Annotated in this window: 62 protein-coding genes and 1 riboswitch (2 of these 63 only partly in view); of the genes, 33 read left to right on the top strand and 29 right to left on the bottom strand. The window is 55.4% G+C overall.

The annotated features are described in order from the left end of the window. The 8 genes from lspA to PFRI_RS06190 all read right to left on the bottom strand — a co-directional run. On the bottom strand, window positions 1-300 hold the 5' portion of the coding sequence (gene lspA, locus PFRI_RS06225; RefSeq protein ID WP_072629838.1) for a signal peptidase II. 171 nt of this gene lie to the left of the window's left edge; only the first 300 of its 471 coding nucleotides appear in the window; its start codon is at window positions 298-300; the stop codon falls past the left edge of the window. Window positions 301-376: 76 nt separating this feature from the next. After that, window positions 377-826 (bottom strand): DUF411 domain-containing protein, encoded by a 450-nt coding sequence (locus PFRI_RS06220; protein WP_072629837.1) that lies wholly within the window; start codon window positions 824-826, stop codon window positions 377-379. Window positions 827-829: 3 nt separating this feature from the next. Continuing rightward, on the bottom strand, window positions 830-2,203 hold the full coding sequence (locus PFRI_RS06215) for a M23 family metallopeptidase (protein WP_072629836.1): 1,374 nt from the start codon (window positions 2,201-2,203) through the stop codon (window positions 830-832). Further along, entirely contained in the window at window positions 2,200-2,823 is a 624-nt protein-coding gene (locus tag PFRI_RS06210) for an SCO family protein (protein ID WP_072629835.1), read from the bottom strand. Before PFRI_RS06210 ends, PFRI_RS06215 begins: the two co-directional genes overlap by 4 nt. After that, complete coding sequence (locus PFRI_RS06205) at window positions 2,823-3,266, bottom strand: copper chaperone PCu(A)C (RefSeq protein ID WP_072629855.1); 444 nt, start codon at window positions 3,264-3,266, stop codon at window positions 2,823-2,825. The genes PFRI_RS06210 and PFRI_RS06205 overlap by 1 nt, the downstream gene beginning before the upstream one ends. 49 nt (window positions 3,267-3,315) lie before the next feature. Beyond that, window positions 3,316-3,975, bottom strand: coding sequence for a DsbA family protein (locus tag PFRI_RS06200; protein WP_072629834.1), 660 nt, complete (start codon window positions 3,973-3,975; stop codon window positions 3,316-3,318). Beyond that, entirely contained in the window at window positions 3,972-4,397 is a 426-nt protein-coding gene (locus tag PFRI_RS06195) for a disulfide bond formation protein B (RefSeq protein WP_072629833.1), read from the bottom strand. The genes PFRI_RS06200 and PFRI_RS06195 overlap by 4 nt, the downstream gene beginning before the upstream one ends. Beyond that, window positions 4,394-4,990 (bottom strand): SCO family protein, encoded by a 597-nt coding sequence (locus PFRI_RS06190; protein ID WP_072629832.1) that lies wholly within the window; start codon window positions 4,988-4,990, stop codon window positions 4,394-4,396. Before PFRI_RS06190 ends, PFRI_RS06195 begins: the two co-directional genes overlap by 4 nt. Window positions 4,991-5,161: 171 nt before the next feature. On the opposite strand from PFRI_RS06190, the gene PFRI_RS06185 reads away from it, so the two are divergent. Further along, window positions 5,162-5,590 carry a MerR family transcriptional regulator gene (locus PFRI_RS06185; RefSeq protein ID WP_072629831.1) on the top strand — a complete coding sequence of 143 codons (429 nt, stop codon included), beginning with the start codon at window positions 5,162-5,164 and terminating at the stop codon, window positions 5,588-5,590. Window positions 5,591-5,662: 72 nt separating this feature from the next. Here the strand turns inward: PFRI_RS06185 and PFRI_RS06180 are convergent, their stop codons facing one another. Together PFRI_RS06180 and PFRI_RS06175 are read right to left on the bottom strand one after the other, a co-directional pair. Further along, window positions 5,663-6,343, bottom strand: a complete 681-nt coding sequence (locus PFRI_RS06180; RefSeq protein ID WP_072629830.1) for an energy-coupling factor ABC transporter permease — start codon at window positions 6,341-6,343, stop codon at window positions 5,663-5,665. 44 nt (window positions 6,344-6,387) lie between these two features. Further along, window positions 6,388-6,597, bottom strand: a riboswitch (cobalamin riboswitch). 253 nt (window positions 6,598-6,850) lie between these two features. Further along, window positions 6,851-8,326, bottom strand: a complete 1,476-nt coding sequence (locus tag PFRI_RS06175; protein WP_072629829.1) for an alkaline phosphatase — start codon at window positions 8,324-8,326, stop codon at window positions 6,851-6,853. Between the two features lie 160 nt (window positions 8,327-8,486). Here PFRI_RS06175 and PFRI_RS06170 point away from each other — a divergent pair, with 160 nt between their 5' ends. The 5 genes from PFRI_RS06170 to PFRI_RS06150 all read left to right on the top strand — a co-directional run bounded on the left by PFRI_RS06170 (window position 8,487) and on the right by PFRI_RS06150 (window position 14,282). Further along, complete coding sequence (locus PFRI_RS06170) at window positions 8,487-9,257, top strand: transglutaminase-like domain-containing protein (protein ID WP_072629828.1); 771 nt, start codon at window positions 8,487-8,489, stop codon at window positions 9,255-9,257. Further along, a complete protein-coding gene (locus PFRI_RS06165) occupies window positions 9,247-10,167 on the top strand; it encodes a cation diffusion facilitator family transporter (protein ID WP_072629827.1) in 921 nt (306 codons plus the stop codon). The genes PFRI_RS06170 and PFRI_RS06165 overlap by 11 nt, the downstream gene beginning before the upstream one ends. Then, a complete protein-coding gene (locus tag PFRI_RS06160; RefSeq protein ID WP_072629826.1) occupies window positions 10,164-10,715 on the top strand; it encodes a methyltransferase family protein in 552 nt (183 codons plus the stop codon). Before PFRI_RS06165 ends, PFRI_RS06160 begins: the two co-directional genes overlap by 4 nt. A gap of 141 nt (window positions 10,716-10,856) precedes the next feature. Next, on the top strand, window positions 10,857-11,378 hold the full coding sequence (locus PFRI_RS06155; RefSeq protein ID WP_370399028.1) for a L,D-transpeptidase: 522 nt from the start codon (window positions 10,857-10,859) through the stop codon (window positions 11,376-11,378). Between the two features lie 528 nt (window positions 11,379-11,906). Then, complete coding sequence (locus PFRI_RS06150; RefSeq protein WP_245812291.1) at window positions 11,907-14,282, top strand: penicillin acylase family protein; 2,376 nt, start codon at window positions 11,907-11,909, stop codon at window positions 14,280-14,282. Window positions 14,283-14,442: 160 nt separating this feature from the next. Here PFRI_RS06150 and PFRI_RS06145 read toward each other — a convergent pair whose 3' ends face one another. From PFRI_RS06145 to PFRI_RS06120, 6 genes are all read right to left on the bottom strand, one after another. Next, complete coding sequence (locus tag PFRI_RS06145; protein ID WP_245812297.1) at window positions 14,443-16,755, bottom strand: heavy metal translocating P-type ATPase; 2,313 nt, start codon at window positions 16,753-16,755, stop codon at window positions 14,443-14,445. Window positions 16,756-16,923: 168 nt separating this feature from the next. Next, entirely contained in the window at window positions 16,924-17,484 is a 561-nt protein-coding gene (petA, locus tag PFRI_RS06140; RefSeq protein WP_072629824.1) for a ubiquinol-cytochrome c reductase iron-sulfur subunit, read from the bottom strand. Between the two features lie 84 nt (window positions 17,485-17,568). Then, window positions 17,569-18,213, bottom strand: a complete 645-nt coding sequence (locus PFRI_RS06135) for a TVP38/TMEM64 family protein (protein WP_240310510.1) — start codon at window positions 18,211-18,213, stop codon at window positions 17,569-17,571. Window positions 18,214-18,381: 168 nt separating this feature from the next. Beyond that, on the bottom strand, window positions 18,382-19,830 hold the full coding sequence (locus tag PFRI_RS06130) for a multicopper oxidase domain-containing protein (protein WP_072629822.1): 1,449 nt from the start codon (window positions 19,828-19,830) through the stop codon (window positions 18,382-18,384). Window position 19,831: 1 nt separating this feature from the next. Continuing rightward, window positions 19,832-20,299, bottom strand: coding sequence for a rhodanese-like domain-containing protein (locus tag PFRI_RS06125; RefSeq protein ID WP_058314112.1), 468 nt, complete (start codon window positions 20,297-20,299; stop codon window positions 19,832-19,834). 39 nt (window positions 20,300-20,338) lie between these two features. Continuing rightward, a complete protein-coding gene (locus PFRI_RS06120) occupies window positions 20,339-20,890 on the bottom strand; it encodes a penta-EF hand family protein (RefSeq protein WP_072629821.1) in 552 nt (183 codons plus the stop codon). Between the two features lie 208 nt (window positions 20,891-21,098). On the opposite strand from PFRI_RS06120, the gene PFRI_RS06115 reads away from it, so the two are divergent. From PFRI_RS06115 to ccmI, 4 genes are read left to right on the top strand one after another with little or no spacing between them, the layout of a single operon-like run. Next, window positions 21,099-23,099, top strand: coding sequence for a heme lyase CcmF/NrfE family subunit (locus PFRI_RS06115; protein ID WP_058314156.1), 2,001 nt, complete (start codon window positions 21,099-21,101; stop codon window positions 23,097-23,099). Between the two features lie 2 nt (window positions 23,100-23,101). Further along, window positions 23,102-23,668, top strand: a complete 567-nt coding sequence (locus PFRI_RS06110) for a DsbE family thiol:disulfide interchange protein (RefSeq protein WP_058314110.1) — start codon at window positions 23,102-23,104, stop codon at window positions 23,666-23,668. Beyond that, entirely contained in the window at window positions 23,665-24,132 is a 468-nt protein-coding gene (locus PFRI_RS06105) for a cytochrome c-type biogenesis protein (RefSeq protein WP_072629820.1), read from the top strand. Before PFRI_RS06110 ends, PFRI_RS06105 begins: the two co-directional genes overlap by 4 nt. Further along, window positions 24,132-25,289, top strand: coding sequence for a c-type cytochrome biogenesis protein CcmI (gene ccmI, locus PFRI_RS06100; RefSeq protein WP_072629819.1), 1,158 nt, complete (start codon window positions 24,132-24,134; stop codon window positions 25,287-25,289). Before PFRI_RS06105 ends, ccmI begins: the two co-directional genes overlap by 1 nt. Window positions 25,290-25,314: 25 nt before the next feature. On the opposite strand, the gene PFRI_RS06095 is transcribed toward ccmI, so the two are convergent. Beyond that, window positions 25,315-25,728 carry a MerR family transcriptional regulator gene (locus tag PFRI_RS06095; RefSeq protein WP_058314107.1) on the bottom strand — a complete coding sequence of 138 codons (414 nt, stop codon included), beginning with the start codon at window positions 25,726-25,728 and terminating at the stop codon, window positions 25,315-25,317. A gap of 76 nt (window positions 25,729-25,804) precedes the next feature. Here PFRI_RS06095 and PFRI_RS06090 point away from each other — a divergent pair, with 76 nt between their 5' ends. The 6 genes from PFRI_RS06090 to merA are packed head-to-tail and all read left to right on the top strand — an operon-like array spanning window position 25,805 to window position 28,741. Next, complete coding sequence (locus PFRI_RS06090; protein WP_240310512.1) at window positions 25,805-26,212, top strand: mercuric transporter MerT family protein; 408 nt, start codon at window positions 25,805-25,807, stop codon at window positions 26,210-26,212. Between the two features lie 15 nt (window positions 26,213-26,227). Further along, window positions 26,228-26,530, top strand: a complete 303-nt coding sequence (locus PFRI_RS06085) for a heavy-metal-associated domain-containing protein (protein WP_072629818.1) — start codon at window positions 26,228-26,230, stop codon at window positions 26,528-26,530. A gap of 10 nt (window positions 26,531-26,540) precedes the next feature. Beyond that, window positions 26,541-26,792 carry a hypothetical protein gene (locus PFRI_RS21105; RefSeq protein ID WP_072629817.1) on the top strand — a complete coding sequence of 84 codons (252 nt, stop codon included), beginning with the start codon at window positions 26,541-26,543 and terminating at the stop codon, window positions 26,790-26,792. Next, window positions 26,789-27,175 (top strand): mercury resistance system transport protein MerF, encoded by a 387-nt coding sequence (merF, locus tag PFRI_RS06075; protein WP_072629816.1) that lies wholly within the window; start codon window positions 26,789-26,791, stop codon window positions 27,173-27,175. The genes PFRI_RS21105 and merF overlap by 4 nt, the downstream gene beginning before the upstream one ends. After that, window positions 27,172-27,309: a hypothetical protein gene (locus tag PFRI_RS21300; protein ID WP_153218051.1), complete on the top strand. Its 138-nt coding sequence runs from the start codon at window positions 27,172-27,174 to the stop codon at window positions 27,307-27,309. Before merF ends, PFRI_RS21300 begins: the two co-directional genes overlap by 4 nt. 1 nt (window position 27,310) lies before the next feature. Beyond that, window positions 27,311-28,741, top strand: coding sequence for a mercury(II) reductase (gene merA, locus PFRI_RS06070; protein ID WP_211317755.1), 1,431 nt, complete (start codon window positions 27,311-27,313; stop codon window positions 28,739-28,741). Window positions 28,742-29,015: 274 nt separating this feature from the next. Here merA and PFRI_RS06065 read toward each other — a convergent pair whose 3' ends face one another. The 3 genes from PFRI_RS06065 to PFRI_RS06055 all read right to left on the bottom strand — a co-directional run bounded on the left by PFRI_RS06065 (window position 29,016) and on the right by PFRI_RS06055 (window position 30,531). Next, the gene (locus tag PFRI_RS06065; RefSeq protein ID WP_058314104.1) at window positions 29,016-29,327 is read right to left on the bottom strand and encodes a DUF2933 domain-containing protein; all 312 of its coding nucleotides are present in this window, start codon (window positions 29,325-29,327) and stop codon (window positions 29,016-29,018) included. 117 nt (window positions 29,328-29,444) lie between these two features. Next, window positions 29,445-29,999 (bottom strand): hypothetical protein, encoded by a 555-nt coding sequence (locus PFRI_RS06060; protein WP_235872024.1) that lies wholly within the window; start codon window positions 29,997-29,999, stop codon window positions 29,445-29,447. Window positions 30,000-30,084: 85 nt separating this feature from the next. Next, a complete protein-coding gene (locus PFRI_RS06055) occupies window positions 30,085-30,531 on the bottom strand; it encodes a DUF411 domain-containing protein (RefSeq protein WP_058314103.1) in 447 nt (148 codons plus the stop codon). Between the two features lie 126 nt (window positions 30,532-30,657). Here PFRI_RS06055 and PFRI_RS06050 point away from each other — a divergent pair, with 126 nt between their 5' ends. From PFRI_RS06050 to PFRI_RS06010, 9 genes are all read left to right on the top strand, one after another. Continuing rightward, entirely contained in the window at window positions 30,658-31,377 is a 720-nt protein-coding gene (locus tag PFRI_RS06050; RefSeq protein ID WP_072629815.1) for a response regulator, read from the top strand. Next, window positions 31,374-32,816: an ATP-binding protein gene (locus tag PFRI_RS06045; RefSeq protein WP_072629814.1), complete on the top strand. Its 1,443-nt coding sequence runs from the start codon at window positions 31,374-31,376 to the stop codon at window positions 32,814-32,816. Before PFRI_RS06050 ends, PFRI_RS06045 begins: the two co-directional genes overlap by 4 nt. Window positions 32,817-32,833: 17 nt before the next feature. Next, window positions 32,834-33,427 carry a L,D-transpeptidase gene (locus PFRI_RS06040; protein ID WP_072629813.1) on the top strand — a complete coding sequence of 198 codons (594 nt, stop codon included), beginning with the start codon at window positions 32,834-32,836 and terminating at the stop codon, window positions 33,425-33,427. Window positions 33,428-33,561: 134 nt separating this feature from the next. Continuing rightward, a complete protein-coding gene (locus PFRI_RS06035; RefSeq protein ID WP_072629812.1) occupies window positions 33,562-34,128 on the top strand; it encodes a L,D-transpeptidase in 567 nt (188 codons plus the stop codon). A gap of 170 nt (window positions 34,129-34,298) precedes the next feature. Further along, window positions 34,299-34,889, top strand: coding sequence for a c-type cytochrome (locus PFRI_RS06030; RefSeq protein ID WP_072629811.1), 591 nt, complete (start codon window positions 34,299-34,301; stop codon window positions 34,887-34,889). 4 nt (window positions 34,890-34,893) lie between these two features. Next, on the top strand, window positions 34,894-35,784 hold the full coding sequence (locus tag PFRI_RS06025) for a c-type cytochrome (protein ID WP_084649620.1): 891 nt from the start codon (window positions 34,894-34,896) through the stop codon (window positions 35,782-35,784). A 16-nt stretch (window positions 35,785-35,800) separates the two neighbouring features. Then, window positions 35,801-37,189 (top strand): multicopper oxidase family protein, encoded by a 1,389-nt coding sequence (locus tag PFRI_RS06020; protein WP_072629810.1) that lies wholly within the window; start codon window positions 35,801-35,803, stop codon window positions 37,187-37,189. Continuing rightward, a complete protein-coding gene (locus tag PFRI_RS06015) occupies window positions 37,189-37,680 on the top strand; it encodes a c-type cytochrome (RefSeq protein ID WP_425439448.1) in 492 nt (163 codons plus the stop codon). The genes PFRI_RS06020 and PFRI_RS06015 overlap by 1 nt, the downstream gene beginning before the upstream one ends. Further along, window positions 37,680-38,399 carry a DsbA family protein gene (locus PFRI_RS06010; protein WP_072629808.1) on the top strand — a complete coding sequence of 240 codons (720 nt, stop codon included), beginning with the start codon at window positions 37,680-37,682 and terminating at the stop codon, window positions 38,397-38,399. Before PFRI_RS06015 ends, PFRI_RS06010 begins: the two co-directional genes overlap by 1 nt. A gap of 8 nt (window positions 38,400-38,407) precedes the next feature. On the opposite strand, the gene PFRI_RS06005 is transcribed toward PFRI_RS06010, so the two are convergent. Then, window positions 38,408-38,602 carry a heavy-metal-associated domain-containing protein gene (locus PFRI_RS06005; RefSeq protein ID WP_072629807.1) on the bottom strand — a complete coding sequence of 65 codons (195 nt, stop codon included), beginning with the start codon at window positions 38,600-38,602 and terminating at the stop codon, window positions 38,408-38,410. 152 nt (window positions 38,603-38,754) lie between these two features. On the opposite strand from PFRI_RS06005, the gene PFRI_RS06000 reads away from it, so the two are divergent. Together PFRI_RS06000 and cueR are read left to right on the top strand one after the other, a co-directional pair. Further along, complete coding sequence (locus PFRI_RS06000) at window positions 38,755-41,265, top strand: heavy metal translocating P-type ATPase (RefSeq protein ID WP_072629806.1); 2,511 nt, start codon at window positions 38,755-38,757, stop codon at window positions 41,263-41,265. 9 nt (window positions 41,266-41,274) lie between these two features. Beyond that, window positions 41,275-41,664 (top strand): Cu(I)-responsive transcriptional regulator, encoded by a 390-nt coding sequence (gene cueR, locus PFRI_RS05995; protein ID WP_072629805.1) that lies wholly within the window; start codon window positions 41,275-41,277, stop codon window positions 41,662-41,664. Window positions 41,665-41,666: 2 nt separating this feature from the next. Here the strand turns inward: cueR and PFRI_RS05990 are convergent, their stop codons facing one another. Next, the gene (locus PFRI_RS05990) at window positions 41,667-43,682 is read right to left on the bottom strand and encodes a protein-disulfide reductase DsbD family protein (protein WP_084649624.1); all 2,016 of its coding nucleotides are present in this window, start codon (window positions 43,680-43,682) and stop codon (window positions 41,667-41,669) included. Window positions 43,683-43,869: 187 nt separating this feature from the next. Next, a complete protein-coding gene (locus tag PFRI_RS05985) occupies window positions 43,870-44,691 on the bottom strand; it encodes a DsbA family protein (RefSeq protein ID WP_245812289.1) in 822 nt (273 codons plus the stop codon). A 150-nt stretch (window positions 44,692-44,841) separates the two neighbouring features. On the opposite strand from PFRI_RS05985, the gene PFRI_RS05980 reads away from it, so the two are divergent. Beyond that, window positions 44,842-45,348 (top strand): disulfide bond formation protein B, encoded by a 507-nt coding sequence (locus tag PFRI_RS05980; protein ID WP_058314090.1) that lies wholly within the window; start codon window positions 44,842-44,844, stop codon window positions 45,346-45,348. 156 nt (window positions 45,349-45,504) lie between these two features. Here PFRI_RS05980 and PFRI_RS05975 read toward each other — a convergent pair whose 3' ends face one another. Then, a complete protein-coding gene (locus tag PFRI_RS05975; RefSeq protein ID WP_072629802.1) occupies window positions 45,505-46,857 on the bottom strand; it encodes a DUF6880 family protein in 1,353 nt (450 codons plus the stop codon). Between the two features lie 406 nt (window positions 46,858-47,263). On the opposite strand from PFRI_RS05975, the gene PFRI_RS05970 reads away from it, so the two are divergent. Beyond that, entirely contained in the window at window positions 47,264-47,557 is a 294-nt protein-coding gene (locus tag PFRI_RS05970) for a hypothetical protein (protein ID WP_072629801.1), read from the top strand. 7 nt (window positions 47,558-47,564) lie between these two features. Here PFRI_RS05970 and PFRI_RS05965 read toward each other — a convergent pair whose 3' ends face one another. From PFRI_RS05965 to PFRI_RS05955, 3 genes are all read right to left on the bottom strand, one after another. After that, window positions 47,565-47,906, bottom strand: coding sequence for a Fur family transcriptional regulator (locus PFRI_RS05965; RefSeq protein WP_084649618.1), 342 nt, complete (start codon window positions 47,904-47,906; stop codon window positions 47,565-47,567). A 65-nt stretch (window positions 47,907-47,971) separates the two neighbouring features. Beyond that, window positions 47,972-48,520, bottom strand: a complete 549-nt coding sequence (locus PFRI_RS05960; RefSeq protein WP_072629800.1) for a peroxiredoxin — start codon at window positions 48,518-48,520, stop codon at window positions 47,972-47,974. A gap of 315 nt (window positions 48,521-48,835) precedes the next feature. Continuing rightward, window positions 48,836-49,495, bottom strand: a complete 660-nt coding sequence (locus PFRI_RS05955; protein WP_245812285.1) for a 2-dehydro-3-deoxy-6-phosphogalactonate aldolase — start codon at window positions 49,493-49,495, stop codon at window positions 48,836-48,838. Window positions 49,496-49,896: 401 nt separating this feature from the next. On the opposite strand from PFRI_RS05955, the gene PFRI_RS05950 reads away from it, so the two are divergent. Then, entirely contained in the window at window positions 49,897-50,274 is a 378-nt protein-coding gene (locus tag PFRI_RS05950) for a DUF983 domain-containing protein (protein WP_072629799.1), read from the top strand. Window positions 50,275-50,305: 31 nt separating this feature from the next. Then, window positions 50,306-51,211 (top strand): DMT family transporter, encoded by a 906-nt coding sequence (locus tag PFRI_RS05945; RefSeq protein WP_072629798.1) that lies wholly within the window; start codon window positions 50,306-50,308, stop codon window positions 51,209-51,211. A 5-nt stretch (window positions 51,212-51,216) separates the two neighbouring features. On the opposite strand, the gene PFRI_RS05940 is transcribed toward PFRI_RS05945, so the two are convergent. Next, window positions 51,217-52,110: a hypothetical protein gene (locus PFRI_RS05940; protein ID WP_139292100.1), complete on the bottom strand. Its 894-nt coding sequence runs from the start codon at window positions 52,108-52,110 to the stop codon at window positions 51,217-51,219. Further along, entirely contained in the window at window positions 52,107-53,447 is a 1,341-nt protein-coding gene (locus PFRI_RS05935; RefSeq protein WP_245812295.1) for an aminotransferase-like domain-containing protein, read from the bottom strand. The genes PFRI_RS05940 and PFRI_RS05935 overlap by 4 nt, the downstream gene beginning before the upstream one ends. Before the next feature lie 163 nt (window positions 53,448-53,610). Here PFRI_RS05935 and hemA point away from each other — a divergent pair, with 163 nt between their 5' ends. Together hemA and PFRI_RS05925 are read left to right on the top strand one after the other, a co-directional pair. Continuing rightward, the gene (hemA, locus tag PFRI_RS05930) at window positions 53,611-54,834 is read left to right on the top strand and encodes a 5-aminolevulinate synthase (RefSeq protein WP_072629795.1); all 1,224 of its coding nucleotides are present in this window, start codon (window positions 53,611-53,613) and stop codon (window positions 54,832-54,834) included. Between the two features lie 23 nt (window positions 54,835-54,857). Next, window positions 54,858-55,688: the 5' portion of a cytochrome ubiquinol oxidase subunit I gene (locus PFRI_RS05925; protein ID WP_084649617.1), read on the top strand. Its footprint extends 570 nt past the window's final position; only the first 831 of its 1,401 coding nucleotides appear in the window; it begins with the start codon at window positions 54,858-54,860; its stop codon lies beyond the right edge, outside the window.

The raw sequence follows: 55,688 nt of genomic DNA, 5'->3' as shown, positions 1-55,688 counted from the left end.
GGCTCCGCCAATGATCAGGCCATGGGCCACGGCCTCGCCCTCTTCTTTCGTTCTGAACATCAGGACTACGAGCCATAGGCATACAACCGTTGCCAGTAATACTAGCCCCCACCATGGCGCACCATTTAACAGACCAAAAGTCACGCCATCATTGCGATGGTAGACTAGATTGAAACCAGGAAAGACGGAAACACCGGAGCTCAGTGTAGAAGCGTTTGCGACGACAGCCATTTTACTCGCCTGATCCACGACGACAGCACTGAGTGTGCTCACCAGCCCGAGAGTTATCGTGTGTTTCATGCTCTGGCCTTCACGCTGCCCAGGGACCGCAAAGTGACGCGGGAATGGGCGTCTTTGAATTGAATAGTGCGAGCCCTCAATCGCCGGGATAGCTGGCAAACACTTCCGTCGTTCCATCGTTGTTGATGAGAAACACGTCATAAGCTTCGCGCCAGCGGCTCTGGTCCATGCCGGGGGAGCCAAGCGGCATCCCTGGCACCGCGAGGCCGACAGCGTCCGGTCTCTCGCTGAGCAACCTGCGAATATCATCTGCGGGCACATGGCCCTCGATCACGTACCCATCGATGAGACCCGTGTGACAGGACACCATACGTTGCGGAACGCCATTGTCGAGTTTGAAGCGGACGAGAAGCCCGGCGAACATATCTTCGTCGGTGGGTGCAAAACCGTATTCTTCGAGGTGCTCCATCCACGCAAGGCAGCAACCGCAGCCATTTGTCTTATTAACCTCAATCGGCGTGGTTTCAGCGAGCGCCTGGGTGGCGAGCCCGAGGAAGAAGGCAATTGCGAGCGATAGTTGTCTCATGTTCTAGAGCCTTTCTGATGTCGCGGTGGCGACGTCGGTGTCCAGCAATCCTGAAAACTGCGCTCGGCTGTCTTCAAGGCGCGACACAATGTCTGAATTGGTTCCTTCTGCGCTTGCCACTTCGGCAAGCCGTTCTTCTGACATCGGATCTGTCGGACGGCCATCTACGCGCACTTCATAATGCAGGTTTGGACCGGTCGCCGTGCCTGTGGCGCCAACGCGGCCGATCATGTCGCCTGCGGCAACCCGGTCCCCGATGGAGAGACCTTCAGGCGTAGAACTCAAATGCGCATAGCGGGTCATGGTGTCGGAACCATGCGCGATCTCGACCACGCGCCCATAGCCGCCGCGCCGCCCAATAAACGAGATGCGGCCCGGTGCCGTTGCGTAGACTGGCGTCCCTTGGGGCGCCGCAAAATCAACCCCGGTGTGCATGCGCACATCCCCAAAAACCGGGTGCCTGCGATTGCCGTATACCGAACTCAGCCGCGCGCCCTTCACGGGTTGTGCAAACACCCGTAGCAATTCCCCATCAACAAAAATCGTCGCGTTTCCGGATTTGTCGTCAGGCCACACGATTTCATAGAGGGTTTCATCTATGGCCAGCGCGGCGAAAGACAGGCGAGGCTGTCTGATAACCTGGTCGCCGAGCGTGTCCTCGCGCCACATCAACTGTAGCCGCTCGCCGCCTTTCAGATCACGTCGGAAATCGACAGTCCCGCCCAACATCTCAGCCAAGTCTACGGCAAATTGCGCCGGAATATCTGCCGATGCAAGGGTTGCAAAGATCGAGGTTCCCACCGTCGTGTCCGCCGCACGCAGAACCAGGTCGGGCTCAGGCACGATCTTCCGTATGGCAATCTCATCTGCAAACACGGCTTCGATTTGCACGCCTGCGTCGACGGACAATACCACCCGTCTGAGCGACCCCGAAAGCGACGTTTCAACCTCAATCCCATATCCCGGTTTGAGCTTGCGCAGGTCATATTCCGCGGCCAGCGCCAGCGCCACCTCGGCGCGATCGGGTGCAGAGAGGCCTGCTTTGGATAGCAAGGCGTCCAGGGTTTCACCTGAGGACAAACTGCCCGACCACATCTCCATTGGAGGTTTGGTCTCTGGCAAAGCCACATCAAGGACTGGACGCGATGGCGGTTCTGGTGCCCAAGCGACTGTGTCCGATCTAACAACCGTTAGCTCGAAGGGCATCAGCGGTTGAGTTCGCATTGCCGGGCTCTGCAACGGCGCGGGCTGCCAATCAGACACCGCAACAAGCGCTTCCGGGACAGGTGCCATTTTCCAATTGGTCGGGAGCCCCATTATCAACGCGACAGCAACGCCTGCCGCTGCGACGCCGACGGCAAGGTATCTCAATTTCATGACGTTTCTTCTTCTGCTCTTGCGAGAACACGGCGGATCTTCGGCGCTGCGAATTCTCGCGGTTCATGGTAATCGATGATGCTCGCAAACTGTCCCTCAGCATCGAAGAGAAAAACGCTCGCCGTGTGGTTCATCGTATAGTCGCCGTCTGTCGCGACCTTCTCATAGCTCGCACGGAAACCTTCAGCAGCGCGTGCTGTCTCTTCCAGCGTCCCACTCCAGCCTTGGATCGCTGGGTGAAAATAGCTGACATACTCTGCCATGGCGTCCACGGTGTCGCGCTCCGGATCGACCGTGATGAACACGACATTCATCTCCGCGACGGCTTCCCCAAGATCGTCAAGCCAGCCAGAGATATCCGACAATGTGGTGGGGCAAACATCGGGGCAGTATGTAAAGCCAAAAAACACCATGGATGGATTGCCCAGAAGCGACGCAGGTCCGACAGTTTCACCGCCTTGATCAGTCATCTGGAATTCCATCTGGGTAAGCGGCAAAGGTCGCTGAGCCACCGGTTCAGGCGCGCCGGGACCGTCCACACGCCACCAGCCGATGAACAGCGCGAGCGCAAGCGCGACGGTGACTGCGGCACCATAGGTGAAGAGGTTGCGTCGGCTCATCACCCCTCAGGCCCACGCGCCGCAATACCAAGAATAGGAACATCAACGGTCAGCGTCCCGCCATCGGCAAAGTTCAGTCTCAGCGGAAAGGTCTCGCCTTCCACCATCTTGGTTTGCAATCGCATCAGCATGGCATGCATGCCACCTGGCTCAAGCGCGACACTTTCGCCCGCTGGGATGGTGATTTCACCGACTGGGCCCATGGAACTGACGCCATTTGCGTCGGTCTTGGTCTCATGAATGTCAGGCATCATGGCGAGCGGCGTTTCCAGCTCCACCAGTGTCACTGGATCGGTCCCCGTATTGCGCAGTGTCATGTAGGCCGCACCTGGACGGTTGATGCCGATGGACGCGCGGGCCCATGCGTCTTCAACGACAATATCCTCAGAGCCAGCGAAAGAGGTGGTCGGTAATCCGACAAACACACTGAATGCAAGTGCGATGGCTGCAACGGTTGATTTCAAAGGTTTGCTCCTAAAATCAGTCTTCTGATCACGACCCGGCCGCCGCGACTTCGGCCGCAACCAAGGCGCGCAGCTCGTCGGCTCCGAACGGGTCAAGCGGTTTGCCATTCACATAGAACGTTGGTGTCTGACGCACGCCCATTGTCTCCACATCCGCACGATCCTGATTAAGGATTGCGAGCGTCTGGGGCGCTTTCATCTGGTTTTTTGCGACTTCTACGTTCAGACCGGCCTGCTCTGCAATGCCAAGGATCAATCCGGGCGCTGGTTCACCGTGGGATGCCCATCGTGGCTGAAATTCGAGGATCGCTTCTTTGACCGGAATATATACGTCCTGCATGCGCGCGGCTTCCATCACCCTGATCGCTTCTTCGGAAGCGGCGCCATGAAATGGCGTGTATCGCAGAACGACGCGAACCTGATCGCCGTGCTCCGCCATGATCTCCTTGATCACTGGGTAGAATGCCCGACAGGCTTCGCACGCAGGGTCGAAGAACTCTACGATTGTCACGGGCGCGTCTTTCGGTCCCATGATGGGGGAGTAGGGACGCATCAATGCTTCTGCGACCTCGGGCTGGACCGGTTCGACCTGAGCGACCGGGGCGGGGCGGGACTGATACCAAACGGCGGCGGCAAAGACTGCAAGGCCGACAAGTAAGACCGATAGAACTAGAGATTTGTTTTTCACGCGCGCGGCTCCTTCAGAGAGAAAAATGACAAGAACCCGATAAACGCAAAGGCAATCAGCGCCAACAGCGGGATAGGGATTCCAAGAAACAGCTGATTGTCGCCGGTGCAGGACGGGCCAGTCGCCGTGCAGGGTTGGATCGGCTCGGGCAGAACTCCAGTATAGAGACCAAGATGCCAAAGCGCGATGGCAGCGCCACCGAGGGCAAGCGCAACGCCGTAGCGACCGACCCGATGATCCTCGAACCACAGACCAAGGCCCAGAAGGACGGCCAGAGGGAACATAAACGCACGCTGAAACCAGCACAGATTGCACGGAGCCTGCCCCAGAACCTCACCGATATAGAGCACGGCCAAGGAACTCCCCAAAGCGACGATCCACGCGGCGGTCAAAGCCGTCTCTTTTGACATCACCCGGCTCATATCGACATCCGCGCCTTCAGATCGGCAAGGATCTCCTCTGCCGGCGTGCCATATGTCCAGGCACCGACATATCCGCCTTGCGGATCAAAGAGAAACAGCTGAGACGAATGCCCCATCGTGTATCCGTCGGGCGAAGCGGCTTCCTCAATCTTTTCGTAGTAGATGCGAAATGTCTTGGACGTTCTCTCAATTTGATCAGCGGTGCCTGTCAGTCCGATGATGTTTGCGTCAAAATATGGGATAAACTCAGCAAGCGCTTGCGGCGTGTCGCGTTCTGGATCAATCGAGATAAAAAGCGGCTGGACTTGTGTCGCATCGGAGCCGAGCCCGTCCATCACAGCGGCTACCTCCGCCAGAGTTGTGGGGCACACGTCGGGGCAATTCGCAAAGCCAAAGAAAACGAGCATCCAGCGCCCTGCGAGATATTCGTCTGTTTGGACCATCCCATTATGATCGGTCAGTTCGAAATCCGCCCGGAACGCGGGCTCATAAGCGCGCTGTTCGACTCTGGTAGAAACTTGCAGCCAGACGAACCCCACGATCGCGATCGCAGCGAGTCCCCAAAGCACTTTTTGTAACGCAGATAATCTCATTGGTCGTTTTGCGCCCGATTCCGCCCATTTTTCGTGAATTCTAAATGTCTAGCTGCTAGAGGTTCAAGCTGTTTCTTGGCACAGAGGCGGTTTGTCACGGACCCGTGAACAGACCAGTGGCTTGTGCATGCCAATAGCTATAGCTACCAACACTATAGATATGGAGGTCACATGCTTACAATTGGAAGTTTGGGAAAGAAGACCGGAACAAAAGTTCAGACCATCCGGTATTACGAACAGATCGGGTTGATGCCCGAACCGGGTCGCACAGAAGGGGGGCAACGGCGTTACGGTGACGCCGAAGTCGACCGCTTGTCATTTATTCGACACGCGCGCCAGTTGGGATTTCCGCTGGAGGCGATCCGCGAGCTACTTGATCTTAGCGACAATCCGGATCGATCTTGCCACGAGGCCGACTCCATCGCTCGTCGACAACTCAAACAGGTCGAATTGCGGATGGATCGCTTGAAAGCGCTGCAGACCGAACTGAAGCGCATGATCCACGAATGCAGTGGAGGCAATACCGCGGATTGTAAGGTTCTCGAGGTCTTGCGCGATCACTCAGAGTGTCTGACCGACCACGATGCAATCGGCGCATAGTCGCGCCAATTGCTCGCAATCCAAAACGGTGTGTAAAACGACAATGGTCGGTCGTACATGGCTGCTTTTACCTTAGGCGGGTTGATAGAGCCGGGCGTGCGGAAGGCCTGTTTTCTCGAACCTCCGGAATGTCTTTGCCAAAGCCAGAGCACCAAGGTCAATGATGGGTTCAAGCAAAACAACGATGATGTAGACCGACGCGAATGCTCCCGCGTTTGCCAAGGTCTCCGCGGTAAAGCCCTGTCCGTAGAAAACCCAGAAGGCCACCCACGCCACAATGCCACCTTGGAACACCGCAGATAGCTTTGCTGCTTGAGTGTAGGAAACCTCGGTGTACGGCGTGTCGGCCGGGATAATCCTTCGTGCCAATGCGGTCATTGCCAAAACTGGCAGAATAAGCGTGGTCAGGTTCATTCCCAATTGCGGAATGTCGGAAGGTGAAAACAGGAAGCTTTGCGCTACAAGACCAAAGATCAGACCAATAGCTGTTGGAACTGTGCCGAGGATCAGGAAAAGTGTGGTTCCAAGTATCAAATGTACTTCTGACACGCCAACAGGTGGATGCGGCAGAAATTCAAAGAATCCTAGCACCATCGCGCTTGCCGCAGCGGAGCGTCCGGCCAAAGCTAAGATGTTGCCGTTCTGCTTCACGTGATCAACAGCGAGCTTGGCGACGATCCCAACCGAAGCAACACCGGTCGCAGTCCCCAGTACAATTTTTGCGCCGTCCACGACGCCAGGTTCGATATGCATAATTTCGTTCCTTCTGCACCCATCGTGCAAGATGCCTCCATAGAGGCGTTACAGTGTACTTGGCAGGTTTCCTGACTCGCGCTTCATCGCTGCAATTTCACCTTCCCGGATCTCTCCAGTGGTATTCGGAATGCAGCTAACGCTCACAGTTGCGTGGGCAGTCTCGGATCAGGACAGGACTTGATGTCCCTACCGCGTTCCCATTTACCCCGCCGCCGCAAATCGGCTTTGGGACCAAGTCCGAGCACCTGATATCCTCGGCCTGCCCGAGTCAAGATGGTTTGTAGAATGCAGTTGGTGTGTAGTCGCTGTGGCAACCAAATTTTGCCCAAGTATGATGCGAGATAACACAAAACTACTCCATCAAACAGCTAGTTACATCAACTCATCTCTTCAACTTTCCGAGAAAAACTAAGCCCAGGACGGATCTCCCTGGTCTCCATCCGAAAAAGCAAAACATCCCCAAGAGCGGAACTCTTGGGGATGTCGTGATCAGACCAAATCAGATTATTCGGCCGTCGCGGCATAGTTCATGATGTGAAAAATCATGTTCTGTTCAATTGTGCCATCGACAAGGTGTGCCCACGGGCCTTTGGCATAGGCGGCGACATCCTCACCCGAATGGGTTTCGGAGGACTTGGGAACCACCGCCTGCTGCAAATAGTCCAGGTCTGTCGCGGCCTCTTCGGTGAGCACCGGTCGCGTACCAAAGAAAGAACCATCCGCTTGTTCCGTCAGAACCGATCCCGCACCGTTCAGGTAGCCTGCGACGGTGAACGGCTTATTGTCGGCTCCCAATTCGGGCTCCCCGGTATGCGCCACGCCTTCGCCGTCGATGCCCATGCACAGGCCAAGGATGTCCGACCCACGCCCGCAATAACCATTGAAGGCCAGCGCATGTTCATGATCAGCCGTCACGATGATCAGGGTGTCGGCATCGTCCGTCAGTTCATCAGCGATCGCGACGGCGTCGGAGAACGCCTTTTGGTCACGTACCGCGCGTGCAAGGTTACCGCCGTGGTTGGCATGGTCCACGCGACCCGCTTCGACCTGAAGAAAGTAGCCATTGTCCCCCGATTTTGCCTGAAGCGCCTGGATGGCCGCACCGGTCATGTCGGCCAGGCTGGGTTCGTCTTCGCGGTCAGCTTCGTACATCATGTGGCTGCTTTCAAACAGCCCGAGGATCGGGGTCCCATCCAAAGGGGTGTTTTCGAAAGACGCCTGATCGGTCGCCAAATGAGCGCCTAGTTCGCTTTGGGCTACGTCCATCAGATTGACCCCGTCTTCGCGGCGCCCGCCTTCGTCACCATGAAAGTTGCGCATGCCGCCGCCCATAGCGACGTCGATCATCCCGGAACGCATGGCCTCGATCAGCTGCGTCGCAATGTCAGTCTGGGTGTCGCAACCTTCAGGCACTGACGCCTCGAAATTGCGGTCCACTGTCTTTGCATAGGCCGAGGCCGGCGTTGCATGTGTGATGCGCGCTGTGGAGACAATGCCGGTTTCTTTTCCCATCTCACTCATAAGTTCGTTCATGGAGGCAACCGTATTGCCCGGCAGCGTCGAACAGTCGCCGCGGTTCACGTTTTCATTCACACCGATGATGCCAGCCTTGGTCTTGATCCCGGCCATCATGGCCGTGCCTGTTCCAGCGCTGTCCGGCGTCTGGGCATTAACGTTGTAGGTCTTGACCAGAGCGAGGTTTGGAAAGGCCTCCTGGGGTTGAACATACTCATCACCAAAGCCGCCCTCTTGCTGGCCTGCAAACAGACGCGATGCGTAGTTTGTACCAACGCCGTTGCCGTCAGAGATCATCAAAATGATGTTGACGGCTCTGTTGGTATTGGGCAGTTTTGCCAACTCTTCGGCCAGACGCTCTTGGCCGGATACGAACCAATCATTTTCTGCCTGCGGCAGGTCTTGTGCTGTCGCCATGCCTGATACCGCGATGGCAAGGGCGGATACCGCTGTTAACGTCTTCATAGTTTTGCTCCTGAAAAGAAGGATGAGTTTGCAGCGAAGATGCGGGTCTTAAGCATCAGATTTGTGACAGCGTGTGCTAAACTAAAATGAAATTTGGATCTTGAACCTATAGTGACTGTAGCAATTACATCTTCACGTAGACGATTCGAGGAGATATAAAATGAGCGCGAATGATCGGCTGTTGGCAACAACCCCAATCCTGAACTTCGACCACCCGTCGATTGCACAACTGATCGAGGACCGAGGGTGGAAAGCCCTTTCTCAACATGACCGGATCGGCGCTGTCTACGATTTCGTCCGCAATGAAATTGCCTTTGGGTACAACCGCGCTGACGACATCTCGGCCGCCGAGGTGCTCGCTGACGGTTTTGGTCAATGCAACACCAAGGGCACGCTTCTCATGGCCCTGTTGCGCGCGGTAAGTGTGCGGTGCCGCCTTCACGGCTTCACGATTCATAAAGAGCTTCAACGGGGCGTCGTGCCCGAACTCGTGTATCCGATTGCTCCAGAAGAGATCATTCACTCATGGGTTGAGGTGGAGACGGAGACGGGTTGGGCAAACCTCGAAGGATTCATTCTGGATGCGGAGTTTCTATCAGCGCTGCAATCCAAATTTACCGATTCACACAGTCTCTGCGGTTACGGGGCAGGGACCGACTGCCTGCAGGCGCCGCCAGTGGAGTGGACGGGGGGCGATACCTACATCCAAGAGACCGGTATTACCCAGGACTTTGGTACTTTCGACGCGCCCGACAACTTCTACGCCGCTCATCAGCAGTCATTCAGCTTCGTAAAGGGCATATTGTATCGCCATATCATACGCCATTGGATGAACGCCCGCGTGCGCCGGATCAGATCAGGTAGCGTGCCGCAGATCCCTGGCTTGGCATTGCCTAATCATAGACACGAGGAATCGCGTCATGCCTCATGATCACGGCCACGCGCATATTGATCCCGCGTCAGGCGACCGCCGTGTCTCCATCGCTATCTGGGCCAACGCACTTCTGACGGTTGTACAGATTGTGGGCGGCATCCTCTCTGGCAGCCTCGCTCTCATAGCGGATGCACTGCACAACTTCTCAGACATGGCGTCTCTGGTAATCGCGTTCGCAGCCCGAAAGATATCCCGAAGACCCGCCGACAAGCGCATGACTTTTGGCTATGGCCGGATTGAAGTTGTGGCTGCCTTGATCAACTACACCACCCTCATCCTCGTCGGTATCTATCTCATTTACGAGGGCGGGATGCGCATGATCGAACCGACCGAAGTGGCCGGTTGGACTGTGGTGATCCTTGGCTCAGTGGCGCTGGTCGTCGACACGCTGACAGCGCTGCTGACGTATTCGATGCAAAAGGGCAGCGTGAACATCCGGGCGCTTTTCCTGCACAATCTGTCAGACGCACTGGCCTCTGTTGCGGTGATCATCGGCGGCTCGCTCATCCTGCTCTATAATATGTGGTGGGTCGATCCGGCGATCACGATCGGCATCGCGCTCTACATCCTTTACCTCGCTCTAACTGAAATCGGCGGCCCCGTTCGCATCCTGATGCTGGGAAGTCCACCTGACCTCGACAATGACGCAATTGTTGCCGCAATCAGAGACGTCGACGGGGTCCATGACGTCCACCACGTTCATCTTTGGCAGATGCAAGAGAACGAGACGGCGCTGGATTGCCATATAGTGACCATCGATGGCTCATCCGGCGAAGGGATCAAAGCTGCCATAAAGGCGCGTCTCGCCGAAGAGTTCGGCATCCGGCACTCCACGCTCGAATTCGAAGACTTGGAGAATGCTCATGAGAGCGCACAACTCTATGGACACGAGCAGACAAAAGCATGATGGAAACTACGCTTGTTCTTTCTGGTCTAGGAATTGCTGCAGCAACACTGGCTTCGATCCTTTGGTCAATTGTTTCCCCAAAGCGCCGTATCTGGCCGCCCCAACGTTACACGGCGATCACTCCAATTCTGGTCTGGGTGCCAACGTTTTCGTTGTTTGGCGTATTCATTGTGCTTGGCGTCTTGGGGTGGGGCATTTTGGCGTTTCCCAACTGGCTCCGGTTCGGGGTTGGGATACCTCTCATTCTGTTTGGCAATTTTGTCGTCTGGACTGAAGTCGCTCATTTCGGGATAGCGCAAACTGGTGGAGCTAAAGGCACGTTGAAGACTACCGGCATGTATCGCTACTCTCGAAACCCTCAATACATGGCGGATATGGCAATCGTCGGTGGATGGATGATCCTTACGTCTTCACCCTCGGCTCTCATTGTAGGAACAGCGGCCATCCTTGTTTTGATTGCCGCGCCATTCGCAGAAGAGCCGTGGCTAAAGGACCTGTACGGTTCTGAATTTGAAGAGTATCGGGCTTCAACCCGTCGCTTTCTCTAAATCGCTTCACAAAAATGTCATTCCCGGATCGCTTGACCCTCTAGCTACTAGAGGTCTTACGACTCAAAAAAATGGAGGAAAGCTGTGAGCAGAATAATTAAAAACCGCAGGCAGTTTCTGTCAACAACAGCCGCCGCCGTCATCGGACTTCCGGCCTTGGTAAAGGCCCAGTCTGTGGAGCAACCGACCGGAACGGCGGTACGCAGGAATATCTCGTCCTTCAGCGCTCAGCCATGGCAAGACCACTTTGATAATCTCGAGCATGGGGCGATCCTCTGCGACATCAATTCAAGAGCCGTTCAGTTCTGGTCTGAGGACGAAAGTATTTACAAGCTCTACCCGTCGAGCGTACCTCAATCAGAAGAGCTGACCCGGCGGGGATACACAAGGGTCGTTCAAAAAGTGGAAGGTCCGAGTTGGAGACCGACACCTTCGATGAAGGAGCGTAATCCTGAATGGCCTGACTACTGGCCACCGGGCCCGGACAACCCTCTCGGCACACACGCGCTCTATCTTTCCTGGCAATATTACCGTGTCCACGGGACCGGCGACACACGCAAGATCGGGCGTCAGTCTTCCAATGGGTGCATTGGGCTGTACAACGAGCATATCGCAGAGTTGTTCGATCTGGCGGAAGTCGGCACCCAAGTCAGACTCTTTTAGTTCACTGATTGCCCCGTGATAGCAGCGGGCGACTTGGCCGCCAATCTCAAGTGTATTGCAAAGATCTTATGCACTGCGAAACAGCCAAGGGTTCATGATAGAAACTGCCGTGGATCGACGTTGCTCTACCTCTTTCTTGGAGGCAGAAGTTGATGCAAGGTGACAGCGACGGGACGACAACCATATTCACTATTGGCATCACATGGGCGGCTTTTGTATTCGCTGTGATTTTGGCTCTGTTTTGTGTCTTTTGGATCTGCAAGCGATGGAAAGACCGAAACCGGAAGTAATCGCCATATTGAACTCGCCAGCCGACGCCCGATCTTCAAGACGGAGCTGTGACCTCGCGTATAAAAAGAACTGGAAGTCGACCTTTTTCGGTACGCGCTTTACTGAAAGGACGAATGTTCTGCGAAGCTACCGTCAGCGGGCATGGTACGGATGAGACGTCTATTCCGACTTTTGCTTAGAGGGTTCATCGCCGCAGCAATCATAACAATAGTTGCGACCGCGTTGGCGATTTGGCTGATGACTCGATCAATTCCAGACTACACGGCAAGTTTCAATGTTGAGGGTCTATCGGCACCGGTCGATATCGTGAGAGACGCTTACGCAGTTCCACACATTTTTGGAACGAACGACCCCGATGTCTTTTTTGGGCTTGGAGTCGCTCACGCGCAAGACAGGCTGTGGCAAATGACCCTTCTGAGAAGAATTGCCCAAGGACGCTTGTCTGAACTCTTCGGACGAAGCACTTTGGCCTATGACGATTTCATGCGCAGACTTGATCTGGCCGAGGCCGCTCGTTCTTCGCTTTCCGCCCAGGACGACAAAACGCGTGAAGCTCTCAACGCCTATGCGGAAGGGGTGAATGCGTGGATTGAGGAAATCAACAAAGGTGCGTTGGGGCGAGGTGCACCAGAATTCTTTCTGTTTGAAAGCTCCATCGCGCCATGGAGACCAGAGGACAGCATCGCAATTCTCAAGCTTTTTGCGTTACAGAGCTCGGGTCAATTCCAAGAAGAGGTTTTGAGGGCTCGCCTCTCTATGCTCATTCCCCCCGCACGCGTTTCTGATCTTCTCCCGGCGTCATTTGCCAATGATGATCGCAACATACCAAGGTACTTTGACCAGTTTCCGAATGCTCGTCTCGGCGCCATTCGATTTGAACCCGCTGAACTGAGCAGATTGTCGCCTCTTAGAAGTCCCAATCTCAATTCGTCGATGCTTGCCTGGGCTGCCACCCGCAACCGAACCGTTTCAGGCAACGCGGTAGTTGCCGGTATTTTCGACACTCAGTTGGCCATACCTTCGCTCTGGTACCTCGCTGGGTTGGAGCTTCAAGTCGGTGGCGTCATCGGTGCGACAATACCTGGGTTGCCGGTCATACTGTCAGGTCGCAACAGCAGTCTGGCATGGTCTGGAACCACATCGAACATTGACGACCAGGATCTTTTTATTGAGAAGCTACTCGACACAGGCTCTCGTGAGGTACTGACACCGGCGGGACCCCGGCCAATCGTTTCGCGCCCCTCCGTCATACGCATTCGGGGCGAAGCGCCCGTGACTATTCGCTTGGAGCGAAGCGAAAACGGTCCGATCATTCAATCTGACTTGTTCGGTCTATCATCGGTCATTCCAGAAGGGCACATTGCCTCTCTGGCATGGACCGGCCTGTCCACAAATGACACTTCCATAAGTGCGCTCATGGGTTTGATGACTGCAAAGAGTACAGATCAAGGGTTCTTGGCAATGCGATCCTTCATCGCGCCCGCTATGACGATGATCATTGCAGACGAGGAAAATCTCGCAAATCAGTTTGTAGGCGAACGGCCAATTCGAGATCCTCGAAATGTTTTTGGCGGGTTCATGCCTGCTCCTGGATGGTTATGGGAGAGCCAATGGCGCGCGCGAGGCGTTGCGAAGCCAAGCAATGCGGACGATTCAGGAATGCAAACGCAAAATGATAGCAACATTGGCCAACAAGTACTCTCGCCCAACATTGTTAGGGCCGACGCAAAGGATTTTAGGTTAAGCCGCCTCGAGAGGCTCCTCGAGGCGCGCGACGTCCACACCCGGGACGGTTTCATTGAGTATCAGCAAGACACTATCAGTCCGGCCGCAAGGGGCCTATTGCCACTCATCGCCAAGAACTTGTGGTTTTCTGAGCCTCCCGCGCCCTCGGGAACTCTTGCCCGGCGGCGTGCCGATGCTCTGCAAATGCTAGCAGATTGGAACGGCGACATGAACGAGCACATGGCGGAACCCCTGATCTATACCGCTTGGATGCGCGCCCTCCAGCAACGGTTGATAAACGACGAGTTGAGCAAAATGGCTGAGGGATTGCCTGTCATTCAGACACTTTTTCTCGAGCGCGTGTTCCGCGATGTCGATGGTGCCTCAATCTGGTGCGACGTAGTTCAATCGGAAGAAATCGAGACCTGTGATCAGATCGCTAGCCTCGCGCTCGACGATTCACTGTTATGGCTCGAAGAAACATTTGGGCGTGGCGATTTGAGTACTTTGAGGTGGGGAGATGCCCATCAAACCGCACTTGATCATCCTATCCTGAGTTGGTCTCGAGGTTTCAGTTTCATGTCAAACATTCGACTTCCGTTCTCAGGCGGCGACACTACTCTTTTCCTTGGATTTTCTGCGGGTGCATCCGAGGACCCGTTCCAGGCTGATTTTGGATCGACTTTCCGTGGGGTCTATGACCTTTCTGATCCAAACAGTTCGGTATACATAGCATCAACCGGACAGTCGGGCCATTTTCTCAGCCGCTTTTACGATGATCTTGGTCGATTGTGGCGGCGTGGAGAGTATGTCCCTATGTATCTTGAGCGACAACTCGTGAATGCCGGGTCGGTGGGAACGACAAGTCTGCTGCCACTGCGCAACTGAATGAAATGAAGGCAATCCGGCTTTCCTGCACCACAGATACTTAGAGCTATTGTGCCGCACAATGGCAATCTGGACCATGAAGGCGGGATTGGACCTGTCCTTCTTGAGTTGCGGCTTGGTGGAAAGCTCAAGAATCTGATGACAATTTCGCATACAGGGGTCAAAGTTCGGCACGCCGCAATCGAAGCGCATTCGCAATGACCGATACTGACGACAGGCTCATGGCTGCGGCAGCGATCATTGGCGAAAGAAGCAACCCGAAAATGGGGTAGAGAATGCCAGCCGCGACAGGAACACCTGCAGTGTTATAGGCAAACGCAAAAAATAGGTTCTGTTTGATATTTCGAACCGTTGCTTTTGCGAGCCTGCGGGCTCTGACAATGCCTACCAGATCGCCTCCCAATAGTGTGATGCCAGCGCTTTCGACGGCAACGTCGGCACCGGTACCCATCGCAATCCCGACATCGGCAGCCGCTAGGGCAGGCGCATCGTTTACGCCATCTCCGGCCATGGCAATCTGGGCGCCTTCATGCCTCAAGTTTTCCACCAGGGCTTTCTTATCTTCTGGCAAAACCCCTGCATGAACTTCATCTATTCCAAGCTTCAAAGCGACGGCTTCCGCCGTCTTTTGATTGTCACCAGTCGCCATGATGACCCTGAGCCCGAGGCGATGAAGATCGTCAATGGCTCCGGCCGTGGTTTCTTTGATCGGGTCAGCGACTGCCACGATCCCGGCGAACCTACCATCGACTGCTATGAACATGGCAGTCTTTCCAGACGCCCTGAGGTCATTTGCAGCATGTTCAGCAACCGAATGGTCCACATTGATTTCGTCCATCATTGCTGGATTTCCGAGAGCGACATCATGGCCGTCAACTTGACCTCTGACACCTTTGCCAGTGATAGCCTCGAAGTTTGTTGCTTCAAAAAGCGACAGGCCTTGCTCTCGTGCACCCTCCACAATCGCCTCCGCAAGGGGGTGCTCTGAGCCTCGTTCTAAGGCTGCAACAAGGGTAAGAACATCATTTTCAGAGTGCCCACCCGTGACCACCAAATCTGTGAGCTTCGGACGCCCTTGGGTGAGGGTGCCAGTCTTATCAACAATGACCGTATCGACGCGCGCCATCCGCTCAAGTGCCTCTGCATCCTTGATCAAGACACCCGCTTGTGCCCCGCGGCCCGCAGCAGTGGTGATCGAGATCGGTGTTGCGAGACCCAATGCGCAAGGGCAGGCGATAATAAGCACAGAGACTGCAACTGTTATCGCAAATGCAAGTGCCGGATCTGGCCCGAACATGAGCCAAGCGATGAACGATGTGACCGCAATGAGAACGACCGTTGGCACGAATACTGACGACACACGGTCTGCTAGTCCCTGAATTGGCGCGCGCGACCGTTTCGCTCCAGCGACCATATCCACGATCTGAGAAAGGACTGTGTCCGCCCCGACTTGCGTGGCCCTCACCATCAACGTGCCGTTTTTGTTGATCGTCCCGCCCGTGACCCGGTCCCCTTGTGTTTTTTCAACGGGAAGCGGCTCTCCAGTAATCATGCTTTCGTCGATTGATGAACGCCCCTCAAGCACGTCAGCGTCCACTGGGATGCTGTCACCGGGTCGCACGCGTAGCGTATCGCCAGCAATGATATGCTCCAGCGGTGCGTCGTATTCGGTCCCGTCCGGCATAATACGGCGGGCTGTTTTCGGTGCGAGATCAAGCAAGGCGCGGATTGCATCACCCGTTCGTTCCCGTGCACGCAATTCAAGCACCTGACCGACAAAGATCAATGTGACGATCACAACTGCGGCTTCGTAATAAGTCCCGACGCCTTCGCCGGTTTGGTACGCCGAAGGAAAAATTCCAGGCAAGAAGGTCGCGGCAAGCGAATAGGTGTAGGCGGCTCCGACCCCGAGCGCGATAAGCGTCCACATGTTTGGAGATAGAGTCGTTATGGAATCCCACCCCCTTTTGAAGAACGGGAGCGCGGCCCAGAGAATGATCGGCGTTGCGAGGAGGAATTCGATGTAGACTGCATTCTGATGACCGATCCACGCGCGCACGGGCAGACCGACCAGTTCGCCCATGGTCAAGATGACCAGCGGAACTGCGGCTGCCGCGCTGATCCACATGCGCTTCGTGAAATCGGAGAGTTCTTCGGACGGCTCATCCGATGGGAGCATTGGCTCAAGCGCCATACCACAAATCGGGCACGCGCCAGGCTCGTCCCTGAGGATTTCGGGATGCATCGGGCAAGTCCATTGAGTACTTGCCTTGCTATGCGTTTGCGCCTTTTGCGCATGTCCCGAGGCGTAGTAATATGGGTCGCTGCGAAACTTCGTTTCACAGTTCTCTGAACAAAAATGGAAGGTCTCCCCTCCAAATTCAGTATTCCGGGGATTTTCGTTGACCTCAACGGTCATGCCACACACCGGATCGATCACTGTCGTGGCGTTCGAAGCGGTCGCGGCCTGCATGGTGTTGTGGTGTTGATCTTGATCCGTGCTCATCGTCTCAATCCTTGATATTCAAGACGATCATACAACTAGCTCCTCCAGTAGCTGGAAGGTCAAGGCAGACTCAGCATGCATATGTAACAATTCGTATCGGGTTCGAGATTTTTAGGTCTCCGCCCGTGAAACCCGCTAGCCCAGTGTCAATATCATGCCTTCCGAAACCGATAATGTGGGAATGTGAAGGTTCTCTGGTGCGGGCCCTTTCCGGATACGTCCCGCAGTATCATAGTGGGATCCATGACATGGACAGAACCAGCCGCCAAAGTCGCCGGCACCATCACCGAGGGGCACACAACCGAGATGTGTGCAAACACCAATCATAACCAAGAAATTCTCATGTCCGGGCAGTGCTCTATTTTCGTCTGTGGCCGGATCTTCACCAGGAATATTTGGATTTCGAGCCACTGCATCGGGCAATGACGACACGTCCTCGGAGCGCGCCTGAGCGATCTCTTCTTCATTTCGGTGGCGGATAAAGACCGGTTTGCCCCGCCAACTTACTGTCAGTTGTGTTCCAGGCTCTACATCCGAAATGTCGACCCGGATGCTTGAGAGAGCCCGAACATCTGCAGATGGATTCATTTGATTGATCAAAGGCCAAACTGCCGAGCCAGTGGCAACTGCTCCCGCTCCGGCAGTCGCATAGTAGAGAAAATCCCGGCGATGCTGTTCGGTTTGCAACTCTGTCATGATTCGACTCTAGAGGCCTCCTGCGTGGGAAGGTCAATGTTGAGCAAGGCGGGTGAAGGAGTTGCTCTAGTCGGTAATCCAAACTCAGGAAGCTTTGTTTCGGCCGGAGGGGCGCAAAATCGCCACCAGAATCAACGGTGTTGCTGTCATCACTCCGAGACCAACGATGACCCACTCAGCAGCGTCGAAACTCCCTGACATCGCTTCTGCTCCAATATGCGCGAGCAGGAAGCTCGCGGGAAGAATTCCGGCGAGTGTTGCAATCAAAAAGCGCCAAAGGTGAAGGCGGCTAAGGCCCGCAGCATAGCTCATTGCATCAAACGAGATGAAGGGCAAAAGTCGGGAAGCAAACACCGTCAAAGTAAGCAAATTTTGAGACCCGAGCAAACCATAAGCGGCCTTGTTACCTAGCCATCGCTCGACGTAGACGCGCCCTAGGTAACGCGCGATGATGAACGCTGACAATGCACCCAGTTCCGACCCGATGGCTACATAGATGGCTCCTTCCATGTGGCCATAGGCAACTCCGCTTACAAGGGCGATCGGGGCACTGGGAATGGGGCTTGCAACGATTGATCCCATCATCAGCAAAACAATGAGAAGTGGCCCCCAAGGACCGGCACCATCAACCCAGCCCTCGATGGTTTCCCGGGTTATGTTCGGCCAATAATCCAAGGCCCACATGCCAGTGAGCAGCGCCGCAAGCACTGCGATCAGAACTAGTCCCAAGTGACGGGGATGCGTGTTACCCGATCGCATAGAGCGCCACGAAAACCGCTACAACGTCGACGTGAAAAGGACGCCCGATGTTCGATCCATTATCCATTTTGATCCCTCAATAAAGGCCAAGCACAACTGTCATGGTTCCAGCGAGTAGAGGGTCAAGCACATTCTTCATCATGAGACACTGAATTGTCCCATCATGCCGCCGTCTTCATGTTCAAGAATGTGACAATGATACATATACGGTGCCGACGATGGCGCCGGTTTTTCGAACGTTATCGCCAGTTCAACCTCGCCAGCCACGAGAACGGTGTCTTTCCAGCCCCTGTTCTCTGCCCGCGGCTGGCGTCCGTTGTCGGACAAGACTTGAAAGCGCACCCCATGAATATGGAACGGGTGCATCATCATGTCGCCGCGGACAATCCAGCGCTCGGTGCTGTTGAGCTTGGTAGAGAAATTGAGGGCGTTTTGATCATAGGGCGCGCCATTGATTGAAAACTGATTGCCGGAGCGGGACATCATCATGCCCATTCCCATCGACATTTCTAGAGTTAGACGCCGAACGGGGATATCGTTGGAAGAAAGGTCAGGCAACGGGCCATCCATGGCATCGGGCAGGGTGTCGATACGGACGGGGAGGGTTGTATCGACGGCGAAGTGCAGCACCGTAAAACGACCGCCAGAACCACTTCCCATCATTCCACCCATGGCGGAGTTTGCAATATCGTCGGACACCAGGACGCTGTCCCTGCCATCCGTGAAATCAATGAGAACTTCGACCCTTTCTCCTGGCGCAAGCACCATACGAGTGAGTGCAACCGGTCGATCCAGGAATCCACCATCCGTCGCCACGAGGTGAAGTGGCCGATCGTCGGCCAAGGACAGTCGGTAAATCCGCGCATTCGAACCGTTGACAAGACGGCACCGCACGACCCCCTTGGGAACTGCCGCTGAGGCTCCTGCCTGCCCGTTCACGAGCATTGTGTCACCTCGAAAACCATTCATCGATTGATGCATGCCGACATCGTATGTCATGCGACCGCGCCAATTAAATTGACGGTCCTGCAGCACGAGGGTCAAGTCATCAACCGCATAGGTGGACGGCAGACCACGTTCATCGTCTTCCCCATCGGTAACATGCAGAACACCTGCCAGTCCGAACATGACCTGTCGGGCTGTCGAACCGTGCACATGGCTATGATACCATGCTGTTGCTGGAGGCTGATCAAGGTTGAGTACCGGGTCCCATGATCGTCCGGGCGCGATGGCCTGATGCGGCCCACCATCGAAGGGGCCAGGAACAAGCAACCCATGCCAATGCGACGAGACGGGTTCGTCCAGAGTGTTTTGCACCTCGGCCAAAGTATCTGCATCGGTCAAAAGCCGGATCGTTGGTCCAAGATAGCCTTGGTTGTAACCGATGGTTTCGGTCGCGGAACTGCCGCGAAATCGGGTCGCGCCAGATTGAGCTTTCAGCTGAAATCGTCGCGATGTTGTTGCATCCAGAAGCTCTGGGTATTCAAGCTTCCGCCCTGTGCCGGATAGCGCAGCAGATGGCAGCACAGCGGCGGCTCCGAAACCTGCGGCATATCCAATAGCTTCACGGCGGTTCAAGAGGCGCACGTCAGGCCAAGCCTTCCGGAAGGGCCGCCAGGGCAGCTTCCATGCTGACAACCGGATGGCCGGCTGCAATCCAACCTTGCCCGGCGGCAGATCCGAGCATTCCTTCGGATACATCAACAAAGTCACTATACCCAGCTTGCTGGAGACTCCGCATGACACTTCCTGACCGACCACCAGTTGCACAAATGAGGGCGACAGGCCGGCCTTCAGCCATTGCACGGGCTGAAAAAAGCCGCTCGGGGAACCGATCTTCGTGCATGCTGATCGGCCAGGCTCCTTCAGCAATCCCGGTGTCGGCCCATTCCGGCCGCGAACGGACGTCGATCATCCGGACACGATCTTGCCGCAGCGCATTATACGCGGAGTCAGATGACCAAATCTTGGCTGTCTGTGCGACGGCTAAAGTTGGTGAGACGGCTGCAGCGATCAAGGCTAATCCGACCGTGCGACGTGTCAGATCGGATGGCATCGGAGGCCTCCTTTGGAATAGGCAGGCCTGAGGCTTTGTTTATTCATTGTCGCTACCATGGTGATCGGCAGATCCGGAAGCATCCGACGTTGTTTGCATGTCGCCCATCCGTGTACCGGCGGCGTCCATTTCTTGCTGAGTGATCTGACCATCGGCATCCGCGTCCAGATGCTGGAATCGGTCAACCATGCGGTCGCGAACGACACTCATGTGCAAGGTCTCGAATTCCTCGAGGGTCAGCGCACCGTTGGCGTCGGCATCAAATTCTCGCAACTTCACGCCCATGTGTGCGCGCATGTTCTGAGGATCACCGCTGGGCATCATCATGGCCATCATATCACGATCCATCATACCCATCATACCGCCGCGGCCACCCATCCTGGATGCGTGCATCTTCATTATGTTCTGCATCATGGACATCATGTCCCCACTCATCATACCAGTTTGCGCGGCACCATCGCCCATTGTCATGTTGGACATTGCGCCCGTATCAGGCTGAGTTTCGCCGCCGACATGCGACTCCGCAAACGCAGCTTGCGATATGCCAAAGGTAGTCAGCACGCAAAGTGCAAAAATGCTTCTATTTGCCATCGGTCTTTCCTTTCCAACTTACTCTCGAAACATCATTATTATGTCGGATCAGATAAAGACCGGGGGAGGGGGTGTTTTGTAATGATATGTCTCAGGGCTCTTTGTTACAAACGGTGACAAAGCAACCCCTGACAGCCTGCAGGCCGACTTGGTAGGAATGGTACGAACCGCACAAAGCGGTGAGTTCATCGAAGGAGTGGATGATCAGATGACACCTGAAGTTGGTCATTTCGCGCTGGCCTTGGCCTTGGCTCTGGCTCTTGTTCAAAGTGTATTGCCAATCCTCGGTGCCAAACGTGGAAATATTCTTTGGATGCAATCGGCCCGATGGTCCGCGTTTGGACAGGTGCTCTTCGTCACCGTTGCATTCCTTGCGCTCATGCAGGCATTCATCACCAGCGACTTTACGGTCAAGAATGTTGTTGAGAATTCGAATTCACTCAAACCGATGTTGTATAAGGTGGCGGGCACATGGGGCAGCCATGAAGGCTCGCTTTTGCTCTGGACACTCATTTTGACGGTTTTCGGGGCTGCTGTTGCTTTGTTTGGATCCAATATTCCGCAAGCACTGAAGGCGCGAACGCTGTCGGTACAGGCATGGATCAGTGTCGGCTTTCTGACCTTCATGCTGTTTACGTCCAACCCTTTTGATCGCGTCTTCCCGCCACCCAGCGACGGCCAGGACCTTAACCCGCTGCTGCAGGATGTTGGCCTCGCGATGCATCCACCGCTCCTTTATTTTGGATATGTCGGGTTTTCGATTGTTTTCTCTTTTGCCGTTGCAGCCCTTATCGAAGGACGGGTGGATGCCGCCTGGGCGCGGTGGGTGCGTCCGTGGACACTGGCCGCCTGGATGAGCCTGACCGCGGGCATCGCCTTGGGGTCTTGGTGGGCCTATTACGAGCTTGGCTGGGGCGGCTGGTGGTTCTGGGATCCTGTCGAAAACGTCAGTTTCATGCCCTGGCTGATGGGCACGGCACTGCTGCATTCCGCAATCGTGACGGAAAAAAGAGACGCCTTCAAAAGCTGGACAATTCTCCTCGCGATCCTGACCTTTTCCCTGTCCCTCTTGGGAACATTTGTCGTCAGGTCGGGGCTGCTGACCTCTGTGCATGCATTTGCGGTTGATCCCGAAAGAGGCCTCTACATTCTGGGACTGCTGGCGGTGTCAATCGGTGGCTCGCTCGCGCTATTTGCATGGCGCGCGCCGATGATGGAACCGGGTGGGCTGTTCAAACCGATCAGCCGTGAAGCGGGCCTGTTGGTAAACAATCTGATTCTGACAACGGCCACTGGCGTCGTCCTTTTTGGTACATTGTACCCTCTGTTCTACGAAGCAATGACAGGCGGCGAAAAACTGTCGGTAGGCCCGCCATTTTTCAATGCTGCGTTCATTCCGGTCATGTTGCCGCTTGTCTTTGCAATGGGGTGTGGACCCTTCTTGTCGTGGAAGCGCGCGGATTTGCCGGGCGTCCTGCAACGTCTGCGCTTTGTCGCCCTTCTTGCCGTTCTGGGGACGCTTGCGGTCTGGTATTTGGCGGAAGGTGGCCCGGTGTTGGGCTATCTGTCTCTGATGCTCGCCTTTTGGCTGTTCATGGCGACGGTGCGGGAATGGACGATGCGGATCAAGCTGTTTGAGGGCCCGGTTTCAACATCCTGGCGCCGGGCTTCAAATCTGCCCAGATCTGCGCATGGCATGACGTTGGCTCACGCAGGTCTTGCTGTTGCCATGTTCGGATTCATTGGCTCAACAGTTTGGAAATCCGAGGAAATTATGTTTGTCCAGCCCGGCGCTGACATCAGTATCGGCGGGTTTGATGTAAGGTTCAACGGAGTCGAACGGGTGCGTGGGCCCAATTACTTTGCGGATCGCGGTGAATTGACCGTTTCGAGGGATGGAAAATACTTGACCGATCTCTTCCCGGAGCGGCGGACTTACCCGGTTGCTCAAAGCACCACGACCGAGAGCGCGATACGCTCCACACTGGCAGGAGATCTCTATACGTCCATCGCGAACCCGGCCTCGGAGGACGCCAGTACACAAGGCGCATGGACTCTTCGAATTCTGTATGAACCGTTGGTCAATTTCATCTGGATCGGGTCTGCGATGCTTGTTCTAGGCGGCGGTCTTTCGCTGTCGGATCGTCGGCTGCGCGTTGGTGCACCTCGTCGCAAAGCAGCTGTGACCGCTCGGGTTCCGGCAGAGTAACGATGGGACGTATACTGGCATTCATCCCGCTCACGATCGCGGCGGTATTTGGCGGGTTCTTCCTATGGGGGCTGAACCCCGATCGGGATCCAAACAACATTCCATCTGTTTTGATCTCCCAGCCTGCGCCCCAGTTCGATCTGGCTGCCATTGAGGGGCTGGAGACGCCCGGCTTGTCCCGCGCCGATCTCGTGGATAACGCCGGACCGGTCATCGTGAATGTGTTTGCTTCGTGGTGCGTACCCTGCCGGGCGGAGCATGGCATACTGACCCAAATGGTCGAAAAAGATGGGCTGAGGCTGTTCGGTATCAACTACAAGGACAAGCCGGAAGATGCGACAAAATGGCTGGCGGAGCTTGGCAATCCCTATGAAAAGATTGGCTCAGACTTGAGTGGAAGGGCTGGCATTGAATGGGGCCTGTCGGGCGTACCCGAGACGTTCATTGTCGGACCCGATGGAACTGTGTTGTTCAGATACGTCGGGCCTGTTGTTGGTGATGAAGCCATTGCTAGGTTCAGAGAGGCGCTCGAACAGGCAGGCGCATTGCCGAGGGGGCAGAACGGATGAGGCATGTGATCATCGCGCTTTTTTTGCTTCTTCCGGTGATGGCCTTTGCGGTCGAGCCGGACGAGATGTTGCAGGATCTGGTGCTTGAAGAGCGCGCGCGGATGATTTCAAAGGAACTGCGCTGCGTCGTCTGTCAAAATCAGGATATCGACAGCTCCAATGCTGGCGTTGCGCGGGATTTGCGGATTTTGGTGCGTGAAAGGTTGGTCGCTGGCGACAGCGATGAAGAGGTCATCGCGTTTATTCATGCGCGCTATGGCGACTACGTTTTGATGCGCCCGCCTTTCAATGCCTCCACCCTGGCCCTTTGGTTGGCGCCCTTTGTTTTGGCTGTCGTTTCTCTCCTGGCGGGCTGGGCGATCATTTTGAAAAGCCGGCGCAAAGGCGTCGTTGCGGATTTTTCCGAGGTTGAGGAAGCCGAGATTGCGCGTTTCATCGACATTAACACGCCAAAGGACAATTGATGATCTGGTTGGTTTTTGCCGCACTGTCCACAATTGGACTGCTCTTTGTGGGACTACCGCTCCGACGCCGGTCAGAAATGACGTCGGTCATGGCGGATACAACCCCCGCCGTTCTCTTGGACCAATTGGATGAGGTCAAACGGGATCTTGAGCGCGGTGTCATTTCTGGCGCAGAGGCCACCGCGGCAGAACAGGAGATCAAGAGACGGATTCTCATGCAGTCGCGCAAGACTGCTCAGGCGACCAAGGAACTGACATCGGGTGGTCGCTTTGCCATTGTTCTGAGTGCTATGTTCGTTCCGGCCTTCGCATTCGGTTACTACGCGGTCATGGGATCACCGGAGATACCCGGCATTGCATTTTCCGAGCGGACAGCTGAACGTCAAGAGACGGCGAAAGTCGCAGATTTGACAAATCAGCTTTATGATCGGCTCACGACTGATCCCTCCGGAGGACCGTCAGAAGGCTGGATGCTTCTGGGACAAACCTATTCCAGAATGGGTCGGTTCGCAGATGCTGCCGAGGCCTTCGGGATTGTCGCCAAACGACCAGAAGCCACTTCGGCCGTTTTCTCCATGCTTGCAGAGGCCCTTATCTCGGCAGAGCAAGGTGTTGTGACACCGGCTGCGGTGACCGCAATCGAGCATGCGATGGAACTGGACCCGTCCAATCCCGCGGCGGTCTTCTACAAGGCAGTCGCATTGAGACAGAAGGGCGACATCGCGCAGGCACATGACTTGCTGATAAGACGACTGAACAACGCGGACAGTTTCTATCCCTGGATGGAAAGCTTTGTTGCTGAAGCAAACCGAATTGGCGCCGAGATCAGCAGAGCTCCGATCTCACTGGCTGATTTTGCACCGTTGGTCAGTGCACCCGGGCCTTCTCAGGAAGATATGGAAGACGCTCTAGACCTGACCGTGGAGGAGAGACAGGCGTTCATCATGTCGATGGTTGAACGGCTGGCTGCGCGTCTTGAAGATGAGCCGGATGACTTTGACGGGTGGATGCGGCTTGGCAACGCTTTCTCCGTCTTGGGTGATAGGGAACAGGCAATCGCCGCACTTGAACGTGCTGAAGTACTGTTATCAGTAGCTCCGCAAAACGATCCGCGGCGGCAAACTCTACAAGAGGCACTGGCCAGGATGCGCCAATAGCATCTTTCCAGACCTGTTTTCGTGCTCATGCATCGAAAAGCGCATCAATGATGGCACAGTCGGGTGCCGCATCGCCCGTGCAGCGCGCGACGGTTTCTGATAAGACGCGTTCTATCCGTGTCAGATCGGCTATTTTTGCGCGCACTTCTCCGAGATGTACTTCGGCCATGGCTTGGACTTCGGCGCAAGTCTGGATCCGATTATCAACCAAGCCCAGCAACCCGCGAACCTCTTCTAGCGAGAAACCGAGAGCTCGGGACCGCATGACGAACTTCAATCGTCGTACATGGGTATCATCGTAGCTTCGATAGCCCTTCGTACTGCGCGGCGGGTCCGGCATGATGCCGATTTTCTCATAATAGCGAATGGTTTCCGGGTTGCAGCCCGTCGCTCGTGCCAAATCACCCCGCCGAATTGAACTCACGCTTGTGTTACTCATTTCGCAAAAAAACCCCTTGAGCCTGTATCAACTACAGACCCTAGAACGGTGGAAATATCTGTTCAAGGAAGATTCGATGGAACAAAATTTGGCGGAACTTCCGCAATCTCGGTCGCAGAAAATTGGCGACGAAACCACCAAGGGATGGGGCGTGACCGGCCTCGGCGTCCTCGGTGCGCTGGCGATGACCTCGTGCTGCATTCTGCCGCTTGTTCTGGTCAGCTTTGGCGTGACGGGCGTGTTCATCGCGCAGCTCGGGGCCCTCTATGCCTACAAGTGGTACACCTTCGCGCTGAGCGCCGCGTTCTTGGGATACGGCTTCTACAAGGCTTACAAGCCTGTAGATGCCGAGTCCTGTGCCGATGGCACCTGCGCCCGCCCCATCGACCGCCAAATCATGCGGGCGACCCTCTGGGCCGCTTCCGCGATTGTCGCTGTCGCCATGATCTTTCCCTACATCACCCCCTTCATCCTGAAATTCTGAACGAGGACAATGACCATGAAGCATCTTCTGCTATCCGCCCTGACTATCGCCGCACTCTCGACTCCGACCCTCGCTGAAGAGCGCCAGGTCGAGATCGCCGTCAGCGAACTGACATGCCCGTCCTGTTCATTCATCGTCGCCAGCTCGATGCGCGGTGTTCCGTCGGTCGAGATCGCCGCATTCGAGGACGGCCCCGAATACGGGCAGGGTGTTTACAGCGTGACCTACGATGACGCCGAAACTTCCATCGAAAGCATCATCGGCGCGGTGACGGCCAATGGCTATCCGGCGCAGGTGCTGCCCGACACAGCCTCCTGAGCCGCCTGCAATGCGTGACAATCTGATGGGTGGCCTGCTGGCCTTCGGAATAGCAGCTCCGGTCGTGGTCGTCTGCTGCGGCGGCGGAACTGCCGTGCTTGCAGCGTTGTTCGGCGGCGTTGGGGCTTGGCTCTCTGGAATGAGTGGCATTGCCGTGCTGGTTTTGGCGGGTCTGACCTACCTGATCGTCCGCGCATTGCGTCGTTCGCAAATGAAACGCGCCTCCGGCCCCGACCCATCACAGAGAAAGACGGCTCCTTGACTGGCACACCTGAAAATTCCGACCGTCTGCTGAAATGGGGGCTTGGCGGTGCGCTCTTCGCCGCGCTCTGCTGCTTTACGCCGCTTCTGGTCGTCATCGTCGCTGGCGTCGGATTGTCGGCCCTAACGGGTTGGCTCGATTACGCCCTGTTCCCGCTGCTGTTTTTCAGCCTCGCCGTGGTGGCACAGGCCCTTTGGCTGCGCGCTGGCAAGCCGGGACCGGCCCCGAAACTTTGGGCCACCGGCCTCGCGGTGGCCCTGTCGATCCTGATCATTCTTCTCGAATTCAGGTTCGCAATACGGATCACAATCGGCGTTTTCGCCGCCACAGCACTCTACGCGGTTCTGCTGAACCGTGCGCAAAAGAAAGGAACGCTCTCATGATGATGGGATGTTGCACCGCCACCGGTATGTTCTTCGGTCTTCTCGGCATGCTCACACCGCTGATCGCAATCGGCGCGGTCATTTATCTGTTCGCTGCCAAATCGAACAACCCCGAGTATGGTGAGGCGCGCTGAGATGAAAGACCTGAACAAAAACGACGATGGACAGGGCGGCTATGACCTGATCGTTCTTGGGGCCGGATCGGCGGGGTTCTCCGCCGCAATTACCGGCGCGGATGCCGGAAAGCGCGTCGCTCTCGTGGGACATGGCACCATCGGCGGAACCTGCGTCAACGTGGGATGCGTGCCGTCCAAGGCGATGATCCGCGCGGCAGAGGCCGTGCACGGTGCGGGAGCTGCCAAACGGTTCCCCGGTCTATCAGGCCACGCGCAAGTCGATGACTGGCAGACGCTCGTTCAGTCCAAGGACGATCTGGTCGAGACCCTGCGCCAGAAGAAATACGCGGACCTTCTGCCGGAATATGAGGGTGTCGATTACATCGACGCCGGTCCCGCGCGGCTGATCGAAGGTGGCGTGACAGTCGGTGAGCGAACCCTGAAAGCACCGAGGACCATCATCGCCACGGGCGGGCGTCCCGTCCTGCCGACCATCGACGGCATCGAGGAAATCGGCGCGCTCGACAGCACCAGTCTTCTGGAGCTCGAAGTACTGCCGAAAAGCCTGATCTTCATCGGCGCGGGTTACATCGGCGCGGAACTGGCCCAGATGATGAGCCGCATGGGCGTGAAGGTCACGCTTGTTGCCCGTTCGCATCTGTTGCCCGGCGCGGAACCAGAGGTCTCGGAGGCATTGGCGGCGGCGTTCGAGGCCGAAGGCATCACCCTTCTGACCGGGTTAAGCTACGACACTGTGCGCCGCGACGACGCGGGCGTGACACTGCGCGTGATCCAGAACGGAAAGCCTGTCGAAGTGACGGCGGATCACCTCGTTTCGACCGCTGGCAGGCGGGCCAATACCGAAGATATGGGCCTGGACGCAATCGGCGTGGAAACCGACGCGCGTGGGTCCATCGTCGTCGGCGAGGACATGCAGACATCGGTGCCCGGCATCTATGCTGCGGGCGATGTGACCAACCGTGACCAGTTCGTCTATATGGCGGCCTATGGTGCAAAGCTCGCAGCCAAAAACGCAGTGCTTGGTGAGGACCATCGTTACGACAACGCCGCGATGCCCTGGGTTGTGTTTTCCGACCCGCAGGTCGCGGGCGTCGGTCCCAGTGAAACCCAGGCTCGGGACGCGGGCTTCGACGTCAAGACGTCCATCGTGCCGCTCGATCAAGTGCCGCGCGCGCTGGCCGCACGCGACACGCGCGGATTGATCAAGCTGGTGGCGGACAGAAAGACCGACCGGCTGCTTGGTGGCCAGATCATCGCGCCCGAGGGGTCCGATACGATCCAGACCCTCGTCATGGCGCTGAAGTTCGGCATGACAACAAAGGCGCTCGGCGAGACGATCTTCCCGTATCTGACGACCGTGGAAGGGCTGAAGTTGGCGGCGCAAACCTTCGACATGGACGTGGCGAAGCTGAGCTGCTGCGCGGGATGACAGATCGGCAAAAAAACTGGAGGCTCTGGCAACCACTACAGCGTGTTGCAAGATGCCTTAATTGAAAGCAAACCCGCTCCTTCCATCGTCGCAGGATACTTTTTGAACGCCCTTTCCAGACAGGCCCACCAGTCGGCAACCATCGGGTAGACGCACATTGTCGGCAGCGGCCCGTGTAACCGACGGAGGCTCTAACGGACAAATCCCGCCTGACGTCGAGCATCCGCCCAGGACAAGCAGACCGACGATGGTGGAACTGAGGGCCAGACGACGCTTAGCGCGAGCGTGCAATGTCCCGAGCAGGAACCTGTCCATCGCGGAATTCTGCATCCAATGTATCCTCTTGCGCCTGCTCATCTTTTGACCCGTGGCACGACTTTCCAATCAATTTGTGCATCACAACGTGTGCCCCGAGGCAGAGTGCGATCGGCGCAAAAAGCCCGACGTTGGTCCACAGACCGGCAATTGTACCCCCAGCGACAAAGAAGGCCGCGATCGGCAACAGCATGACGGCACAACAGACCACCATGCCATAGTGCATCAGTTTCGATGACCAGGTGGGTTTTTGGCTTTGAGTGTCAGACATGTAGCTCTCCAGACATTCTCGGACGTCTGTGCAACATTCCAGTGAGGTAAGGTCAAGGGTACATTTCGATACACTTGATCAGATGACGGTCTACGAATAGTTGTCCGGGTAAATCAGTCAGGTTGCCGAATTCAGCGCGTAAGACAAGACTGTCACACCGGGGATCGAGACCAGGCTGAAGAGCAGAGCTATATTCCTCGTTTTGGATTTGCTTGTATCAGACGTCTCGCCTGAACGTTTTGTCAGAACGGCCAGAAGCGCGATGAATGCGCCCGGCACAACGGCGTAGAGATACACGCCAGAGATGTTGTGAAAAATGAACGACCGCTCAAGCGTTGGTCCAACCACGCTTACTGCGGTTGCGCGATTGCCGCTGAAGGAGCCAAACAAGTCAGCCGACAGTACATAAACGAGAATGTGAATCGCGATGAAAGTGGCGCTTCGAAGGAGGCCATCCAGAACGATATACCCGATCTCCGAGCGGTCGGGATTATTCAACGTGTTATGTGCGAAGACAAACCCGATATAGTTGACAATAAATACAACCGGCAGCCCGTTTGTCATCACCTGACGCAGAAACCGCCCGAGCGCTGTGGAATTCGTCACGAGCATCGCCGCAAAATTGGGCGTGCTGACGACGTAGACAAACAGAAACGGCAGGATGCTTGCCATGCTCAGAAGGGATACGTTCCAACAAAACCTACCAAATGGCAGCGCGGGAGAATAGCTTTGTCGGAACGTATCGGGAGAAAGCACGTCAGCCGTGTGTCGCGAAAACCCGGGTCGATCCGTCCATAAGCACAAGCATCACATCATACGGATCGCCCCTGGTGCCCATACCGGGCGACCCCATAGGCATGCCCGGCGCTGTCACGCCGCGCGCCGCAGGCTTTTCCTGCAGCAACCGCGCGATGTCGGAGGCAGGCACGTGGCCCTCAACGAAGTAGCCACTCACAGAAGTCGTGTGACATCCGGCGAGCTCTGGCGCGATGCCGTATTTCTGCTTCAACACTTGAAGGGTGTCATAGTCGACGTCTTCAACTGATGCTTTGAACCCGGCAGAGATCATCTCATCAACCCACGCACCGCAGCAGCCGCAGGTCGGTGTTTTGGTTACCTGCAACATCGGGGTAGCAGTCTGTGACAATGCGGGACCTGCTGCAATCGCACTGGCGACCGTCAAGACAAATTGGCGTCTGTCCATTTCGAACTCCTTTTTCTCTTGGTTCTGATACTTGACATGCGTTCGGGAGTCGACCGGTAGACGTTGTTACATTTGGCTACAATCACGGGATGGGCGTTCCTGAGCCGGAATGTCTATAAAGACAATATGAAAGAGCAACCACGTATACTGGTCGTCGACGACCATTCAGAGATCAGAAAATCCGTAACAAGTTATCTGGAACGGAACGGACTACGTGCATCTGCGGCAGAGAATGCCGAACAGATGGACAGTAAGCTCGCAGAAGCCAATTTCGATCTCATCGTGTTGGATGTCATGATGCCGGGGGAAGACGGGTTGTCCGCGTGTCGGCGGCTGCGCAGGGAAGGACATACACCGATCCTGATGCTGACCGCATTGGGAGACGATGACGACCGCATAGCTGGCCTGGACGGCGGGGCGGACGACTACCTTGCGAAGCCCTTCAACCCCAAAGAACTGTTGGCGCGGATTAATGCAATTCTGCGACGAACGCAGCAAATCCCGCAGATCGACGACTTTGCCGGGAAGACAGTCAAATTTGCACATCTTGAGCTAGATGTCGACGGTCGCACTCTGATTGACCAAACTGGGTCCCGCACGCAACTCACGTCCGGGGAACTGAAATTGCTAACGCTGTTCCTCAAAAGGCCGAGGGCCGTCCTCGACAGAGACCACCTTCTTGAACTCAGCACAGGACGCATAGCGGGGCCTCTGGATCGAACAATAGACAATCAGGTGAGCCGATTGCGCAGGAAAATCGAGCAGGATGTATTGCGGCCCAGGGTCATCGCGACTGTGCGTAATGGTGGATACAGCCTGTCTTGCGATGTCGAGATATGCGCATGAAGATGTTACCACGGACGTTGCGCGCGCAGATTGCGCTTCTGGTCCTCGGCGTACTGTCCCTCGCACAGGCCCTAAGCCTGTGGTTCTTTGTTGATGAAAGATCGCTTGCCGTACAGGCTGCGATCGGTGCCGAAGCAGCGGCGCGCGCGGCAAACGTCGCTCAGTTGATTGAAGGGGCTCCCCCGGAACTGCACGCGCAGATCATTCGCGCTGCGACCTCACCGCTTGTGCGTTTCGATCTGGCAAATGCTCCAACGGTCCCCCATGGAGATCATGATGAAGGCGGGGCGGTTGAGGCACGGATCCGGGCATTGCTGGGAGAGAGTTACAGCCGTGATATTCGGGTTGAGGTTCATGAAATTGAAGGAGGCCTGCTGCCACTTCCAAATCTGTCTCCTGAAATGGCGGAAATGCATGCTGAAATGATGCAAGGCAGCCTTGCTGCCATTGAAATGGAGCTTTCTATTGCATTGGCAGGTGGAAGTTGGCTCAACGTCGGTACGCGATTTGAAAGGCCGCCGCTGCAATGGTCCCTCGCCTCCAACATATCATTTGCTGTGACTGCGGGCCTTCTGTTGGTTGCCAGTTTCTGGTTTCTTCTCTCCAGATTGACCGGCCCGCTCAACAACCTGGCAAACGCATCCGAACGCTTGGGGCGTGGTGCCGGAGAGGGGGACTTGCCGGTTGTGGGACCGAAGGAAGTGCAAGACCTGACCCATGCGTTCAATACTATGCAGGATCGCTTGACACGTTTTGTCAGTGACCGAACCCAGATGCTTGCGGCGCTGGCGCACGATCTCCGTTCCCCTCTGACCGCCCTTCGCGTGCGGGCAGAGATGGTAGATGATGAGGATACACGCGCATCCTTAGTGACATCGAGCGAAGAGATGCAACAAATGGTCGATGCAACTCTGGATTTCGCGAAGGGTGTGGGCCAGCATGAAGACGTCCAATCCATTGATCTTCATGATCTGATTACCGGTATGGGGTTGGACAAGGTTCAAATGAACAGCGAAGGGCCCCTGATCGCATCTGTGAAGCCAAGTGCGATGCGGCGCGCCATGAGAAACCTGATTGAGAACGCGATCCGCTATGGGAACGAGGCCAGAGTATCTTGGGAAAGGTCGGGCGATGAGGTAGTGATCGCCGTTGACGACAATGGGCCCGGCATCCCCGAAAATCAACTAGAGGCCGTCTTCGGGCCTTATGTCCGACTTGAGACGTCGCGATCACAAGAAACGGGCGGTCATGGTTTGGGGCTGTCAATTGCGCGAAGTATCGTCCTTGAGCACGGCGGTTCCATTTTGTTGAAAAATCGCGTTGATGCGGGGCTCCGCGCAGAAATCACGCTGCCAATCAGGCCGGGTGCCGGCACCTCGCGACAAGAGTCTCTTTCGCCACGTATAGCGCATGCTATTACTAACCTCAAAACACAATAATTTCCCAAGGTACGTATATGAAACGAAGACATTTTCTGACGTCTGTTATTGCTCTTTCCGTGTGCGGAAAAACAGCATTTGCTCATAGTGACGCAGAGCATGATCGCCGCATCGGACCATCTGTCGTGCCTCCTGAGCATTTGCCGCGCGAAGTTGAGTATTCCGAGGCAGGGAAGCCGGGAGAAATACATGTCGATCCGAACCAGTTCGCGTTGTTTTGGACTTTGCCGAACCATCGTGCGGTCAGGTACACGGTCGGAATTGGCAGGGAAGGCCTCTATGAATCCGGCGAGTTCTATGTCGCGCGCAAGCAAAAGTGGCCGCGCTGGACGCCGACACCTGCAATGATAAGCAGAGAGCCGGGCCGATATCTTCGTTTTGCCGGCGGTGTTCCTGGGGGACTAAAAAATCCACTGGGTGCAAGAGCGTTGTACCTCTTTCAACCGGGTCGAGGAGACACATACCTAAGGATTCACGGAACCACGGACCCGAAGACGATCGGTCGACGCGTCTCGAACGGTTGCGCGAGGCTTACGAACAACCAAATTGTCGAGTTATACGAGCAAGTCCCGATCCAGACGCGTGTTGTGCTCAAACCTTTCGCCACGTGAGAATAGCAAAAACGCTCACAGAGCCTTGATAGCGATACATATAGTTACAAAAAACCAACCGCCCAGCTATTCAGGGAAACCATGCGATTGGGTAATCTAACAAGGAAGCAGGTACCCTAATCGAGGTTGGTCCCATGACCCGCAAACAAACAGTTTTGACACGTCGCGCATTCTCTACCGGGGTAGGGGCGGCAGCATTCGCAGCGCCTTCTATTCTGGGCGCTCAAGAACAAGCTCCGGTTCGGCGCAACATGTCTTCGTTCCGAACGCATGCTTGGCAGGATCACTTTGATCGGCTCGGAAATGGCATCATCATTTCGGATACGGTCTCACGTGTTCTGCAGCATTGGACGGCAGACGGCGAAATGCGTATATATCCAACGTCCGTGCCGATGACAGACGAGCTGACGCGGCGCGGATACACCGAAATCGTCTTCAAGGATCCAGAGCCGGACTGGGCGCCAACACCGTCCATGCTTGAAAGAGACCCCACTCTGCCATCCTATGTGCCCCCCGGACCGGAAAACCCTTTGGGCATCCGGGCCATGCATTTGACATGGCAGTATTACAGAATCCACGGGACAAACGATACACGCAAGATCGGGCGGCGCTCATCAAACGGCTGCATTGGTCTGTTTAACGAACAAATCATCGAAGTGTATGACCAGACGCCAGTTGGCACTCAAGTCAAGCTAATCTGATGGCGAGATCCGGCATTTTCATCGCGGCGGTCCTGGTTGTCGGGGGGCGCCTGTGATCTGGCAGCAGTTGCAGCCGGTCGAAAGCTTCATAAACAGCGGCGTGAAAATGGCTGTTGCATATGTGCGGGAACTGCAGCGTGCAAACGGGATCAACTAATGGAGTGCTGGAAATGCGAATAAAGGTTTGGATCACATCCACGGTCATTGCGACGATCGGCGTCGCGGCTTGGGCGCATACTGGGGCAACGGGTGTTGTCCTCGAGCGCATGCAAGGCATGTCTGCGATGGGAGAATCCATCAAGACACTCACCCCGATGATGCGGGGTCAAGTTCCATACGATGCCGATCTGGTACGTCGTGAGGCAGACGCAATGGTCGGGCATTCGGGTGAACAGATGGCACGGCTGTTTCCCGAGGGGTCGGGTGGGGGCGTGTCCAAAGCGTTGCCGTCAGTGTGGGAAGACAGCGAACAGTTCGCGGCCCTCGCGGAAGACCTGAAAACAGCCGCAGAAGGATTGAAGTTGAGCGCAGGCAATGGGCTGGCCACAGCACAAAGCAACGACAGTGGATCAATGATGGGCGGTACAACCGGCGGGATGATGGGCGGTGGCGCTTCCTCCATGATGGGTGGAGGTATGATGGAATCGAACCAGGTCATGACGGGCGAGATGTTTGCCAACATGCCCGCAGACGCGGCGTTCACAATGGTTGCTCAGACATGTTCGGCCTGTCATCAGAAATTCCGCAAAGAAGACGAGTAAGCAAGTGCGTTGGGGGCGTTGGATTATTGGCGCGGTGGGCGTCGGCGGGATCGGCGTTGTCGCGGCAACGATAGCCTGGCCGATCGGAGCAGCCGTTACAGAGATAAGTCTGGCCGGGGATATTGACCGGGGATCGTATTTGGCACGGGCCAGCGGTTGTATCGCGTGCCACACCAACTTTGAATCCGGAGGTGCCCCGCTGGCCGGGGGTGCTCCTCTCAAGACAGACTTTGGCACCTTTTACCCGCCAAATCTTACAACCGACGCGGAACATGGAATGGGAAACTGGACCGTGGCAGACTTCGCAAAAGCAGTGAGGCAGGGTATCTCTCCTGACGGCGATCCATATTATCCGACCTTTACGTATCCGTTTTATGCAAATTTCACGGATCAGGATATTGCTGACCTGTGGGCCGCATTCCAGACCGTGCCAGCCGTGAACGTGCCAGCGCCAGCCCACGACGTCCCTTTTCCGTTCGATCAACGATGGGGGATGAAGCTTTGGAGAGCGGCGTTTTTGACGGAACCCTTTACGGCACCCGAAGCCGACAAAAGCGACGTCTGGAACCGAGGCAAGCTGCTGGTTAACGGTGCCGCACATTGCTCTGCCTGTCATACGACGCGGAACGTTGTAGGTGCACGCATTGTGGCTGAACGGTTTTCGGGCAACGATGCCCTGCCTGGAGGCGGCAAGGCCCCATCGATCCGTTCCGGCGATCTTTTGTCAGAAGGTTGGACAGTAGACGATCTGGCTTATGCATTGCGATCTGGCATCACGCCTTCGGGTGATGTTTTTGGCGGATCAATGGCCGAAGTTGTACGCTATGGAACGAGCTTCCTAAGCGATGCAGACCTGACCGCGATGGCCATCTACCTTATGGACAACGATATATAGTACTGGAAATCAACTGATGATCACGCTCAATCGCCGACAATTTCTCGCTACGTCCAGCGCATTTGCCGGGATATCGGCGTCTGCTGGTTTCGCGAATACGCCGCCAACCAACCTGATTGCACAAGAGAGCGACGTGCAGTTGCTGCCTGGTGACTATGGCAAAACTTCGCTTTGGTGCTTTGACGGGAGTTCACCGGGCCCGGAAATCCGTGTCGCCCAAGGTGGTCGGGTGCAGCGCAGATTAGTCAACCGGTTTTCCCAAGGAACTTCAACGCACTGGCACGGAATCCGGATCGACAACGCCATGGATGGCGTTTCGGGCCTGACGCAGGATGCCGTCCAGCCAGGGGATGCCTTCGACTATGACTTTATTGTCCCGGACGCTGGCACCTACTGGTATCACGCGCATAACCGTTCGTTGGAACAGGTGGCCAGGGGACTCTATGGCGCCCTGATCGTTGAAGAAGCGGAGGCCCTCGATATCGATCGGGAGGAGATTTTGATACTTGATGATTGGCGCATCAATCCCGAAACCGCCCAGATCCAGAATGACTTTGGTGCGCCTCGTGATCTCAGCCACGCGGGAAGGCTCGGAAACCTGATTACGACCAACGGGACTTTTAATCTCGCTTTGTCTGCGCGCAGGAATGAACGCCTGCGTCTGCGGCTCGTCAATGCCTCCAACGCGCGCAATTTCCAGTTGAGCCTCGATGGCCTCGACGGGTGGATGGTCGCCCTTGATGGGATGCCGTTGACTGCACCAATTAAAGTAACTGACACCATGACCCTTGCACCGGCCCAACGTATTGACCTAATCGTCGATGTAACGGCGAACGTCGGAGAAACGGCCCATATCGTTCAGGTTGGTCGCGAAGAGACTTTTAGCCAGGTCGCTTTCGAGGTCGAGGAAGGTGGCACCGTAAACCGCAGGGATGCGCCCGCGGCCCTGCCTCCGAATGACCACGCAATGGTTGATCTGCAGGACGCCACAACGCTCAGTCTGAGTATGGAAGGGGGCGCGATGGGCCGTTTGAGTTCCGCTTCTCTTGGTGGGGAAATCAAGCCGATGGGCGAGCTTGTTCAAGCCGGGTATTTCTGGTCGTTCAACGGGAAGGTTGACGGTATCGACGGCGAACCTTTCGCGCGATTGGACCGAGGGCAGAATGTGCGTTTGAAGATGGTGAACGATACGGTTTTCCCACATGCCATGCACCTGCATGGTATGCACTTTCATGAAGTGGCAGAGGATGGCACGCTCGGACCACTACGTGATACCACGCTCCTTGAACGCGGAGAGACGCGTGAAGTCGCGTTCGTGGCGGACAATCCTGGCCAGTGGCTGCTGCATTGCCATATGTTGTCACATGCGGCCTCGGGCATGATGACCAAGATCGTTGTTGGATGATGACCCGATCTGCATATCTCGGGCTTGGACTTGCGGGTGTCGCGGCGGTTGCGGCCTTCCTTTGGACTGAAATCGGCGACGCGCCCCTTTCGTCAAACTCCGCGAGCGCCGGCCCGGTCGACATAGCCGCAGGTGAGATCCTTTACGCGGAAAACTGCGCCGCGTGCCATGGTGCAAACCTAGAGGGCGAGGAAGACTGGCGCACGCCGCGCGAAGATGGAAGCCTGCCAGCTCCTCCGCACGACGCGACCGGACATACATGGCATCATCCTGACAGCATGCTTTTTACCTACACCAAGCAAGGGGGCCAGGCGACGCTCGCCGCGCAAGGCATTGAATTCAACAGCGGCATGCCGGGTTTCGGCGAACAACTGAGCGACGAGGACATCTGGAACATCCTCGCATACATCAAATCAATCTGGCCGGAGCGTGAACGCGCCGCGCAGGCCGATCGAACGGCACAGGACATAGCGTCAAAAGGAGACGGGTAATGAAGAGATTTTTAGCCACCGCTGCACTTGTGATGCTTCCCATAGCTGCGATGGCAGACGGCCTTGACGAAAACCGGATCAAGGAACTTGTGCTGGAAGCCATCCGCGAAAATCCGGGCATTGTATTCGAGGCCGCCCAATTGTTCGAAGAGCAGCAACAAGCTTTGCAGGCGCAAGCCGCAGCGGAGGTTCTCGATACTGAAAAAGCCACGCTTGAAAATGATCCAAACGCACCTGTTCTGGGCAATCCGGAGGGCGATGTCACGGTTGTGGAATTCTTCGATTACAACTGCCCATATTGCCGTAGGGTCAAACCTGAAATGGAGGCACTGCTTGCCGCCGATCCCAACGTCAGGGTCGTGTATCGAGAGTGGCCGATTTTGGGGGAGGGTTCGGTGTTTGCCGCCCGCGCGGCATTGGCTTCGCGCAATCAGGGCAAGTATGAAGAATTCCACTGGGCGATGATGCAGTTAAAGCAACGCGCTGAGGAAGCCACGATTATTCGCGTTGCGGAAGACATCGGCCTCGATGTTGCACAGCTGCGTCGCGACATGACCGCACCGGAAATTGAAGAGCACATTCAAACTTCCATGCGGCTTGCGCAGTCGCTGGGGTTCAGTGGCACACCTTCATTCGTGATCGGCGACAGTCTTGCGCCGGGTCTGATTCAGGCGGACCAGATGATTGAACTTGTCGATCAGGCCCGGGCCGCCGAATAAGGACAAGCCTACGCGGCTGAAGCGTCGTAGCCTGCGTCAACGATGGGTTGCCGCACGGCGGCTTGTTCCAATGTGCTTTGGACAGTGACGAGGCAAAGGTCCAGATCGGTCGCAATGACGCCCGATGGGTCTTTCGCCTTGATACCGCTTTCGATGGCGGATGTGCAGTGTTCACAGGTCATTTTCGGGACGGAAAAAATCATGAGGGTCTCCATTTGCAACGCGACCTGACTGTTGCTGATTCCACTGGCGGGAAGGTCAAGACACTTTTGACCGCAAAAAAATTCAGTTCCCCTCTTGAGCTTCCCGCAACTGGAAGCCTTAGATTGAAAGCGACTTGGTAGAGGATGCTTTGATGACAGGTTCCAGTTCCATACAGCTTTCAATCACCGGCATGAGCTGTGCGTCATGTGTCGGACGGGTCGAAAATGCCCTGAATGATGTGCCTGGTGTTTCGGGCGCAAGCGTGAACCTTGCCAATGAGACGGCGCGGTTCCAAAGTGATTTTCCTGCCGCCACAGGTGCCGCAATCGAGGCCCTGTCAGCTGCTGGCTATCCGGCCAGAACGGCCCGGGTCACGTTGAATGTGGGGGCGATGTCCTGCGCATCCTGTGTGGGTCAGGTTGAACAGGCCCTAAAGGCCGCGCCGGGTATTTTAGACGTGGCGGTCAATCTCGCTGCCGAAACGGCGGCTGTCAGCTATCTGCCAGATGTCATCGCACCTAAAGAAATCGCCGAGTCTAGCACGGCTGCAGGATACCCTGCCGAAGTTGCAGATACAGATGCGCAGGTCAGCCGATCAGAACGCAAGGCCGACGAGGCAAAGGCCCTGGCGCGCCGCGTCGTGTTTGCCGCTATTCTGACCGTTCCGGTGTTCATTCTGGAAATGGGCAAACACACGATCCCGGGCTTTGAGGAGTTGATTGAGCGTACAATCGGCATCCAGACTTCTTGGTTGATCCAGTTCGCGCTTGCGACGGTGGTTCTGTTTGGACCGGGTTGGGGCTTTTTTGCAAAAGGCATTCCGGCGCTGCTCAGACGTGTTCCGGATATGAACAGCCTTGTCGCACTCGGCACAGGTGCGGCATGGAGCTATTCAGTCGTGGCGACGTTTTTGCCCGACCTGCTGCCCGACGGCGTTCGAGCCGTTTATTTCGAAGCGGCTGCGGTCATTGTCGTGCTTATCCTGCTGGGGCGCTTTCTGGAAGCCCGCGCAAAGGGTAAGACCGGTGCCGCCATACAGGCGCTTTTGGGCTTGCAGGCAAGGACGGCGCGGGTTCTGCGCAACGGAAAGGCCAGCGAGGTCGAGATCGAGGCACTGCGGATCGGGGATCTGGTCCTAGTGCGTCCCGGTGAAAGGGTGCCCGTCGATGGCGACGTGACAGACGGGTCAAGCAATGTCGATGAAAGCATGATCACTGGCGAACCCCTTGCCGTTCCGAAAACGGCGGGCAATCCAGTGACCGGCGGCACCGTGAACGGCACCGGTAGCCTGACCATCGCGGCCACTCGGGTCGGGGCCGATACCACGCTCGCCCAGATCATTCGTATGGTGGAAGAAGCGCAGGGCGCGAAGCTGCCGATCCAGGGGTTTGTCGATCGTGTCACCATGTGGTTCGTACCGGCCGTTCTGGTTCTGGCGCTCGTGACCGTGGCTGTCTGGCTTCTGGTTGGTCCTGATCCGGCCCTGACCTTTGCCCTGGTCGCAGGCGTGTCTGTTTTGATCATTGCGTGCCCTTGTGCCATGGGATTGGCCACGCCTACCTCAATCATGGTGGGCACGGGCCGCGCGGCCGAAATGGGGGTTTTCTTCCGCAAAGGGGATGCGCTGCAACATCTGGATGAAGTTGATATTGTTGCGCTCGACAAGACGGGAACCGTCACACACGGTCAGCCAAGCCTGACCGATCTCATTACGACTGATGGCTTTGATCGTGCAGAGACACTCGCCCTCATCGCATCTGTCGAAGCGCAATCCGAGCATCCCGTGGCCGAAGCCATTGTGCAGTCTGCGGAAAACGAAGGCGTGTCCTGGCCGGATGCTACGGAGTTCCGTTCCGTGACGGGCTACGGCGTCGAAGCTCTGGTCCAGGGCCGCAAAGTACTTGTTGGCGCCGATCGCTTCATGGCGCAACGGGGCATCGACATTGGCCCGTTGGAAGATCGGGAACGGGCATTGGCTGACAAGGGACGTACCGCGCTCTTTGCCGCCGTTGATGGATCCCTTGCGGCAGTGATTGCTGTTTCTGACCCGGTGAAATCGTCCAGCGCCGATGTCATCCGTGCCCTGCATGATCGCGGGATCAAAGTCGCCATGATCACTGGCGACAAGAAGGCCACAGCAGACGCGATTGCCCGCGAGGTCGGGATCGACCACGTTGTGGCCGGGGTGCTGCCAGATGGAAAAGTTGCAGCGCTCCAGGAACTGAAGCAGGGCAATCGCAAGATCGCCTTTGTCGGCGATGGCATCAACGACGCACCAGCGCTGGCCCATGCCGATGTCGGCATCGCCATCGGAACCGGCACGGATGTGGCCATTGAAAGTGCCGACGTGGTGTTGATGTCCGGGGATTTGCGCGGCGTGGTGAACGCCATTGAAGTGGCTCGCACGACCATGCGCAACATCCGGCAGAACCTCATATGGGCCTTTGGATACAATGTGGCGTTGATTCCGGTCGCAGCGGGCGCACTCTATCCCGCCTTTGGGCTGCTGTTGTCACCCATCTTTGCCGCCGGGGCCATGGCGCTGTCTTCGGTATCGGTTCTGAGCAATGCGCTTCGTCTGCGCCGTATCAAACCGACGATGGCAGAAGGTGACGCGCCCCAGCAACCCGCAACGAAACTCACAACGCAGCCAGCAGAATAGGAGAACAAGGTGAATATCGGGGAAGTATCAGAACGCGCGGGCTTGCCACCAAAGACAATCCGCTACTACGAGGATATTGGTCTTGTTCGACCTCTGCGCAGCGATAACGGGTACCGCGCCTTTCGGGAGAGCGACATTCACAAGCTGGCGTTCCTGGGCCGTGCCCGAACACTGGGTTTTTCGATTGAAGACTGCCGCACGCTTCTCGACCTCTACGAAGATGAATCCCGCGAAAGCGCGCAAGTAAAATCGGTCGCGAAAGAGCATCTTACGGCCATTGACAGAAAAATCGCGCAACTCAAGTCAATGCGACAGACGCTATCGCACCTCGTTGACGCGTGCCAAGGCGATTATCGGCCAGATTGTCCAATACTGGAGGACCTCGCCAAAGGATCCTGACCTTATTTGTCTGTGGCGAGCGCGGCGGCGTCCAATGCGTTTAGAACAGCGTCAGATGTCAGGACTTCGGACAATATGATCCCGTCTGGTGCATTCGGCCCATAGACGATGTTGAAGGGTATCCCAAACCTGTTGTGAGCCTCCAGATATCGCGAAATATCGGGATTGGGCCGCGTCCAGTCGGCCTGCATTGCGACGACTTTTTCGTCTCGCAATCGGTCAACGACCGGCACTCGGTCCAGCACCAGCGTCTTGTTTGCCTTGCAGGTCAGGCACCAATCTGCGGTGACGTCGACAAAGACCGTCTGGCCCTGAGAGATCAGTCTTGGGATTTCGGAGCGGTCGAATGTGACCCAATCCTGACCAATCTCTTTTATCGTTGGCGGGGGGGTCAAGGTACCCGGAAGTGCAAGGCTGAGGACGGCAACGGCAGCCAGCGCGGCAGTTCGCGTATATCTCCCCGGCAGCCGGATAGTGGCAAAGAGAACGAAGAGCACTGCAAGTACCAGAACCGAGACGGCAACCCGGACACCCGACACGCCCATCAGGACCCAGAGCAGCCAGATCGCGGTGCCAGCCAAAAGACCGGCAAGCACCCACTTAACGACAAGCATCCATCGGCCGGGCTTGGGCAACAGTCGGACCATGCCGGGCTTCCAGGCAAACAGCAGATAGGGCAGGGACAGCCCAAGGCCCAAAGCCGTGAACACGATGATGACATCAATTGGGCGACCGGACAGGGCAAAGGCCACCGCCGTCCCAAGGAAGGGGGCTGAACAGGGCGTTGCCAGTACCGCAGCAAAGGCACCCGTCGCGAAATCCCCGATGTAACCGTCCCGAACGCTTGATCTGGCCAGCCGCGACTGTAACCCGGAAGGCAGCGAAATCTCGAATATCCCGAACAGATTGGCGGCAAAGACAGTCAGGACCAGAAACATGATTGTCAGGAAAACAGGGTTTTGGAATTGCAGACCCCATCCCACCGTGATCCCGACGGACTGCAAGACCAAAATTCCAGCGGACAGCACCCACATGAACACCAGCACGCCAAGCGCCGACATCAGGAATCCGTTCCGAACCTCGTGTGATGGTTTGTCTCCATGATTGAGAACCGATGTCAGTTTGATGGACAGGACGGGCAGAACGCAGGGCATGACATTCAGGATCAAACCACCGAGGAAAGCAAAGGCGGCGATCGCCAGTATCTGCGCCAGATCAGGCAGGTTCGCCACAAGCTCGAAAGGCGCATCCGGGACGGTATTTGACCACTCAGGCATGGCCGTCACGGCGCGTGACCCGTCTGTCACCGTAACTTGCAACAGTGGCAATTGTTCTTCACTGGCCAAGAGGGGCAATTTCGCCCAAAGTTCCGTTCCCGCGCTATTCGTTCGGATGTCCGGCTTTCCGAAGGTAAATGTCGGTCCCATTTCCGGGAATACGTCCGGGTTCACAAAGGCGTTTGCACTGCGCGCTGTGACGTAGAGCGCGCCATCGGCGATTACAGCCGTCTCGACCTCGATGTCAGCCGCATCGGGACCAAGCGGCACCCGTTCGGCAAACTCGGAGATAAGCGCAGCGGAGGCCGCATCAATTCCAGCGCCAGCCGGGATCGTCAGAGCGAGGTTGAAATCATGGGGCACGCACACGGTCGAGCAGGTTAACAGCGTGACTCCCGCCTGAAGCTCGACCGCCTGTCCGGCTGTTTCAAGAACCGCCTGGATGGGAAGGACAACACGTTTGTTGTACCCGAAATTCTCGATCCCGAATGCTGTGAAACGCTCAGGCGCAGGCCAGAGTATCTGTGCCGTCGCCAGGTTTGTCGATCCATCCCACGAGATTTCAGGCGGCAGACCGACCTCGCCGGGTGAGCGCCAATAGGCTTTCCAGCCCTCGGCCAGCTTGATGTCGAGGCCGAGTGACAAAGTTCCGGAATTCGTCGCAACGCCATTTTCGACAGAGATAAGCCGCGCTGAAATCGCCGTGTTCTCGTAAGTATCAGTTGACGCTGCGACGCTCATGGATGCCCAGAGACACGCCATCAACGCCAAAACAAGACACCACGGGGCTCGCAACATCATTTGGGGCGCTTTCGTCGTTGTTGCTCAAAAGCAGGCGCAGATCCCTGGGCCAACCTATTGGCGGCGGAATTTTTGCGACAGTTCCTAAGGCCCCGAAGGAGACGGGCATGGCAAATCCAATTAGGCTCTACACTGAAACACATACCACGCCCCAACCTTCTTCGCGTTCCAGTTCGACGATCTGTCCGATCATTTTGTCGCTGATCTGGCCTTGAACGACGGTACGACCAATCACAAGCGCAGGTGTGCCTACAAAGGCAAAGACCCGGGCAAGAGCCGCACTATTTTCCAGTTCTTGGGCAATCTCGGCGCTTTCCATGTCGGCAACCAATTGGGTGCCATCAACACCAAGATCATCCGAAAGTCGACGGAGATACTCGGGCGTTGCTTGAAATGGGCTCTTCATCAACCTCTCATGGAACGCGACGTAGGCCCCTTGTCGTTTTGCCGCTAACGCGGCTTTGGCGGCCAGGTTCGAGCTATCTCCGAGCAACGGAAGCTCATGCCATGCGACCACAACCTCGTCATCCATCTCTTGTGACATATCCGCCAGACGTTTGGTTTGCACTCGGCAGAAAGGACAGTAATAATCTGAGAACGAGGCCATCGGAATCTTCGATGCAGTCGTTTCAAGACCCCCATAGAGCGCACCACAAATATCTTCGGAAACCCTCTTCAGGGCCGCGGCTTTCCGTGCTGTCGCCTCAGCACTGTCAACGTTGCCCAAACCTACGAATGGGTCAAATCCGCCTGAAGTCTCTCCCGCCACATATTTTCGAAAACCAATCGGAGTGTCGAGCGGAACGAGTTCGAGCCTTTCGGGCAGCAAAGAGGGCACCGTACGGAGGGCAGTGTAACCCGCTAAGATCGCACCGATCGTCAATAGCGTTGATCGCTTCTTGGTGTCCATCCTCAGCCGTAAATTGGGGTCGCATTGGCGGTCAATCATACCGTCTCAACTTGCGACGCGTCAACTTTACAAACCGATACAATATTATTCGTGAAAACATAGCATTGCGGAGATAGTCAAGCGATCGGAGGTTGAGTGCAAATGCATCTTCAGCCTCTGGCGATATTGCTGTCATGAACGGATTAAAGCTTGAGCTATTCGGGAAAACAAATTGGTCTTCTCGCGGCTGCTGGGTCGGCGGCTTTGCTCTTTGCAGCTTTCGTGTTTCAGGCTTTGGGCTATGCACCCTGCGCGATGTGCATTTGGCAGCGGTATCCGCATGTAGTTGCAATCGGCATGGGTCTGCTTTTGACGATGGGGCTACCGATAATTCCACTCTTGCTCATCGGCGCAGCTTCTGCGGCAACGACTGCGGCACTCGGCGTCTTCCACACGGGTGTCGAACGGGATTGGTGGGAAGGGCCTACGTCCTGTACGGGATCCGGGCTCGACATGAGCTCAATGTCGGCCGAGGACCTTTTGTCTACCGATGGGGCATCTAACTTAGTCATGTGCGATCAGGTGGCATGGGAATTTCTAACTTTGTCGATGGCCAGTTGGAACGCATTGTTAAGTCTGGTGCTTGCGGGGCTATGGGTGTTCGCATTCGCGATGCGTCAAAGTAACAGCGCCGGGCCAAGTCTCACTTCACCATGACCCCTGAGGCTCAGTCGCCAAAAACACCATTCAAGTATCCCAATTTTACATAATAAACCCTCTGCGCCGTTTGTTCAATTATTAACATAAACTTCATTATGCGAAAAAGAACAAAAAACGAACACGGGTCCTCTTACCCTCACCGTGAGCTGAACACTAAGCAACCGCCCCCCAAAATGAGGTCTTCTTTCCATGAGACTGTTTCAAGCCATCAAGATAAGCCTCATGCGTATCAAATTGTGCGAAGTCGTCAACTCTCGCGGCTAGGTTCTTGCACTCACGCAAGTGACGCGCAGCATGGCGATACCGTTTGACCCGTGAATTTTGCAACGCAAAATCGATCAAGCCGCGTTTCAAAAGTGTGGCGGCCAGTGGATGGCGATCCTCAAGGGCGTCGGACACCGGTCCCAAAAGCTCATAGTGATTTCCATCAATCTCTGCGGCACGGTTTGTGATAAGAACTGCAGCCTGCTCAATCGCGGGCCAAGTCATCAGAAAATGGAGAGCTGTCGTGAAACTCTCAAACCCAAGCGCGTGTTCAAGGGCTCGGCTCTCTGCTTCGACGTCTTCAAAATCAGGTAGTCCGCTGAGCCATGCGCGTAGATGGTCTGCATTTAGGCTGCGTGCAAAACACGTCCACATAAAGTCACGCGCTGCTTCGGTTTGCCCCATCGCGTGCATCACGCTGATCCGGGTCACTTCCCAGTCATAGGGAATCCATCCGCGATCTTTCTCATCGGGCGCATTGATGGCCTCCCATGCTTCCTCAACCCGCCCCGCTTCAAGAAGACGACGCGCGATTTCAGCAGCAACCTGTGGTGCCTTTCGTGTCAGATCACTTTGTTGGTCAATGTAGGCGTCTACATCACCTTCGACATCCGCAATCTGCTCGAGCGCCATGCGCAGCGCGTAGTTGTTCGACAGATCAATTCCCGAAGTGGTGATCCCAGCTTTAAGGTGCTGCAATCCTTCTGAACCCAAGACTGAAGCAAGACCTGATATCAAAGTTGGATAATGCCCATAATCATCATCGGCCAAGGCCTCCAGCAACTGGTCTGCCAGGACAAGCGGGTCCGGCGCGGCAACCTCGGCCAGATCGATCAGGTCTTCACAGGCTTCGTGAAAAACTGACTGCACCTTGCCCGTACTGTCATCGCAACGTTCATAGACCCCATTCGCAAGAGCCACGAACCGCCAGATCAGATCAAACGCCCCTGCTGGATCGACCGGCCCAACTTGAGAAACGATGGCGCGTCTCTGCATGTCTAAGTCAGCCGCGAAAGCATTGCGGCCCTGCCAGTCAATAAACGATCGTGATCTTGCAATGCTACTGAGCCGCTTGCGGATCTCCCGAGCGACATCTCCGGAACCGGCTTCGCTTGCCAGCTCCAGCCTCAGCTGCCGCTTTGCGTCAGCATTACCTTTGGTGATATCAAGAAGAAGGTCGGCCAACCGCTCAGCGCCGAGCGCCGCAAGGTTCTTTGTATTCAATGTAGTCTTCGAAGCCATGCAGGAAATTTAGGTCAACAAGCAACTCGAATGCCAGCCCTCTCCCCAAGTTTATCACCACCGCAGATTTGGGAAGACCTGCCCTTCGCTGCATAGTGCATGAACTGACACAGTGCGGGACGAAGCGGCCTTTTGCTCACGCAGCTATGGCGGGCGCAGCATTCGCTCGCAGGTGCAGCACAGTTGTTGCTGCGTCGTGGCCGATGTCGCAGAAGCGGTCATTGCGTACCTGTTTTGGGTGCCTAATTCAAACCGCTCTTTCGCTACGGTTGTCCCAAAGGCCGCTTTCACGAGATGCGTTTCCGTTTGGCACCAATCTGCCAAGGCGCAGCAACAACCTCTTCAATTGGCCCAAGAGGGATGCGCTTATGACCATCATATCAGAGCCACCCCAATTAGGACCACTATGAACAAACTGGTTTTGGAAATCGTAAGCCTTGGCATGGCAGTCGTGCTCGCGATTGCTGTGCCGATGTATTCGAAGCATGCGCAAATGGACATATCTGACCTGGATCATGATGTGTCCGCAATGGCTAGTGAAGGTGCAGAGCATGACCATCCCGTACGGCCAGTAGACCCAATCCCAAGTGTGACGCACCTCGCGTACCCAGATGCGATGGATGGCTACAACGTGCAAATCCTGACGCCGAATTTTGCATTCACACCTGCCGCAATTAACCTCGATGTGGTGGAGGGCTAGGGGTACCTCAGAATAATGGCTCCCAGTGGACAACTGTATCAATTCGGGTAATACGATAGCCGTCTGGCGGTGATGGCATTGGGTAGTGCGGCTGCCAGCCACTTGGTAAGTCAATCAGGCGGCTTTCGGCCTCAATGTAGAAATGTTGGTGATCACCCGTGTCTGTGTCAAACCAAACGCGTTCGGACGCAACCGCTGTTCTACGGATCGATCCTGCACGCTCAAAGTCACGCAGGGTATTATAGACTGTCGCCAGCGAAATGTTCACGGCTTCGTTTGTCAAGCTGGCGTGTAGTGCTGCCGCCTCAATATGACGCGAACCAGGGCCAGACCACAAGACTTCGCCGATGGCGGTGCGCTGTCATGTCGGTCGGAACCCGGCTTGTGTCAGAATGTTCCTGACAATTGGCATTATCAGGCTGCTATTTCAGCACTGCCTTCGCGCAACCATTGCAAGACCGCATCTGGTGTGGAAGCTTCATAGGGGTCGCCGGGCGCGTTGTCACAAATACCGTCTTCTTCAAACCAGCCTTCGATGATGCCGTCTTGAACAACCGCTGCATAGCGCCACGAGCGCAGGCCAAATCCCAGATTGTCTTTACGAACCAACATGCCGAGGCGGCGGGTAAAGTCGCCGGAACCGTCCGGTATCATCTTGATGTTCGCCAGGCCCAAATGATCCGCCCACTGCTTCATCACGAAAGCATCGTTGACGGATACGCAATAAATTGTGCCGATTCCCTGATCCTTGAAGACATCCGCCATCTCATCAAAAGCGGGCAACTGGCGGTTAGAACATGTTGGCGTAAAAGCGCCCGGCAAGCCGATAACCAACGCACGTTTGCCCGCGAAAACGTCCTTGGAGGTTTGATCGCACCAGCGATAGGGGTTTTCGCCGCCGATGGCTTCGTCGCGCAGGCGGGTTTTAAAAATTACGTTTGGAATTGGCGTGCCAATTTTCATTTCATTTTCCTTTAGGGTGATTGTTTTGTTGGGTGGGAGGTTCCCATTGCTTATTTATGGCTATCTCTTTGCCACTCCATACCTCCTTCATAGCAAACGTTGCTCGAAAGTGACCGGAACTAAAACGTGGCAGGACCCATGCTTGACGTCAGCACCCATGGGGCATGATGTGAATACTTGATGACGATCAGGCTTTTCACAGTCGTTGGGCACTTTACATTAACTCTGGGCGACCAAAGCCAGCGATGAGTGTGTATTCGACTTTTCCAGCTGGGCCATGAGGACCACTTGTAGGGCCAGTGGCCTGCAACAGACCTAGTCAGAGATCACTGTCCATTCCTTCACAAATTCGAGTGCAGAATGACCAATCTCTTGCATTGATTTGTTTGGCTTGAACAACGCCCCGCCAATACCAAAACCAGTTGCGCCGGCATCTACCCATTCGCTCATGCTCTCGGGCGTAATGCCGCCCGTCGGAAGAAGAGCTATATCGTCACTGAATACGGCGCGCCAAGCCCTTATCACGTTCGGAGAAATGGCTTCCGCAGGAAATATCTTCAAACCGCTTGCTCCATGTGATAGGGCTGCAAACCCTTCGCTAGGTGTGCTCACGCCGGGAAAGCAAATCATGTCCCGGGCGCGGGCAGCTTCTATGACATCTTTATTTACGTTCGGAGAAACGATGAGGTCTCCTCCGGCATTAGAGACATCAATAACGTCCTGAACGGTCAACACTGTACCGCCGCCGACCAAACCCCGTTCGCCGAAGCGTTTGGCCACGTTTTCGATACTTTCGAGCGCCCGGTCCGAGGTAAGCGGAATTTCAAGGGCGCTAAAACCGGATTCGAATAGGATATCGGCTGTTGGCACCGCGTCGTCGAAATCAAGTTTCCTCAATATAGCGATGAGTGGGTGTGCCAAGAAAGCGGTCATTTTGGCTGCATGGATCTCTGTCGTTTCGGAAGTCGTTGCCATGTCGGTTGCCTTTACGGTTGAAACTTTCAATCAAATTTAAACAATCTGCAATCAATTCATGCATACAAAAAATGCCTGAGAAATGTCAACATGCAACCTGCTCAAGTAAGCGTATCTAGTAGACTAAATGTTTGAACTCTAAGTGACGAAGGACTGAATCATTGCCAACGTTGCTACACTTATGTGAATTTTAGACCATAAGAATCACGCGATATTGTCGAATCGAGATCATGATGGCTTGTGCAAATCAAGCAATGCGTATCGCTGCCAATATCAAGTACATTCTTCAAGATGGGCCGCCTCTGTTATGCAATTATATACATGTTATTCTAATTGTTGCGTATCACATTTAAAATATGTATGCATATTGAATACACCTAAACCATACTGGGAGATAAGCGGTGAGCACTGTTGTGGAAAATGCCGGGGAGCGTGATCTCCGTTTAGCCGTGCGGCGGGGGGCTGGTTTAAAGTGCCCCAGATGTGGCAAGGGGCGCGTTCTGCATCGATACCTCAAGGTCAATAAATGCTGTGAGGCTTGTTATCTCGATTTGACACATGCCCGCGCAGACGATGGTCCAGCATATTTTACAATTCTCATTGTCTGCCATCTTGTTGGCTTTGCAATGCATTTCATATGGTCGACTTGGGAGCCTTCCCCACTCGTTATGGCCTCGACTGTGTCCGCAGGCGCCATTGCTCTGTCCCTTTTGTTATTGCCGCGAATCAAAGGCGCTATGATCGGTTTCCAGTGGGCCAAGGGGCTCCATGGGTTTTGACGCCACTTAGAAGCTGTTTCTGGGAAAAGTAATGATATTGTTAAAGCCTTCATCATGGCCTCCTAACTACGTTGGCAGTTTCTGGATGGTCTTGGCTATGGCGGCCTTTGCTGTCGAAGACGCCTTGGTCAAGGCAAGCGCTGCGTCGCTGCCGATCGGTCAGATCATGATGATCTTTGGTAGTGGTGGCGCACTCATGTTTGCGTTGGTGTTGAAATCTCAAGGCAAGACGATCCTCTGCGCGGATATGCTGACACGCATTATGGTGCTACGTGCCGCTTTTGAAGCCTGCGGGCGGCTGTTCTTTGTTTTGGCAGTTGCGCTTGGCGCTTTGTCTACAGCTACTATTATCTTGCAGGCAACACCGGTGGTTGTCGTCGGGTCTGCGTGGCTCGTGCTGGGCGAGCGACCGTCCGTTAAAAATTGTGTCGCTCTTTTTGTAGGTGCGGTTGGTGTTGTCGTGGTTTTGGGACCTACAATTGACGGTATTTCTTGGACCTCTCTTTTGGCGTTTTTCGGAATGTTAGGATTTGCTGGCAGGGATTTGACCAGTCGCGTTGCGCCGAAATCACTTTCCATCGCGCACCTAGGGTTTTTGGGCTTTCTGACAGTGGCAGTCGTCGGGTTGGCTTTTGCCCTCTGGGAAGGTCGCAGTTTCCAATCAATGGGCCCGGATGACGCGCTCTATTTGTGTGCCGCAATCTGTTTTGGCGCTGTGGCATATGCGGGTCTAATGAAAGCGATGCGCACCGGAGACGTCTCTGCGGTTGCTCCATTTCGCTACTTCCGGCTGGTTTTTGGCATACTGCTCGGCGTCACTGTCTTTGGCGAACAAATAGGTTTCCAGACGTTGCTTGGCGCTGCTCTCATCGCGATGTCGGGATTGTTGTTGCTTGGGAACCCTTTGGCAAAGCGCATAACGCCAGAAACCTTATAGGTCTTTCAGCGAACCTCTTGATTTCCGTCTCCGCGTTCGGTGACCGCAGAAAACCAATCCAATGCGGAATTAGCACCTCCAAATGGATAAAGGTGTACGCCCACTTTTCCAGCTCCAGCCGCAGCAAAGCCATCTTCCAATGCCTTAAAGAGGGGCGAAAACTGAACGGTTCCTGCGCCATCTTCAGAGGCCTCTTCAAGGCGCGCAGCATCAAGATCGAATAGATTCAAGTATCGTTTGACTGTCACAAGAGGTGCCGGCCCAACAAGACCTATCCGGACCAGATCAGAAAACCCGTGGTCTCGGAGTCGTTTGATCCATCCGAGAATCTTGTCAGAATCCATGGCCAGTTGCGTGGTAATTTCGACGTTGCATCCACGACGCTTCAACACCGATAACTTGTCGAACAAGGCGGCTGCGCTGTCCACTTTCGGGGCGGCACGATTGCCCTCAGGGAAGCCGGGTAAAACAACGTGATCGATCCCAAAGACATCGAGCCAATCCGACGAAAAGAGATCTGCAGCCGTATCGAAGGGGCCAGCGGAATCCCGAGGATCTCCTCCGACAACCATATACTGCGTTGGCGCGACCTCGCTAACCAAGTGTTCAGTGATCGCAAACAGATCTGCCTTTGAGGTAACCCTGCGCGCTGAGATGATAGGAACAGGAGAGAGGCCGCTGTTTCTCAACTGGTGCGCAACGGTGAGGCGATCGTCGGAAGTGCTTCCATCAAGCCATGCAATGTTTACGGGCGTTCCAGCGGGAAGTCTGGGCGCGACCCCAACGATACCGCAAACAGTCTTTGGGGTAGCTTCTAAGGACAGGTATCGTAGACTTGAAAAACAGCCAACTGGTGTTCCGCGTCTTCGCGTCCCTACCGTTTCTTCTTTCTGCGTCACACGACCATCCAAGAACTCTCTTGGGGGTTGTCGAGGGCGTCGGCCAAACTGCGCAAATCGGCACGTAGTTCTTTCAGGTTATCGGCTGATCCTAAGGCAACGCGTATTGCGTTTGGTGGGTTGCCGACTGCAAAGGCGCGCCCGGGCACCAACCCGATCCCGATGCCTCGGAGGCCCAAGAGGAGCTCAGTTGCCGATTGTTCTTTGGGGATAGGTAGCCATATGTGAAAGGCATCTTTCTGGACCGTAGCGCTGGGTAAAACATCGCGGAAAGTTTCTTGCCTTCTTTGTGTCTCGGTGCGGATTGCTGAGGTAATTTTTGGTGCAAGTCCTGAATTGATCCAAGTTGTCGCAAGTCCGGCGGAAATTGGCGAGACGATGCCGCCATTCGCGCTGATTGCCCGCCTGATCCCTTCGGTTCCGACACCTTCTGGAGGTAAAACAAAGCAAACTCTCAGTGAGGGCGCGAGACATTTGGACGTCGATGCGACGTGCCATGTCAGCTCAGGCGCGAAGTGGGCGAGAGGAGGAGGGGCATCGGTTGCAAGGGCACCATAAGCATTATCTTCAATAATGGTCAGATTGTATATTCGAGCAATCTCAGAAATGTTGCTTCGCCTATCCGATGACAGTGTTGTTGCTGTCGGATTGTGCAGCGTCGGGGTCGTGTAAAGTGCAACGGGTTGATGTTCCTTGCAAACTTTAGCAAGGGCGTCTGGGTCGAGACCTCCATCGTCCATGGCGATCGATACCACTTTCAGATCGAGATACTTTGCGACTGCCAGAAAGCCTGGATAGGTCAATTCTTCACAACACACGGTATCGCCCGGTTTTAAAATCAAAGATGCGATCGACAACACAGCACCTTGGACGCCATTGCACAGAACAACTTCGCCGGCCTGGGAAAGGCCAAAGCTGTCATGGAGCCATCTTTGTCCGGCGTCGCAATCTGCAGCGCTGCCACCAGGTCTTTGATACCGCATCAAAAAGTTTTCGCCTTGATCGGCACCAAGATCTTGAAACCCATCCCACATTTTTCGGAACAAGACCTCGTTTTCAAAGCGCGGTGGCATGTTCATACTCATGTCAACGGGTTGATCTTTTTTAGCCGTCGTCTGGGCGACGCGTTCCTGTTGCAGGTCCTTTACGTAAGTGCCCTGCCCAACACGCCCCTCTACGAGGCCTTTTTTCCCAGCCGCGGCGTAGGCCCGACTGACCGTTGTAAAGTCAATATTCAGCGCGGTCGCCAATGCCCTTTGTGGCGGCAATCGTTGTCCGGGCTTGAGGACGCCGGCCTGAATATCACCTTCAATCGCGTCTGCGATGGATAGATACATTGGTCCGTCCGTCTTTTTTACAGTCGGAACCCATGTGACATTTTGCGCATCGTTGGGCATTGTTTTTAATCCTCACACATTGTATCTATCTTGTATGTATAATGATTGCAAAAGCAATCGCTATTTAGTCGGCTCAGTGTTGCGTCAAAAAAGGTGTACCTCAATGGACTACAGCAATAAATTTGTTTCTCTTCTCCACGATCTAAAACTGGAGGGACGCTACCGTACATTTGTTGAACTGGAGCGGGTTGTCGGGGAATTCCCGAAAGCAATTTGGCACAAGCCCGGCGGCGGAAAGCAAGATGTGACAGTTTGGTGCAGCAATGATTATCTCGGTATGGGGCATCATGAAGATGTTTTGGCAGCCATGCATGATGCAATCGCCCGGGAAGGTGCTGGCACGGGTGGAACACGAAATATTTCGGGAACCAACCATCACCATGTCGCCCTCGAGGCAGAACTTGCGAACCTGCACGGCAAAGAAAAGGCGCTTGTTTTTACTTCTGGCTGGGTTTCAAATCTTGCCGCATTAGGAACGCTTGGCAAGGTGCTGCCAGATTGCGCAATTTTTTCGGACGCAATGAACCATAATTCGATGATTGAAGGTATCATTCGCTCCGGCGCGGAGCGGTTTATTTTCCGCCACAACGACACAGCACATCTTCGGGAGCTTTTGAAAAGCATCGATCCTGCTCGTCCGAAAATCATTGCTTTCGAGAGCGTTTATAGCATGGATGGCGATGTCGCACCTATCAAGGTGATCTGCGATCTTGCCGATGAATTTGGTGCCATGACTTACTTGGACGAAGTCCACGCAGTCGGTATGTACGGCCCGAACGGCGGGGGCGTCTCTGAGCAACAAGGGTTAGCGGAGCGTGTCACCGTCATTGAGGGCACTCTGGCGAAAGCATTTGGTGTTATGGGGGGCTATGTCACTGGGCCAGAGCTCTTGATCGACGTGGTTCGGAGTTATTCAGCCAGCTTCATTTTTAGCACCTCGGTGTGCCCGCACCTAGCGGCGGGTGCGCTTGCGGCGGTAAAGCATCTCAAGAGCAATCCAGATCGGCGTCTCAAACAGCAGGCTAATGTTAAGATGCTCAAGCAGCTTCTGAGTGAGGCCGACCTGCAATTTATTGACGCGCCTAGCCACATTATTCCGTTGATGATCGGGGACGCACATCTTTGCCGCCAAGCGAGCGAGATACTGCTTCTCGATCATCAGATTTATGTGCAGCCAATCAACTATCCCACCGTACCGCGTGGGACAGAGAGGCTGCGGATCACACCGACTCCGGATCACAGCGCAGAAGATATGACTAAATTGGTCAATGCGCTCAAAGATGTCCGCTCAAAGCTTGGTTGGTCCTATGTCCACTTGGCGGCCTAGAGCGCTGCACGAAAGCTAAAATAATGAATTTTGATCTCTCGGCCGAGATGTTGGCACGCATTCAGTTTGCGTTTACAGTGTCTTTTCACTTTATTTTTCCCGCATTCTCTATTGGAACTGCGAGCTACCTCGCTGTATTGAATGGTCTTTGGCTTCGTACGCGCGACGAAGCTTATCTTCGGCTCTTTGAATATTGGAAAACAATTTTCGCTGTGACCTTCGGCATGGGCGTCGTGTCGGGCATTGTTATGAGCTACCAGTTTGGAACGAACTGGGCTCAGTTCTCGGATAAGGCAGGCGCCATAGTCGGTCCTTTGATGGGGTATGAAGTCCTGACGGCTTTCTTCTTAGAGGCGGGCTTTCTCGGTATCGCATTGTTTGGGCGTAAGCGTGTCGGCGACAAACTCCATATGTTTGCGGTGGCCATGGTCGCCATCGGGACGCTGATTTCGGCGACCTGGATTACCTCTGCCAACAGTTGGATGCACACACCTGCAGGCTACAGTATTGATGTTAATGGCAATTTCGTACCGGAGGATTGGTGGCAGATTGTCTTTAACCCGTCGTTTCCCTACCGGTTGACCCACGTCGTGCTGGCCGCATTTCTGACTACCGCATTCACCGTTGGGGCAGTCGGGGCGTGGCATCTTCTGCGCGACCGCAAAAACCGGATGGCCCGGATCATGTTTTCGATGGCGATGTGGATGGCGTTCATTGTGACGCCAATCCAGATATTCGTTGGTGATCTTCATGGCTTGAACACTCTTGAACATCAGCCTGCGAAGATTGCCGCAATGGAAGGCCATTTTGAGACCCACCAAGGCGCGCCCTTAATCCTATTTGGTATTCCCTAT

The organism is Planktotalea frisia, from assembly GCF_001890925.1.
In the GTDB taxonomy this organism is placed as follows: domain Bacteria; phylum Pseudomonadota; class Alphaproteobacteria; order Rhodobacterales; family Rhodobacteraceae; genus Planktotalea; species Planktotalea frisia.
This window is presented reverse-complemented; position numbering and strand designations above follow the sequence as displayed.

Bases quoted from the DNA above. Each gene is read 5' to 3' on its own strand.
- PFRI_RS06145 (WP_245812297.1), bottom strand. From the start codon at position 16,755: ATGCAGGCCGCGACCGCTTCGAACGCCACGACAGTGATCGATCCGGTG.
- PFRI_RS05975 (WP_072629802.1), bottom strand. From the start codon at position 46,857: ATGGCTTCGAAGACTACATTGAATACAAAGAACCTTGCGGCGCTCGGC.
- PFRI_RS05945 (WP_072629798.1), top strand. From the start codon at position 50,306: ATGATATTGTTAAAGCCTTCATCATGGCCTCCTAACTACGTTGGCAGT.
- ccmI (WP_072629819.1), top strand. From the start codon at position 24,132: ATGATCTGGTTGGTTTTTGCCGCACTGTCCACAATTGGACTGCTCTTT.
- PFRI_RS21300 (WP_153218051.1), top strand. From the start codon at position 27,172: ATGATGATGGGATGTTGCACCGCCACCGGTATGTTCTTCGGTCTTCTC.
- PFRI_RS05985 (WP_245812289.1), bottom strand. From the start codon at position 44,691: ATGATTGACCGCCAATGCGACCCCAATTTACGGCTGAGGATGGACACC.
- PFRI_RS06115 (WP_058314156.1), top strand. From the start codon at position 21,099: ATGACACCTGAAGTTGGTCATTTCGCGCTGGCCTTGGCCTTGGCTCTG.
- PFRI_RS06090 (WP_240310512.1), top strand. From the start codon at position 25,805: ATGGAACAAAATTTGGCGGAACTTCCGCAATCTCGGTCGCAGAAAATT.
- PFRI_RS06110 (WP_058314110.1), top strand. From the start codon at position 23,102: ATGGGACGTATACTGGCATTCATCCCGCTCACGATCGCGGCGGTATTT.
- PFRI_RS05935 (WP_245812295.1), bottom strand. From the start codon at position 53,447: ATGTATCTATCCATCGCAGACGCGATTGAAGGTGATATTCAGGCCGGC.
- PFRI_RS05990 (WP_084649624.1), bottom strand. From the start codon at position 43,682: ATGAGCGTCGCAGCGTCAACTGATACTTACGAGAACACGGCGATTTCA.
- PFRI_RS06015 (WP_425439448.1), top strand. From the start codon at position 37,189: ATGACCCGATCTGCATATCTCGGGCTTGGACTTGCGGGTGTCGCGGCG.
- PFRI_RS06160 (WP_072629826.1), top strand. From the start codon at position 10,164: ATGATGGAAACTACGCTTGTTCTTTCTGGTCTAGGAATTGCTGCAGCA.
- PFRI_RS06010 (WP_072629808.1), top strand. From the start codon at position 37,680: ATGAAGAGATTTTTAGCCACCGCTGCACTTGTGATGCTTCCCATAGCT.
- PFRI_RS06215 (WP_072629836.1), bottom strand. From the start codon at position 2,203: ATGAAATTGAGATACCTTGCCGTCGGCGTCGCAGCGGCAGGCGTTGCT.
- PFRI_RS06030 (WP_072629811.1), top strand. From the start codon at position 34,299: ATGCGAATAAAGGTTTGGATCACATCCACGGTCATTGCGACGATCGGC.
- PFRI_RS06190 (WP_072629832.1), bottom strand. From the start codon at position 4,990: ATGAGATTATCTGCGTTACAAAAAGTGCTTTGGGGACTCGCTGCGATC.
- PFRI_RS06050 (WP_072629815.1), top strand. From the start codon at position 30,658: ATGAAAGAGCAACCACGTATACTGGTCGTCGACGACCATTCAGAGATC.
- PFRI_RS06060 (WP_235872024.1), bottom strand. From the start codon at position 29,999: ATGGCAAGCATCCTGCCGTTTCTGTTTGTCTACGTCGTCAGCACGCCC.
- PFRI_RS06165 (WP_072629827.1), top strand. From the start codon at position 9,247: ATGCCTCATGATCACGGCCACGCGCATATTGATCCCGCGTCAGGCGAC.
- PFRI_RS06210 (WP_072629835.1), bottom strand. From the start codon at position 2,823: ATGAGCCGACGCAACCTCTTCACCTATGGTGCCGCAGTCACCGTCGCG.
- PFRI_RS06180 (WP_072629830.1), bottom strand. From the start codon at position 6,343: ATGCATATCGAACCTGGCGTCGTGGACGGCGCAAAAATTGTACTGGGG.
- PFRI_RS06040 (WP_072629813.1), top strand. From the start codon at position 32,834: ATGAAACGAAGACATTTTCTGACGTCTGTTATTGCTCTTTCCGTGTGC.
- PFRI_RS06185 (WP_072629831.1), top strand. From the start codon at position 5,162: ATGCTTACAATTGGAAGTTTGGGAAAGAAGACCGGAACAAAAGTTCAG.
- PFRI_RS06055 (WP_058314103.1), bottom strand. From the start codon at position 30,531: ATGGACAGACGCCAATTTGTCTTGACGGTCGCCAGTGCGATTGCAGCA.
- merA (WP_211317755.1), top strand. From the start codon at position 27,311: ATGAAAGACCTGAACAAAAACGACGATGGACAGGGCGGCTATGACCTG.
- PFRI_RS06195 (WP_072629833.1), bottom strand. From the start codon at position 4,397: ATGAGCCGGGTGATGTCAAAAGAGACGGCTTTGACCGCCGCGTGGATC.
- PFRI_RS06220 (WP_072629837.1), bottom strand. From the start codon at position 826: ATGAGACAACTATCGCTCGCAATTGCCTTCTTCCTCGGGCTCGCCACC.
- PFRI_RS06175 (WP_072629829.1), bottom strand. From the start codon at position 8,326: ATGAAGACGTTAACAGCGGTATCCGCCCTTGCCATCGCGGTATCAGGC.
- PFRI_RS06065 (WP_058314104.1), bottom strand. From the start codon at position 29,327: ATGTCTGACACTCAAAGCCAAAAACCCACCTGGTCATCGAAACTGATG.
- PFRI_RS05970 (WP_072629801.1), top strand. From the start codon at position 47,264: ATGAACAAACTGGTTTTGGAAATCGTAAGCCTTGGCATGGCAGTCGTG.
- PFRI_RS05955 (WP_245812285.1), bottom strand. From the start codon at position 49,495: ATGGCAACGACTTCCGAAACGACAGAGATCCATGCAGCCAAAATGACC.
- PFRI_RS06120 (WP_072629821.1), bottom strand. From the start codon at position 20,890: ATGGCAAATAGAAGCATTTTTGCACTTTGCGTGCTGACTACCTTTGGC.
- PFRI_RS06045 (WP_072629814.1), top strand. From the start codon at position 31,374: ATGAAGATGTTACCACGGACGTTGCGCGCGCAGATTGCGCTTCTGGTC.
- PFRI_RS05960 (WP_072629800.1), bottom strand. From the start codon at position 48,520: ATGAAAATTGGCACGCCAATTCCAAACGTAATTTTTAAAACCCGCCTG.
- PFRI_RS06150 (WP_245812291.1), top strand. From the start codon at position 11,907: ATGACTCGATCAATTCCAGACTACACGGCAAGTTTCAATGTTGAGGGT.
- PFRI_RS06085 (WP_072629818.1), top strand. From the start codon at position 26,228: ATGAAGCATCTTCTGCTATCCGCCCTGACTATCGCCGCACTCTCGACT.
- PFRI_RS06000 (WP_072629806.1), top strand. From the start codon at position 38,755: ATGACAGGTTCCAGTTCCATACAGCTTTCAATCACCGGCATGAGCTGT.
- petA (WP_072629824.1), bottom strand. From the start codon at position 17,484: ATGACAGAGTTGCAAACCGAACAGCATCGCCGGGATTTTCTCTACTAT.
- PFRI_RS21105 (WP_072629817.1), top strand. From the start codon at position 26,541: ATGCGTGACAATCTGATGGGTGGCCTGCTGGCCTTCGGAATAGCAGCT.
- PFRI_RS06005 (WP_072629807.1), bottom strand. From the start codon at position 38,602: ATGATTTTTTCCGTCCCGAAAATGACCTGTGAACACTGCACATCCGCC.
- PFRI_RS06035 (WP_072629812.1), top strand. From the start codon at position 33,562: ATGACCCGCAAACAAACAGTTTTGACACGTCGCGCATTCTCTACCGGG.
- PFRI_RS06125 (WP_058314112.1), bottom strand. From the start codon at position 20,299: ATGCCATCCGATCTGACACGTCGCACGGTCGGATTAGCCTTGATCGCT.
- PFRI_RS06020 (WP_072629810.1), top strand. From the start codon at position 35,801: ATGATCACGCTCAATCGCCGACAATTTCTCGCTACGTCCAGCGCATTT.
- PFRI_RS06170 (WP_072629828.1), top strand. From the start codon at position 8,487: ATGAGCGCGAATGATCGGCTGTTGGCAACAACCCCAATCCTGAACTTC.
- hemA (WP_072629795.1), top strand. From the start codon at position 53,611: ATGGACTACAGCAATAAATTTGTTTCTCTTCTCCACGATCTAAAACTG.
- PFRI_RS06095 (WP_058314107.1), bottom strand. From the start codon at position 25,728: ATGAGTAACACAAGCGTGAGTTCAATTCGGCGGGGTGATTTGGCACGA.
- PFRI_RS06105 (WP_072629820.1), top strand. From the start codon at position 23,665: ATGAGGCATGTGATCATCGCGCTTTTTTTGCTTCTTCCGGTGATGGCC.